This is a genomic window from Streptomyces griseus subsp. griseus, from assembly GCF_000720255.1.
Taxonomy (GTDB): domain Bacteria; phylum Actinomycetota; class Actinomycetes; order Streptomycetales; family Streptomycetaceae; genus Streptomyces; species Streptomyces griseus_I.
This window is the reverse complement of record NZ_JOJE01000004.1, coordinates 169,624-225,148: the sequence shown is the minus strand read 5'-3', so window position 1 is coordinate 225,148 and position 55,525 is coordinate 169,624. Positions and strand designations below refer to the sequence as shown.

56 protein-coding genes (2 of these 56 running past the window's edge) are annotated in these 55,525 nt (G+C 72.5%); 25 read left to right on the top strand and 31 right to left on the bottom strand.

Annotated elements, in window-relative coordinates; genetic code table 11:
- The 5 genes from IG99_RS08245 to IG99_RS08225 form a co-directional block, all read right to left on the bottom strand.
- A protein-coding gene (locus IG99_RS08245) for an RICIN domain-containing protein (RefSeq protein ID WP_037671371.1) crosses the window boundary here: on the bottom strand, positions 1–79 show its 5' end (the start). It extends 1,568 nt beyond the left edge of the window; only the first 79 of its 1,647 coding nucleotides appear in the window; the start codon lies at positions 77–79; its stop codon lies off the left edge, out of view.
- Positions 80–519: 440 nt separating this feature from the next.
- The gene (locus IG99_RS08240) at positions 520–897 is read right to left on the bottom strand and encodes a hypothetical protein (RefSeq protein WP_037671368.1); all 378 of its coding nucleotides are present in this window, start codon (positions 895–897) and stop codon (positions 520–522) included.
- 3 nt (positions 898–900) lie between these two features.
- Positions 901–1,146 carry a hypothetical protein gene (locus IG99_RS08235; protein WP_037671366.1) on the bottom strand — a complete coding sequence of 82 codons (246 nt, stop codon included), beginning with the start codon at positions 1,144–1,146 and terminating at the stop codon, positions 901–903.
- Positions 1,147–1,249: 103 nt separating this feature from the next.
- The gene (locus IG99_RS08230) at positions 1,250–1,528 is read right to left on the bottom strand and encodes a hypothetical protein (RefSeq protein WP_037671364.1); all 279 of its coding nucleotides are present in this window, start codon (positions 1,526–1,528) and stop codon (positions 1,250–1,252) included.
- A gap of 166 nt (positions 1,529–1,694) precedes the next feature.
- Entirely contained in the window at positions 1,695–3,935 is a 2,241-nt protein-coding gene (locus tag IG99_RS08225; RefSeq protein ID WP_037671363.1) for a glycoside hydrolase family 9 protein, read from the bottom strand.
- A gap of 226 nt (positions 3,936–4,161) precedes the next feature.
- On the opposite strand from IG99_RS08225, the gene IG99_RS08220 reads away from it, so the two are divergent.
- Positions 4,162–4,728, top strand: a complete 567-nt coding sequence (locus IG99_RS08220) for a cysteine hydrolase family protein (protein WP_037671361.1) — start codon at positions 4,162–4,164, stop codon at positions 4,726–4,728.
- A gap of 67 nt (positions 4,729–4,795) precedes the next feature.
- Here IG99_RS08220 and IG99_RS08215 read toward each other — a convergent pair whose 3' ends face one another.
- The gene (locus IG99_RS08215; protein WP_037671359.1) at positions 4,796–7,891 is read right to left on the bottom strand and encodes a glycoside hydrolase family 2 TIM barrel-domain containing protein; all 3,096 of its coding nucleotides are present in this window, start codon (positions 7,889–7,891) and stop codon (positions 4,796–4,798) included.
- A 218-nt stretch (positions 7,892–8,109) separates the two neighbouring features.
- Here IG99_RS08215 and IG99_RS08210 point away from each other — a divergent pair, with 218 nt between their 5' ends.
- From IG99_RS08210 to IG99_RS08200, 3 genes are all read left to right on the top strand, one after another.
- The gene (locus IG99_RS08210) at positions 8,110–10,485 is read left to right on the top strand and encodes a SpoIIE family protein phosphatase (RefSeq protein ID WP_037671356.1); all 2,376 of its coding nucleotides are present in this window, start codon (positions 8,110–8,112) and stop codon (positions 10,483–10,485) included.
- A gap of 64 nt (positions 10,486–10,549) precedes the next feature.
- Positions 10,550–11,077 carry a DUF4232 domain-containing protein gene (locus tag IG99_RS08205; protein ID WP_078947578.1) on the top strand — a complete coding sequence of 176 codons (528 nt, stop codon included), beginning with the start codon at positions 10,550–10,552 and terminating at the stop codon, positions 11,075–11,077.
- A 94-nt stretch (positions 11,078–11,171) separates the two neighbouring features.
- On the top strand, positions 11,172–12,464 hold the full coding sequence (locus IG99_RS08200; RefSeq protein WP_078947577.1) for an SLC13 family permease: 1,293 nt from the start codon (positions 11,172–11,174) through the stop codon (positions 12,462–12,464).
- A 35-nt stretch (positions 12,465–12,499) separates the two neighbouring features.
- Here the strand turns inward: IG99_RS08200 and IG99_RS08195 are convergent, their stop codons facing one another.
- Both IG99_RS08195 and IG99_RS08190 read right to left on the bottom strand, forming a co-directional pair.
- Complete coding sequence (locus IG99_RS08195) at positions 12,500–14,599, bottom strand: RICIN domain-containing protein (RefSeq protein ID WP_037671353.1); 2,100 nt, start codon at positions 14,597–14,599, stop codon at positions 12,500–12,502.
- Between the two features lie 268 nt (positions 14,600–14,867).
- Positions 14,868–15,788, bottom strand: a complete 921-nt coding sequence (locus IG99_RS08190) for a helix-turn-helix domain-containing protein (protein WP_037671350.1) — start codon at positions 15,786–15,788, stop codon at positions 14,868–14,870.
- 68 nt (positions 15,789–15,856) lie between these two features.
- Here IG99_RS08190 and IG99_RS08185 point away from each other — a divergent pair, with 68 nt between their 5' ends.
- Positions 15,857–16,678, top strand: coding sequence for a phytanoyl-CoA dioxygenase family protein (locus IG99_RS08185; RefSeq protein ID WP_037671348.1), 822 nt, complete (start codon positions 15,857–15,859; stop codon positions 16,676–16,678).
- 14 nt (positions 16,679–16,692) lie between these two features.
- On the opposite strand, the gene IG99_RS08180 is transcribed toward IG99_RS08185, so the two are convergent.
- The 3 genes from IG99_RS08180 to IG99_RS08170 are packed head-to-tail and all read right to left on the bottom strand — an operon-like array spanning position 16,693 to position 18,689.
- A complete protein-coding gene (locus IG99_RS08180; protein WP_037671346.1) occupies positions 16,693–17,661 on the bottom strand; it encodes an aldo/keto reductase in 969 nt (322 codons plus the stop codon).
- 41 nt (positions 17,662–17,702) lie between these two features.
- Complete coding sequence (locus tag IG99_RS08175; RefSeq protein ID WP_037671344.1) at positions 17,703–18,221, bottom strand: flavoprotein; 519 nt, start codon at positions 18,219–18,221, stop codon at positions 17,703–17,705.
- A 9-nt stretch (positions 18,222–18,230) separates the two neighbouring features.
- On the bottom strand, positions 18,231–18,689 hold the full coding sequence (locus tag IG99_RS08170; RefSeq protein WP_037671342.1) for a nuclear transport factor 2 family protein: 459 nt from the start codon (positions 18,687–18,689) through the stop codon (positions 18,231–18,233).
- Between the two features lie 129 nt (positions 18,690–18,818).
- Here IG99_RS08170 and IG99_RS08165 point away from each other — a divergent pair, with 129 nt between their 5' ends.
- A complete protein-coding gene (locus IG99_RS08165; protein WP_037671340.1) occupies positions 18,819–19,364 on the top strand; it encodes a TetR/AcrR family transcriptional regulator in 546 nt (181 codons plus the stop codon).
- Positions 19,365–19,406: 42 nt separating this feature from the next.
- Here IG99_RS08165 and IG99_RS08160 read toward each other — a convergent pair whose 3' ends face one another.
- Together IG99_RS08160 and IG99_RS08155 are read right to left on the bottom strand one after the other, a co-directional pair.
- Complete coding sequence (locus IG99_RS08160) at positions 19,407–19,601, bottom strand: ferredoxin (protein ID WP_037671338.1); 195 nt, start codon at positions 19,599–19,601, stop codon at positions 19,407–19,409.
- Positions 19,602–19,614: 13 nt separating this feature from the next.
- Positions 19,615–20,817 (bottom strand): cytochrome P450, encoded by a 1,203-nt coding sequence (locus IG99_RS08155; protein WP_037671336.1) that lies wholly within the window; start codon positions 20,815–20,817, stop codon positions 19,615–19,617.
- Between the two features lie 377 nt (positions 20,818–21,194).
- Between IG99_RS08155 and IG99_RS08150 the strand changes: the two genes are divergently transcribed.
- Both IG99_RS08150 and IG99_RS08145 read left to right on the top strand, forming a co-directional pair.
- Positions 21,195–21,818 (top strand): LysE family transporter, encoded by a 624-nt coding sequence (locus IG99_RS08150; protein WP_037671334.1) that lies wholly within the window; start codon positions 21,195–21,197, stop codon positions 21,816–21,818.
- Positions 21,819–21,912: 94 nt separating this feature from the next.
- Positions 21,913–22,362, top strand: coding sequence for a nitroreductase family deazaflavin-dependent oxidoreductase (locus IG99_RS08145; protein ID WP_037671332.1), 450 nt, complete (start codon positions 21,913–21,915; stop codon positions 22,360–22,362).
- An 89-nt stretch (positions 22,363–22,451) separates the two neighbouring features.
- Here IG99_RS08145 and IG99_RS08140 read toward each other — a convergent pair whose 3' ends face one another.
- The gene (locus tag IG99_RS08140; RefSeq protein WP_051865029.1) at positions 22,452–23,420 is read right to left on the bottom strand and encodes a cation diffusion facilitator family transporter; all 969 of its coding nucleotides are present in this window, start codon (positions 23,418–23,420) and stop codon (positions 22,452–22,454) included.
- A 119-nt stretch (positions 23,421–23,539) separates the two neighbouring features.
- Here IG99_RS08140 and IG99_RS08135 point away from each other — a divergent pair, with 119 nt between their 5' ends.
- The gene (locus IG99_RS08135; protein WP_037671331.1) at positions 23,540–24,559 is read left to right on the top strand and encodes a glutathione S-transferase family protein; all 1,020 of its coding nucleotides are present in this window, start codon (positions 23,540–23,542) and stop codon (positions 24,557–24,559) included.
- 35 nt (positions 24,560–24,594) lie between these two features.
- The gene (locus tag IG99_RS08130; RefSeq protein ID WP_037671330.1) at positions 24,595–24,891 is read left to right on the top strand and encodes a DUF4235 domain-containing protein; all 297 of its coding nucleotides are present in this window, start codon (positions 24,595–24,597) and stop codon (positions 24,889–24,891) included.
- 83 nt (positions 24,892–24,974) lie between these two features.
- On the opposite strand, the gene IG99_RS08125 is transcribed toward IG99_RS08130, so the two are convergent.
- Both IG99_RS08125 and IG99_RS08120 read right to left on the bottom strand, forming a co-directional pair.
- A complete protein-coding gene (locus IG99_RS08125) occupies positions 24,975–25,367 on the bottom strand; it encodes a VOC family protein (protein ID WP_037671329.1) in 393 nt (130 codons plus the stop codon).
- A 486-nt stretch (positions 25,368–25,853) separates the two neighbouring features.
- Positions 25,854–26,576 (bottom strand): TetR/AcrR family transcriptional regulator, encoded by a 723-nt coding sequence (locus tag IG99_RS08120; RefSeq protein WP_037671327.1) that lies wholly within the window; start codon positions 26,574–26,576, stop codon positions 25,854–25,856.
- A 106-nt stretch (positions 26,577–26,682) separates the two neighbouring features.
- On the opposite strand from IG99_RS08120, the gene IG99_RS08115 reads away from it, so the two are divergent.
- From IG99_RS08115 to IG99_RS08105, 3 genes are all read left to right on the top strand, one after another.
- Positions 26,683–28,188 carry an APC family permease gene (locus IG99_RS08115; RefSeq protein ID WP_051865026.1) on the top strand — a complete coding sequence of 502 codons (1,506 nt, stop codon included), beginning with the start codon at positions 26,683–26,685 and terminating at the stop codon, positions 28,186–28,188.
- A gap of 43 nt (positions 28,189–28,231) precedes the next feature.
- Positions 28,232–29,863, top strand: a complete 1,632-nt coding sequence (locus tag IG99_RS08110; RefSeq protein WP_037671325.1) for an amidohydrolase — start codon at positions 28,232–28,234, stop codon at positions 29,861–29,863.
- Positions 29,864–29,944: 81 nt separating this feature from the next.
- Complete coding sequence (locus IG99_RS08105; protein WP_234311771.1) at positions 29,945–30,373, top strand: helix-turn-helix domain-containing protein; 429 nt, start codon at positions 29,945–29,947, stop codon at positions 30,371–30,373.
- Here the strand turns inward: IG99_RS08105 and IG99_RS08100 are convergent.
- Positions 30,351–30,827: a GNAT family N-acetyltransferase gene (locus IG99_RS08100; protein WP_037671322.1), complete on the bottom strand. Its 477-nt coding sequence runs from the start codon at positions 30,825–30,827 to the stop codon at positions 30,351–30,353. The genes IG99_RS08105 and IG99_RS08100 overlap by 23 nt on opposite strands.
- 139 nt (positions 30,828–30,966) lie before the next feature.
- On the opposite strand from IG99_RS08100, the gene IG99_RS08095 reads away from it, so the two are divergent.
- The gene (locus IG99_RS08095) at positions 30,967–31,329 is read left to right on the top strand and encodes a DUF1304 domain-containing protein (RefSeq protein WP_037671320.1); all 363 of its coding nucleotides are present in this window, start codon (positions 30,967–30,969) and stop codon (positions 31,327–31,329) included.
- Entirely contained in the window at positions 31,326–31,889 is a 564-nt protein-coding gene (locus IG99_RS08090; RefSeq protein WP_037671318.1) for a TetR/AcrR family transcriptional regulator, read from the top strand. The genes IG99_RS08095 and IG99_RS08090 overlap by 4 nt, the downstream gene beginning before the upstream one ends.
- Before the next feature lie 14 nt (positions 31,890–31,903).
- Here IG99_RS08090 and IG99_RS08085 read toward each other — a convergent pair whose 3' ends face one another.
- Positions 31,904–32,752, bottom strand: a complete 849-nt coding sequence (locus IG99_RS08085) for a hypothetical protein (RefSeq protein WP_037671317.1) — start codon at positions 32,750–32,752, stop codon at positions 31,904–31,906.
- An 83-nt stretch (positions 32,753–32,835) separates the two neighbouring features.
- Positions 32,836–33,792, bottom strand: coding sequence for a GlxA family transcriptional regulator (locus IG99_RS08080; RefSeq protein WP_037671315.1), 957 nt, complete (start codon positions 33,790–33,792; stop codon positions 32,836–32,838).
- 71 nt (positions 33,793–33,863) lie between these two features.
- On the opposite strand from IG99_RS08080, the gene IG99_RS08075 reads away from it, so the two are divergent.
- On the top strand, positions 33,864–34,826 hold the full coding sequence (locus IG99_RS08075) for an NADP-dependent oxidoreductase (RefSeq protein WP_037671314.1): 963 nt from the start codon (positions 33,864–33,866) through the stop codon (positions 34,824–34,826).
- A 29-nt stretch (positions 34,827–34,855) separates the two neighbouring features.
- On the opposite strand, the gene IG99_RS08070 is transcribed toward IG99_RS08075, so the two are convergent.
- Both IG99_RS08070 and IG99_RS08065 read right to left on the bottom strand, forming a co-directional pair.
- Complete coding sequence (locus tag IG99_RS08070) at positions 34,856–35,962, bottom strand: NAD(P)-dependent alcohol dehydrogenase (RefSeq protein WP_037671313.1); 1,107 nt, start codon at positions 35,960–35,962, stop codon at positions 34,856–34,858.
- Positions 35,963–35,992: 30 nt separating this feature from the next.
- The gene (locus IG99_RS08065) at positions 35,993–37,447 is read right to left on the bottom strand and encodes an aldehyde dehydrogenase family protein (protein WP_037671311.1); all 1,455 of its coding nucleotides are present in this window, start codon (positions 37,445–37,447) and stop codon (positions 35,993–35,995) included.
- 116 nt (positions 37,448–37,563) lie between these two features.
- Here IG99_RS08065 and IG99_RS08060 point away from each other — a divergent pair, with 116 nt between their 5' ends.
- Together IG99_RS08060 and IG99_RS08055 are read left to right on the top strand one after the other, a co-directional pair.
- The gene (locus IG99_RS08060; RefSeq protein WP_037671480.1) at positions 37,564–38,001 is read left to right on the top strand and encodes a MarR family winged helix-turn-helix transcriptional regulator; all 438 of its coding nucleotides are present in this window, start codon (positions 37,564–37,566) and stop codon (positions 37,999–38,001) included.
- Between the two features lie 150 nt (positions 38,002–38,151).
- Complete coding sequence (locus IG99_RS08055) at positions 38,152–38,532, top strand: anti-sigma factor antagonist (protein WP_037671309.1); 381 nt, start codon at positions 38,152–38,154, stop codon at positions 38,530–38,532.
- Between the two features lie 27 nt (positions 38,533–38,559).
- Here the strand turns inward: IG99_RS08055 and IG99_RS08050 are convergent, their stop codons facing one another.
- Complete coding sequence (locus IG99_RS08050) at positions 38,560–39,513, bottom strand: ribose-phosphate diphosphokinase (RefSeq protein WP_037671306.1); 954 nt, start codon at positions 39,511–39,513, stop codon at positions 38,560–38,562.
- 193 nt (positions 39,514–39,706) lie between these two features.
- Between IG99_RS08050 and otr(A) the strand changes: the two genes are divergently transcribed.
- Both otr(A) and IG99_RS08040 read left to right on the top strand, forming a co-directional pair.
- A complete protein-coding gene (gene otr(A) / locus IG99_RS08045; RefSeq protein WP_037671305.1) occupies positions 39,707–41,608 on the top strand; it encodes a tetracycline resistance ribosomal protection protein Otr(A) in 1,902 nt (633 codons plus the stop codon).
- A gap of 69 nt (positions 41,609–41,677) precedes the next feature.
- On the top strand, positions 41,678–42,340 hold the full coding sequence (locus IG99_RS08040) for a DUF4230 domain-containing protein (RefSeq protein ID WP_037671303.1): 663 nt from the start codon (positions 41,678–41,680) through the stop codon (positions 42,338–42,340).
- Between the two features lie 136 nt (positions 42,341–42,476).
- On the opposite strand, the gene IG99_RS08035 is transcribed toward IG99_RS08040, so the two are convergent.
- Genes IG99_RS08035 through IG99_RS08010 form a run of 6 tightly spaced genes read right to left on the bottom strand, consistent with a single transcriptional unit; the run spans position 42,477 to position 46,258 of the window.
- The gene (locus IG99_RS08035; protein WP_037671302.1) at positions 42,477–44,234 is read right to left on the bottom strand and encodes a complex I subunit 5 family protein; all 1,758 of its coding nucleotides are present in this window, start codon (positions 44,232–44,234) and stop codon (positions 42,477–42,479) included.
- Positions 44,234–44,581, bottom strand: a complete 348-nt coding sequence (locus tag IG99_RS08030) for a sodium:proton antiporter (protein ID WP_037671301.1) — start codon at positions 44,579–44,581, stop codon at positions 44,234–44,236. The genes IG99_RS08035 and IG99_RS08030 overlap by 1 nt, the downstream gene beginning before the upstream one ends.
- Complete coding sequence (locus tag IG99_RS08025; RefSeq protein WP_037671300.1) at positions 44,581–45,339, bottom strand: MnhB domain-containing protein; 759 nt, start codon at positions 45,337–45,339, stop codon at positions 44,581–44,583. Before IG99_RS08025 ends, IG99_RS08030 begins: the two co-directional genes overlap by 1 nt.
- Positions 45,336–45,596 (bottom strand): hydrogenase subunit MbhD domain-containing protein, encoded by a 261-nt coding sequence (locus IG99_RS08020; RefSeq protein ID WP_037671299.1) that lies wholly within the window; start codon positions 45,594–45,596, stop codon positions 45,336–45,338. The genes IG99_RS08025 and IG99_RS08020 overlap by 4 nt, the downstream gene beginning before the upstream one ends.
- Before the next feature lie 30 nt (positions 45,597–45,626).
- Positions 45,627–46,079, bottom strand: coding sequence for an MrpF/PhaF family protein (locus IG99_RS08015; RefSeq protein ID WP_037671298.1), 453 nt, complete (start codon positions 46,077–46,079; stop codon positions 45,627–45,629).
- Positions 46,076–46,258 (bottom strand): hypothetical protein, encoded by a 183-nt coding sequence (locus IG99_RS08010; protein WP_037671296.1) that lies wholly within the window; start codon positions 46,256–46,258, stop codon positions 46,076–46,078. Before IG99_RS08010 ends, IG99_RS08015 begins: the two co-directional genes overlap by 4 nt.
- Before the next feature lie 215 nt (positions 46,259–46,473).
- On the opposite strand from IG99_RS08010, the gene IG99_RS08005 reads away from it, so the two are divergent.
- Entirely contained in the window at positions 46,474–47,022 is a 549-nt protein-coding gene (locus IG99_RS08005; RefSeq protein ID WP_037671293.1) for a VanZ family protein, read from the top strand.
- Here the strand turns inward: IG99_RS08005 and IG99_RS08000 are convergent.
- The 3 genes from IG99_RS08000 to IG99_RS07990 all read right to left on the bottom strand — a co-directional run bounded on the left by IG99_RS08000 (position 47,000) and on the right by IG99_RS07990 (position 51,444).
- Positions 47,000–49,996: an AfsR/SARP family transcriptional regulator gene (locus IG99_RS08000; protein WP_234311770.1), complete on the bottom strand. Its 2,997-nt coding sequence runs from the start codon at positions 49,994–49,996 to the stop codon at positions 47,000–47,002. The genes IG99_RS08005 and IG99_RS08000 overlap by 23 nt on opposite strands.
- 100 nt (positions 49,997–50,096) lie before the next feature.
- On the bottom strand, positions 50,097–50,333 hold the full coding sequence (locus tag IG99_RS07995) for a hypothetical protein (protein WP_037671291.1): 237 nt from the start codon (positions 50,331–50,333) through the stop codon (positions 50,097–50,099).
- A gap of 286 nt (positions 50,334–50,619) precedes the next feature.
- Positions 50,620–51,444 carry an SDR family oxidoreductase gene (locus IG99_RS07990; RefSeq protein WP_051865021.1) on the bottom strand — a complete coding sequence of 275 codons (825 nt, stop codon included), beginning with the start codon at positions 51,442–51,444 and terminating at the stop codon, positions 50,620–50,622.
- A gap of 143 nt (positions 51,445–51,587) precedes the next feature.
- Between IG99_RS07990 and IG99_RS07985 the strand changes: the two genes are divergently transcribed.
- The 4 genes from IG99_RS07985 to IG99_RS07970 all read left to right on the top strand — a co-directional run.
- Positions 51,588–52,625, top strand: coding sequence for a PHP domain-containing protein (locus IG99_RS07985; RefSeq protein WP_037671290.1), 1,038 nt, complete (start codon positions 51,588–51,590; stop codon positions 52,623–52,625).
- A gap of 43 nt (positions 52,626–52,668) precedes the next feature.
- On the top strand, positions 52,669–53,334 hold the full coding sequence (locus IG99_RS07980; protein ID WP_037671288.1) for an HAD family hydrolase: 666 nt from the start codon (positions 52,669–52,671) through the stop codon (positions 53,332–53,334).
- A gap of 30 nt (positions 53,335–53,364) precedes the next feature.
- Complete coding sequence (locus IG99_RS07975) at positions 53,365–54,546, top strand: FUSC family protein (RefSeq protein ID WP_037671287.1); 1,182 nt, start codon at positions 53,365–53,367, stop codon at positions 54,544–54,546.
- 328 nt (positions 54,547–54,874) lie between these two features.
- On the top strand, positions 54,875–55,525 hold the 5' portion of the coding sequence (locus tag IG99_RS07970) for an SDR family NAD(P)-dependent oxidoreductase (protein ID WP_037671476.1). Its footprint extends 324 nt past the window's final position; only the first 651 of its 975 coding nucleotides appear in the window; it begins with the start codon at positions 54,875–54,877; its stop codon lies off the right edge, out of view.

Genomic DNA, 55,525 nt, shown 5'->3' with positions numbered 1-55,525 from the left:
CGGCGAGGGAGTCGTCGGACTCTCCGGACGCCCCGCCCGGCGGGGGGTAGGAAGGGCGGGGTGGATGGGGGGTGGGCACTGAGCGGATTCCTTCGGTACGTACCTGTGCGGCGCGAGGCGCGAGGGGCATGCGATCACGACGGCGATACTGATTCGAGTCACCGCCGGACGCACGAGACCCGGCCATTGCCCCCCACGGGTGGTTCACCTTTGCACAACTTGTTCACACACAACAAGGCGCTTGACCTAACATCCGATCACTGAAGGATATTCCGGGCCAATGGCCAACTCCTCCCCCGGGCGGCACTTTTCGGTGACCCGCGCGCCCCGTGTGAAACACGCGCACTCACCGGCGCGGCGCGCACGGTGTCGGGGCGCGGGCGGGCGTAGTCCACTGAGACCGGCCCATCCTCGGGAGCCCCGCGCAGGACGGCGGCTCTTCTGCGCGAAACGGGCCGTCGGCCCTGCTCCTCCCGCCCTCGGCCGGCGGCCCCTAGGGGGGTGTCCCCGCTTCGGCGTTCAGATCTGCCAGGAGCGCAGCCGGTCCGCCGCGCCGTAGACGTCCGTCTTGCCGTCGAGCAGGTCCCGGGCCAGGTCCACGAGGGCGCCGTAGGGCGGGTCCATGCCGACGCCGCTGACGAACATGTACGCCACCGCCGTCGCGCAGGCGAAGCGGGCGTTGGCCGACGGCAGGGGCTTGAGCAGCGTGAGGGTGTGCAGCAGGGCGGCGGCCCGCCAGGCGGGGTCGGAGTCCACGCCGAGGCGGGGCGGGTCGACGCGGTGCCGGGCGACGGCGGCGACCAGTGCGGAGAAGTCGTTGATGGTGGGCTGGTCCGGCAGGACCTCTTCGTGGCGCTGGAGCAGCCAGGGCACGTCGATGTGGAGGACGGGTGCCATCGGTCAGGCGACCCGCCCCTCGCTCTTGGCGGGCGGCTCGTCGTCGGGGAACGCGGCCGCGAACTCGTCGGCGTGGGACGCGAAGAACCGCCGGAACGCCTTCGCGCCCTCCTGCAGCGCCCGGTGCCGGGCTATGTCGGCCGCGGCCGCCTCGCGGACGAGGGCCTTCATCGACGTACCCCGTTCCTTGGCGATCTGCCGCAGGTCCTCCAGCTCGCGATCGCTGAACTCCACGTTGAGGGCTGGCATGGGGCAACGGTACCGCTCGGGTACTTACGCGTAAATACGAGCAGGTCACACCCGAGGGGGCGCGGTACCGACCATCGGTACCGCACCCCTCCCGGCACGCGTCTCATTCGACGCGAGTGAACTCCGGCACCCCTTCCGTGGCCGTCGCGTCGTCGATCGACCGGACCGGCGCGCCCTCAGGCGCACGGACCCGGGAGACGCTGATCCCGTGCCCGCAGGCGTCGCACCACATCAGGGCGAAGCCGACGCGGCTGTCCGGATCGACGACGTACCGCAGGCGCACCTCGCCGCGCCCGCAGTGCGGGCAGGCGGCCGTGGCGTCGGTCTCGGAGGCCGTGCTCCACCTGGCCAGGGCCTTCAGCCATGCGTCGCGTTCCGTCATCCCCGCAACCCGCTGCTTACAAATCCCGGCGAAATATCGTCGACCCCCGCACCGTCGTCAACAGGCGCGAGGGTCGCGATCGTTCGCGTCAGCGCAGGTCAGAGGGGATAATAGCGGACAAGTGCCGCAAGATCACGGCGCTTTTACCGAACTCTCACCCTCGGTTTCAGGCCTGGTCGGCGACGAAGGACGCCATCCGGGTCAGGGCCGCGTTCCAGTTGATCGCGGTCTCGTTCGTCGACCAGGACTGGATGTCGTCGATGTAGCAGAACTGGCCCACACACCCCTTGAGTTTGAGCTGGGCGTAGGGGTCCTGGATGCTCGAGTTGGGGCCGCCGGCGAGGGTTCCCGCGGGCGGGTTCGGCAGCTTCGGGTCGAGCTGGTGGGCGTACCAACGGCTGTGCTGGTTGTGGGCGTTGGCCTCGCCGTACCCGGTCACGTACGACATGTTCAGCGCGTTGCGGCCGAGGAGGTAGTCCATGCTCTGGAGGGCGCCGTCGCGGTACTTCGAGGCACCGGTGATGTCGTAGGCGGTCGCCACGGTCACGGCGTTGTTGAGGACCTGGTGGCTGGAGCCCCAGTCGTAGAGGTTGTTGTCGGGCGCGTACGGCATGCCGTACGGGTGTGCGGTGAGGGTGGCCAGGTACCTGTCGGCGGCCTTCACCACCGAGGCGCGGACCTTGTCCCGGCCGGGGAGCCCGTTCGGGACGGTGGCGAGGTCGAGGCGGCCCGCCGCAGCCGTCCGGCCCCAGTCGAAGCCGGCGGGGCCGAAGATGTCGGCGGTGTGGACGGGGGAGTTCAGGACGTGGTCGGCGAACTGCTTCTCGCCGGTGCTCAGATACAGCTCGGCGGCCGCCCAGTAGAACTCGTCGGTCGCGTCGGTGTCCGAGTAGGCGCCGCCGCCGGTGCCGTCGTTCGGGTCGGCGTACAGGGTGGGATGGGCGAGCGCCGCCGCCCAGGCCGTGCGGGCCGCGGTCAGCGCCCTCGCCGCGAACGCCTTGTCGTAGGGGCGGTACAGGCGCGCGGCCTGCGCGGCCGTGGCGGCCAGGTTCAGGGTCGCCTGGGTGGACGGCGGGTGCAGTTCGCGCTTCTGCGGGTCGTCGCTCGGCAGCAGCGGCAGCCCGGTCCAGGACTCGTCGTGGATCTTGTGATGGGCCATGCCGGCCAGCGGCTTTCCGGCGGGCACCTGCATCCTCAGCAGGAACTCCAGTTCCCAGCGAACCTCGTCGAGGATGTCCGGCACCTTGTTGCCGCTCTCGGGGAGGGCGAGGGTGCCGTCGCCGAGCTTCGCGGGGTGCCCGGTGCGGGCGTGCAGGGAGCGTTCGTAGGTGCTGAGCAGCTCCCAGGCGGTGATGCCGCCGTTGACGACGTACTTGCCGTGGTCGCCCGCGTCGTACCAGCCGCCCCTCACGTCGAGCGTGTAGTCGCAGACGCCGGGCTGGCAGGGCACCGCCGAGTCGCCCCGGTTGGGGGCCACGTCGACGTGCCCGGCGAGCCTTCCGTAGCCGGGGCGCAGATCGTCCCTGATCGGGGTGCCGCTGCGCTGCGTGTAGTAGTACTTCACCGCGTCCAGCCGCAGCTTCTCGTAGGCGGCCGTGCCGATGTCGAACGGGCGGCTGGTCTCGCCGTCGGCCACGAGGGTGAGGCCGGTGCCCTTCTTTCGGTAGGCGCCGAAGTCTATCGAGTGGACGTTCTGCCCGGAGGAGACGTCCACCCCGCGCGGCATGCTCCAGCCGTGGGCGACGGTGGCGCCCCGCGCGTTCTTCAGCTGCCAGGGCAGCTTGGTGGTGGCGTCGGTGACCAGGGTGGCGTTCTTCGGACCGGCGGGGAGGTAGGCGACCTGGTTGACGCGGACACGCGGGCCGGTGTCGGGCTCGTACACCTCGGGCGGCACCCCGCCCAGCAGGGAAACGTCGTCCACGCAGAACCGCCAGGGGTCCGCGCTGCCGCCGACCTGGAAGGCGACCTGGCCCTGGGTGGTGTCGACGGGTGAGGTGAAGGTGTAGCTGTAGGTGTCGCCCGACACGCTCAGCACCGGGCTCGCCTCGTACCAGGTGTCGTACGGCGACACGGACAACCCCACCAGTGCCCGAGCCACATGGCCCTCGGGCGCGCCTGACGACTTGAAGGAGAAGCGGTACGACTCCCCCTTCACCAGGGTGATGTCGTTCTGGCCGACGGCGGCGTCCCAGCGGTTGGTGGTGCCGCCGGGCACGTCGGCGCACAGGCGGCCCTCGGAGAGGCCGGCGGTGACGTTGCTCGTCCACCACGGGTCGGCGGTGGTGTCGAAGGTGCCGTTCCTGACCTGCTCGACCTCGTCGGCCCCGGCCTGCTGCGCGGGGAGTGCGCTCAGTGCGGTGGCGAGCAGGGCCGTCAGGGACAGCAGGGCGGTTCTGCGTCGTTTCACGTCTGGGCTCCTCGGGGAGGTGCGGGGGACGCTCTGTGGGAGCGCTCCCAGAGACGGACGGGGCCATGCTGGTTCGCTTGGTGACACCCCGTCAACGGTCCGGACGCGACGGTTTCAGGGGGTGGAGCGTGGGCCGGGCCGTTGTCAGTGGCGGGACCTACTGTGGGGCCTCACGAAGAACTCACCGAAGAACTCACCGCGCGACAACCAGAAACAGGAGGTCCCCGTGGCCACCCTGCCCGACAGGCAGAACACCGCCCTGCTGGTCATCGACGTCCAGAAGGGCGTGCTGGCGGGCGCACCGCGCCGCGACGAGGTGATCGCGAACATCGGCACCCTGATCGCATCGGCCCGCGCTCAGGACGTGCCGGTGATCTGGGTGCAGCACTCCGACGGCGAGCTGGTCCGCGGCAGTGAGGACTGGCAGTACGTCGAGGAGCTGGTCCGCCTCGAGTCCGAACCCCTCGTCCACAAGACCTGGTTCGACTCCTTCGAGGGCACCGCGCTGGAGGCGGTGCTCGCCGAGCACGGGGTGGGCCGGGTCGTCGTCACGGGGGCGCAGACGGACGCGTGCATCCGCTCGACCCTGCACGGCGCCCTGGTCCGGGGGTACGACGTGACGCTGGTCGGCGACGCGCACACCACGGAGGACCTCACTGAGTACGGCGCTCCGGCCCCGGAACAGGTGATAGCCCACACCAACATGTACTGGTCCTGGCAGAGCGCGCCCGGGCGCAGCGCGGGCACCGTCGACACGGCGAACGTGACGTTCGGGGCGGCCGACGCGGGGTGAGGCGTGCCGGGCGTCCATGGTGCTCAGGCCCGTCATTGCCGGGCCTGAGCCATGGACGCCCCTGCCGTCAGGCCGGTGCCTCCACCTTGCTGACGCGGACGGCCCCTTGCGGGGTGCCCGGTGCGCCGCTGGTCAGGGTGAGCCGCAGCCGGGAGCCGCGTACCGCGTCGAAGGTGATCATGGTCGGTGCGTCCGAGGCGGTGGCCCAGTCGACGGCCGCGCCCGTGACCGGTTGGTACGCGCGGCCGTCCCAGACGGCGACCTCGACCTTCGCGGGCAGCGTGTGCCCGGCGTCCACGGTGAAGGACACCTCCAGCCGGTCGAAGGTCCGCGTCCGGCCCCAGTCCACGGTGATCCAGTCCTCGGGCCGGGCGCCGCCGAAGGCGGGCAGCAGGGCGGTCGCGGCCTTGAGGAAACCGTTGGACCAGCCGGTGGCCGGGTCGCCGTCGAGTACGGCGGTGGGCAGGGTGTCCGGTCGGCCGGAGTAACTGGCGTCCGCATGGGGGTAGTTCACCGGCGCCGGGTGCTCCGGAGCGAAGTCGGGCGCGGGCGTGGTCGCCGCCGAGCGGGCGCTGGTCGTACGGACGGCGGAGGTGCCCGCCCGCAGTCCCTCCGCATGTGCGGTCACCTTCAGGGCCCCCGCCTCCGTGCCGGCGCGAACGATCGCGAGCGCCTTGCCGTGGAAGGCGGTTCGGGTACTGGCCTGGTAGCGCTCGGCGCTCTCCTGGCGGCCGTTGTCGAGGCCGGCGAGCGATCCGCCGGTCACGTCGAAGGCGATCAGATGCTCGGCGTCGGGCACGACCACCCCACGGACGTCGACGACCTCGGCCGTCACGAAGACCAGCGAACGGCCGTCGGCGGCGACGGAGGTGCGGTCGGCGGACAGCCGTACCGCGTGCGGCCTCCCCGCGGTGCGCAGGACGTCCGTGGCGACGACCCTGCCGCCTCGACGGGCCACCGCCTTCAACTCCCCCGGCCGATAGGGCACATGCCAGGTGAGGTGGAGCTTGCCCGCGCTGCCGTTGGGGCTGGTGTAGCTGCCGGGGTAGGGGCCGTCGGTGAAGGTCTTGTCGTCGCCGGTCGCCTCGGTGGTCTCCAGGTACTCCCGCCCGTCGACGGTCCTCTTCCGGTCGAACTTCCTCGTGCCCAGGGACTTTCCGTTGAGGAACAGCTCCACGCTGTCGACGTTGGCGTACGCCCACACCTCGACCGTGTCGCCCTCCGCGTGGTTCCAGGTCATGGGCAGCAGATGGACCATGGGCTCGTCGGTCCACTGGCTCCTGAACAGGTGGTACATGTCCTTCGGGAAGCCGGCGGTGTCGACCGCGCCGAAGAACGACGCCTTCACCGGGAAGACGTCGTACGGCGTGGGCTCCCCGATGTAGTCGATCCCCGACCACAGGAACTGCCCGGCGAACCACTTCCGGTCGCGGTCCTTCTTGTGCCCGTACTCGCCGCTCATGGTCCAGGAGGCGAGGTTGTTGTCGTACGAGGAGGTGGCACGCTTCCCGGGGGTGTGGTTCTCTCCCGTGTTCAGGTGCTGGGGCTCCTGGTACGCGCCGCGTGCCGAGGTCTCCGACGACGACTCGGACTCGAAGAGGAACAGCTTGGGGTAGCGGGCGTGCAGCGCGTCCACCGACTGGGCGGTGTTGTAGTTGAGGCCGAGACCGTCGAGCTTGGCGAGGATCAGGTCACCCGGGGAGCCGGGCGCGGGCACGCTGCGGTGCCGGTGGGAGCCGATCACGATCGGCCGCGTCTCGTCATGCGCCTTGACCTGGGCGATGAGCCGGTCAGCGATACCGAGCCCGGCGGTGGAGGTGAACTCACTGATCTCGTTGCCGATCGACCACATGACGACCGCGGGCGAGTTGCGGGCGGCCAGCACCATCTCCGCGATGTCCCGGTCGGACCACTCGTCGAAGAACCGGCCGTAGTCGTACCGCGTCTTGGAGCTGCGCCAGCAGTCGAACGCCTCCACCATCATCACGATGCCCAGCTCCTCGCAGACCTGGACCATCTCCCGGGAGGGCGGGTTGTGGGAGGTACGGAAGGCGTTGACGCCCATCGACTTCATGATCGTCATCTGTCGGCGGATCGCGTCGATGCTCACCGCGGCGCCGAGGGCACCCAGGTCATGGTGGAGGTCGACCCCCTTGATCTTGGTGTGGACACCGTTGAGGGAGAAGCCGTCGTCGGGGTCGAAGCGGAAGGTGCGGACACCGAAGGGGGTGCGGTAGGTGTCCGTGGTCGTGCCGCCGACCCGCAGCTCGGTGTGCAGGGTGTAGCGGTGCGGGGCCGCGAAGTCCCACAGCCGAGGTCTGTGAACGGTGAGCTCGTGGGTTTCGGCGGCCTCGTCGGTGACGGCGACCGTGGACGACGTTCGGGCGACGGTGCGGCCGCGGCGGTCGGTGATCCGGGAGACGACCTCGACGTCCGCCGCGGTGCCGGTCTCGTTCACGACGGACGTCCGCACCCGCACGAGGGCCCGGTCGACGGTGACCTCCGGCGTGGTGACATGGGTGCCCCAGCGCGCCACGTGCACCGGTTCGGTGACGACCAGGCGGGCCTCGCGGTATATGCCGCTGCCGGAATACCAGCGACTGCTCGGGAGCTGGTTCTGGACCTTGACCGCGAGGACGTTCTCGGTGGTGCCGTCGGTGTGCACCAGGTCGGTGAGGTCGAAGGCGAAGCCGGTGTAGCCGTAGGGGTGGCGGCCGACCTCGGTGCCGTTGCAGTGGACGAAGGAGTCCATGTAGACGCCGTCGAACTCCACCGAGATCCGCCGGCCCGCCAGGGCGGGCGGCAGGGTGAAGGCGAGGCGGTACCAGCCGAGGCCGCCCGGGAGGAACCCGGTGCCGCTGGTCGTGCCGTACCGCGTGGTGGGGGTCTGCTCGATGCTCCAGTCGTGCGGTATCGCGACCTCGCGCCACGCGGAGTCGTCGTAGGCGGGGTCGGCTGCGCCGGCGTAGGCGCCGGTGGGGTCGGTGATCCCGCCCGGGTCGACCAGCGCGAAGCGCCAGCCGTCGCGGAGGGGGACCGTGCGGCGGCCGGGCGAGTCACGGGTGGACTCGGCGGCGGTCGCGTCCGGGGCGGAGGCCAGGAGCGATCCGGCGGCCGGGGCGGCGGCGGAGGCGATCAAAACCGATCTGCGAGTGACTGACATGGCGGCTCTCCCTCGTCAGGGTTCATCAGGACCCATAAGTACTCACAACTGATCGTGAACCAACAGAATCTGACGACGTGCCACACGTGTCCGTCAAGAGCGCACCCTCCTCGGGCCGGGTGCTGGGGAGGGCCGACGTTCGCTGAGGACGGGTACGCACTAGGCTGGGATGGCGGTGACACCTGATCACTGTGAGTGCGCGCGATGGAGTGGCGACGATGAGCACGGTGTACCCGTACGACGATGCCGCCACGGCGCGGGCCCTCGTCGACGCGGACGGACTCCTCGTCGAGTGGAACGAGGGCGCGCGCCGCCTGCTGGGCTGGACGCCCGAGGAGGTCATGGGCCGTCCGGCAGTGAACCTGCTGGCCGGTGACGCGCCGGCCATCCCCTCCGACGAGCGCCGTTGGAACGGCGAGCTGGCGCTGCGGCACCGCGACGGCCACACCGTCTCCGCCTGGGTCCTCGTCCACCTCCGACAGCCCTCGGACGGCGGCGGCCGGCTCGTGGTCAGCCCGCTCGAGACCCCCGCACCGCCGCCGCCGGACGACCCCCTGTCCGGGGTCGAGCTGATGCAGTCACCCTGCGCGATCGCGATCTTCGACGAGCGGCTGCGCCTGCACCGGATCAACGCGCCCATGGCCGAGGTCATGCGCGTTCCCGAGGAGCGCCTGCGCGGCCTGCGGGTCCGCGACCTCGACGGCCGGCGGCAGAGCGCGGACTTCGAGCTCCAGATGCACCGCGTGCTCACCACGGGCCGGGGGCACGACGTGCGCTCCTACCTGCCGATCGGCGGTGACGGCCTCGTCGCGGCGTGGCTGGCCCGCATCTCCCCGGTCACGGACGCCGACGGACGGGTGCGGGGCGTGTGCGTCGCCGCCCACGACTTCACCGAGCAGTACCTGGCCAGGGAGCGGCTTCAGCTGGTCAACGAGGCCAGCGTCCGCATCGGCACCACCCTCGACGTCACCCGGACGGCCCAGGAACTCGCCGACGTCTGCGTGCCGGCGCTGGCCGACTTCGTCAGCGTGGACCTGCTGGACCCGCCGGAGCAGGGCGCGGAGACGGCCACCGGGCAGCTGGGCGCGCCGATCTCGCTGCGCCGGGTGGCCCACACCTCGGTCAACCCGGGCAGCCCCGAGGCCGTGGTCAAACTGGGACATACCGAGGTCTACCCCACCCCCTCGCCGCAGGCCGACTCACTGATCGCGGGGCACGCGATCGTGGCGTCGACGGCGACGCGCGACCTCGACGAGTGGCCGGCCCGGGACCCGGCCCGCCACCGGCGGATCGCGGAGTACGGCATCCACTCCACGATGTCCGTGCCGATCCAGGCTCGCGGCACCACCCTCGGTGTCGCGATCCTCACGCGCTTCCGGCGCCCCGACCCGTTCACCCCCGACGACGTCCTGCTCGCCGAGGAGATCACCGCCCGGGCCGCCGTCTGCATCGACAACGCGCGCCGCTTCTCCCGCGAGCGCGAGACCGCCCTCGCCCTCCAGCGCAGCCTGCTCCCCCGCAACCTCCCGCGCACCGCCGCCGTCACGGCCGCCTCGCGCTACCTTCCGGCGGCCCGGGCCGGGGTGGGCGGCGACTGGTTCGACGTCATCCCGCTGTCCGGGATGCGGGTCGCCATGGTCGTCGGGGACGTCGTCGGCCACGGCGTCCAGGCCTCCGCCACCATGGGCCGGCTGCGCACCGCCGTGCGCACCCTCGCCGACATCGACCTGGCCCCCGACGAGCTCCTCACCCACCTCGACGACCTGGTCCTGCGGCTGTCCGACGAGGCCGGCGCCGACGGCAGTCCGGGTGAGGTCGGCGCGACCTGCCTGTACGCCGTGTACGACCCGGTGTCCCGGCGCTGCACCCTCGCCCGCGCCGGCCATCCGCCGCCGGTACTGCTCCCCCCGGACGGGGCGCCCCGGCAGGTCGCCCTCCCCTCCGGTCCACCGCTGGGCCTGGGCGGGCTGCCGTTCGAGTCGGCCGAGCTGGACCTGCGCGAGGGGTCGGTGCTGGCGTTCTTCACGGACGGGCTGATCGAGTCCCGTGAGCGGGACCTCGAGACGGGACACGCGCTGTTGTGCGAGGCGCTGGCGGCCGAAGCGGACTCCCTCGAGGAGACCTGCGACCGGATCGTGCACAGCCTGCTGCCCACGGGCGGCGCCGCCGACGACGTGGCCCTGCTTCTGGCGCGCACCCAGGGGCTGTCGGCGTCCCGGGTGGCGACCTGGGACATCCCGGCCGATCCGGCGCTCGTCGCCCCGATCCGCAAGCAGGTGGTCGAGCAGCTCGCCGTCTGGGAGCTGGACCAGGCCTCGTTCACCACCGAGCTCGTGGTGAGCGAGCTCGTCACCAACGCCATCCGGTACGGCTCCCACCCCATCCGGCTGCGGTTGATCCACGACCCGGCCACGTTGATCTGCGAGGTCTCCGACACCAGCCACACCGCTCCGCATCTGCGCCGCGCCAAGACGTGGGACGAGGGCGGCCGGGGGCTGCTGCTGGTCGCCCAGCTCACCCAGCGCTGGGGCAGCAGGCATCACACCGAGGGCAAGACGATCTGGGCCGAGCTGGGGCTGCTCGACGAGGAGTGAGTGATTCCCGGCCGGTTCGCTCAGTCGTCGTGTCGGTCGTGGTGCGAGGGGGAACTCGAGGCGCATGACTCGATCGCATCGTTTCTTCGCCTTAGGGGTGGGTGCACTGGCCGTGCCGGGCCTGGTGGCCTTCGGTACGACGGCATCCGCCCAGGAGCCCGCCGTCAAGAGCGCGCGATGCCACACCTCCGAGCTGCGCGCCTCCGTCGGCCGCAACGATCCGGGTGCCGGGCAGTGGAACTTCCCGGTCGTCCTCACCAACGTCTCCTCCCGCACCTGCACGGTGTTCGGCTATCCGGGCGCCGCGTTCCTCGACGCGTCCGGCAAGCAGCTCGGCCCCGACCCGAAGCGGGCACCGAACCAGAAGCCGAAGACCGTCACGCTGGCCCCCGGCCGCAGTGCGTGGGCGGGGCTGAGTTACAGCAACCCGGAGATCAGCGGCGCCAAGGCGGCCACCCCCGCCGCGCTCCTGGTCACCCCTCCGGACGAGCGGAAGCCGTTGAAGGTGAAGTGGACGGGCGGGCCCGTGCCGGTGTCCGGCAACGCCTCCTCGGTGTTCCTGACGGTGTTCGCGCCCGGCACCGGTCCCTGACCGCCCGCCCCTTCCCGACCCTCCCGGCGGGCCTCTTACCCGACCGTGTTCTCATGGGCGTCGCCCTACCTGATCGTGTCCTGAAGGAACCGCCCTGAACGCCCCGCTCGCCGAGTCACTGTCCGTCGTCCTGCTCGTCGCCACGCTCGTCTGGGCCGTCCTGCGCCCCGGCGGATGGCCGGAGGCGGTCGTGGCGGTCCCGGCCGCCGCGGTCGCCGTCGCCACCGGGGTGATCTCGCCGGAGCACGCGCTGGCGGAGGCCGAGCGGCTCGGGCCCGTGGTCGGGTTCCTCGCGGCGGTGCTGGTCCTGGCTCACTTCTGTGACGTGGAGGGCCTCTTCACGGCGTGCGGGGCCTGGATGGCCCGTTGGGCCGGGGGCCGGCCCGGACGGCTGCTGACCGCGGTCTTCGTGCTGGCCTCGGTGATCACGGCCGTGCTCAGCCTCGACGCCACCGTGGTGCTGCTCACCCCGGTCGTGCTGGCCACCGCCACCCGGATGGGCGTACGGTCCCGGCCGCACCTCTACGCCTGCGCGCACCTGTCGAACACGGCGTCGCTGCTGCTTCCGGTCTCCAACCTCACCAACCTGCTGGCGTTCACGGCGAGCGGCCTGAGCTTCACCCGGTTCGCCGCGCTGATGACGCTGCCCTGGCTGGTGGCGATCGGCGCCGAGTACCTGGTGTTCCGGCGGTTCTTCGCGGACGACCTGGCGGCTCCCCCGCCCTCGCCCGAAGCCGATACCGATGCCGCCGAGCCACCGCGGTTGCCGCTGTTCGCGCTGGTCACCGTGGCCTGTACGCTCGCCGGTTTCGTGGTGGCCTCCGCGATCGGCGTCGATCCCGCGTGGGCCGCGTCGGCGGGGGCGCTGGTGCTGGCGGTGCGCGCGCTCGTACGGCGCGGAGCCACACCGCTCACGGTGGTGCGGGCCGCCTCCCCCGCCTTCCTGGCGTTCGTGCTCGCGCTCGGGGTCGTCGTGCGCGCTGTCGTCGACAACGGTCTCGCCGACGCGCTGCGGCACGTGCTGCCCGGCGGCTCCGGGCTCGTCGCGCTGCTCGCGCTCGCCGCCCTGGCCGCCGTACTCGCGAACCTGATCAACAACCTGCCCGCGGTGCTGGTTCTGCTGCCGCTCACCGCCCCGCTGGGGCCCGGGGCGGTGCTCGCGGTGCTGCTCGGGGTGAACATCGGCCCGAACCTGACGTACGCCGGATCGCTGGCGACGCTGCTGTGGCGGCGCATCGTGCAGCGGCAGGAGGAGGGTGCGGACGGCGACGGCGGTGCGGCCGTCGGCTTCGGCGAGTTCACCCGGCTCGGGATGCTCGCGGTACCGGCCGCGCTGGTGCCGGCGGTGGCGGCACTGTGGGTGTCGCTCCAGGCCGTCGGGCCCTGAGCGCCCGCCCGCCTCACCGAGGCGTCACACGTGTTTCACCGGCCGCCGTAGCCGCCGTAGCCGTACCCGCCATAGCCGTAGCCGCCGTATCCCGGGTAGCCGCCGTAGCCCCCATGGCCGCCCGGTCGGCCGCCGCTCTGGTTGTTGTCGTCCCAGGAGCAGTAGTACGGGTTGTACGAGCACGGGTCCGCCGTGGTCGGGGAGGTGGTCGGTGTCGGTGCCGGGGTGGTCCGGGGTGCGGTCGGGGTCGGTGTGGGAGCGGGGGCGGGGGTCTTCGAGGACTTGGGAATGGGGGCGGGAGCGGGGGTCGTGGGCGCGGGGTCGCTGTCGGTGCCCCAGTTGACGACCTTCATCTGCGGGTCGGGCTTCGAGGTGTCGACGGCCCAGCGCTGGGCGGGGTCGTCGGCGCGGTTCTTCAGGACGAGCGCGCCGGAGCCGTCGGTGGCGGCGGGCGTCAGCGCCAGGTCCTGGTCCCATCGGGGCACCAGCGTGCCCTGGAGGGTGAAGTCGTAGCGGACGTTCTTCTCCCCGGGCCGGTCGGCGCCCGTGCACGGGGCGAGCCGTACGGAGTAACCGAGGTGGGAGTCCAGGCAGAGGTCGGGGGCCGCGGCGTTGCGCAGGAGGCCGTCGGTCTCGTACGTCCACTGCTGCGACTCGGCCGAGGAGCAGGCCGCCAGCCGGATCTCGGCGCCCTTGACGGCCTTCGTGCCGGCGATGCCGACGCAGAGCCCCGATCCCACGTTGTGAAGCCTGCCGCTCAGGGTGCCCCGGGACTCGTCGCCGGCCCAGGACGGGTCGGTCGTCGAGTCGCCCGTGCCCGAGCCGGGGCTCTCGGCGGCCTCGCCGCCGTCGGGCGCCGACGTGCCGTCTCCGGAGCCCAGGGCCGACCAGAGCACCAGCGGCAGGACAACCAGTCCGCTCACGGTGAGGACGGCCGCGGCGAGGTTGCGGCGGCGGGCGCGGCGGGCCGCCTTGCGGTCCGCACGGCGCGAGACGGCACGGGTTTCGGCACCGGGGGCGGCGGGGGACGCGGCGCGGACGTCGGCGCCACGTTCCGCGGCGGGCCGGTCGTGCGAGCCGCTGCCGCGCTCGGGGCGTGTGCGGGGGCCGGAACGGGATTCCGCGCGGGTGCCGGCTCGGGCCGCCTTGCGTGCGGCGGAACGGGTCTCGGCGCGGTCGCCCGGTCTGGAGCCGGGGCGGCCCGTGCGGATCCCGGTGGCGGGTCCGGGCACGTCGAACGGCTCGCCCGGGAACGGCAGGAACTCCTCCGGCGCCGCCGCGGGAGTCTCCTCGGCGCCGGCCGCCCGCGACTCCAGGTAGGCCCGCGCGCCCCAGCCCAGTACTCCTTCGGCCACGGCGAGGCCGAGCCCCGTGCCGTTGAACTGCTCCAGTTGGCCCGCCGTGTGCCGGCAGTGCATGCACTGCTCCAGATGGGCGCGCAGATCGGGGTCGAGGTCGACGGCGCCGCGCCGGCAGGTCACGTCCAGCAGCCGGTGGTAGCGGCGGCAGTCGTCGTCGGGGGCGAGTTCGCGATGGGCCTGGAGGCACTCGTCGCGCAGCCTCTCACGGGCGCGCCGCAGTTCCACGCGCGCGTCCTCCTCGTCCAGGCCGAGCAGCCCGGCCGGGGCGGCCAGTGGTTCGCCCTCCACCTCGGTGTGCCACAGCAGGCAGCGGGCGGACTGGGAGAGCCGCTGGAACGCGCGGGACAGCATCCGCCGGTCGGCCGCCGGGAGCAGCCGGGCGGCGCCCCGGGCACCGTCGTCGGTGTCGGTGTCGGAGCGCAGGGCGGGGTGGAGCAGGTCGCGTCGGCCGTCGGCGTCCCACTCCGCGGCGATCCGGCGCACGGTGACGAGGAGATGGGGCCGCCATGCGGCGCTCGGTCCGCTCTGCCGCAGGGACGCGCCGAAGAGTCTGGTGAAGGCGGCGGTGGTGAGCATGCCCGCCGCCCGCGGGCCGTCGGTGCACAGCCTGGCGTAGGCGAAGGCCGCTTCCCAGTGCCGGTCCAGCAGTTCGCCCACGGGGTGGAGCGCGGGCGAGCCGCTCGTCCACTTGGTCAGCTCGGCGGTGAGCTGTTCGTCCGTGGCGTCGAAGCGGCGCGCGGGGGTCGGGGAATTCGACGGACCTGCGTCAGTCAAGACGGCATTCCTTCCGAGGGCATGCGACGGATCCACCCGTACAGAGTTCGGCATCTCGAACGTCGGCCTGGGCAGCTCTTTTGGAGCGCGGGGCCGAACGGGGAGACGCCTCGTGCGCACAGCGAAAATATTTTGTCTGCACGCCGACAACTCACACCTTTGCACAGGCCAGCGAGAGTGAACAAGAGATCTCGCGGATTTGTGCATTGTGTGTGCGCCACTGTATTTGACGAACCGTCAAGCGACGCTCAGTGACGAATTTCGCGTCTTATCGGAGCGTAAATTCGTGCGGGATTCCCCGATACGCGCCCGGCGGCATCCCGTAGCGCTCCCGGAACACCCGGCTGAAGTGATACGGGCCGGCGAAGCCGGAGGCCGCGGCCACCCGTTCGACCGACAGGTCGGTACTCTCCAGCAGCCGGGCGGCGTGGCCCAGCCGCGCCTCGCGCAGCGCCCGCATCGGCGACCGGCCGAACTGCTCGGTGAACGGGTGCGCGAAACGTGAGGGCGACAGGGCGACCGCCTCGGCGAGCGAGCGGACCGTGTGCGGGGCGCCCGGGTCGGCGGCGATCAGCGCCTGCGCCCGGCGCACCCGGGCGTCGACAGTGGACCGGACCACGGGCCCGCGTGCCGCCGCGGTCGTGAGCAGGACGACCTCCTCCAGGGAACACAGGGCGAGTTCCCTCGCCGCGCTGCAGTGCGCCACGGCGACCGCGCCGTCGTCCGTGGCGGCGGCGACGGGCGGTGCGTCGGTGCCGGTCCAGCGGGCGTCCGCGAGCATCCTGCGGAACGCCGACCCGATCCGCCCGTGCAGGCCGGCCGGGACGGACGTGACGACGTACATCCCGTCGCCGGTGCCGTACGGCCGCAGCCAGGACGTCCAGGAGGGCCGCGCCTGGCAGTGCGCCCACCAGAACCGCCAGTGCGGGGCGCCGGACGCGACCCCGTAGCCGTGCGGGACACCCGGCGCGAGGATTACGAAGTCCCCCGCCCCCGCACGCACACCTGCCGCCCCCTGGCCGAGCCGGCCCTCCCCGCCGGTGGTCCAGGTGAACAGCCAGCTGTCCGAGCCGCGGGGCCGGTTGACGCCGTACCCCGGGAGCTCGTCGAAGTGGCCCACGACCACATGGCCCGGCGGCGGCGAGGGGTCGCCCGGCGCAGCAGTCCCGGGCATGTCGTCAGCACCCATGGGCATCCTTCCGTACGCCGTATCGGCCTAGCGTGACGAGGCGAGGACACCGGACCGAGGAGGGACGCATGACAGCCACAGGCATCGACGCCACCGGGACTCCCATACTGACTCAGGCGGGACTGCGGCAGTACCGGGAGGACGGTTTCACCGTCCTCAGGGGACTGTTCGGGCATGAGGAGATCGACCGGCTCCGTGCCGAGTTCACGGCGCTGCACGCCGCCGGGCCGGTGCCGGGGCACTTCGAACCGCGCCCCGGGTCGGCCGACCCGCTGCACACCCACCCGCGGGTGATGCAGCCGCACGAGATCAACCCGCTCGCGCGCCGGGTGCTGCTGGACGCCCGGCTGCGGAGGGTGCTGGAGGCACTGCTCGACGAGGAGGCGCTGGCAGCGCAGAGCATGTTCTACTTCAAGCCGCCGGGGGCGCGGGGGCAGGCCCTTCACCAGGACAACTTCTATCTGCGGGTGGAGCCGGGCACGTGCGTGGCGGCGTGGATCGCCTGCGACGAGATCGACCGGGACAACGGCGGACTCGAGGTGGTGCCGGGGACACACGCGATGGACCTGTTCTGTCCTGAGCTCGCGGACTCCGAGGTGTCGTTCGCGCGGGAGTACGTCCCGCCGCCGCCCGGGCTGGCGGCGGTGCCGGTCGACATGGCGCCGGGGGACGTCCTGTTCTTCAACGGCAGTCTGGTGCACGGTTCGCAGCCCAACGCCACGGCCGACCGGTTCCGCCGTTCGTTCATCGGGCACTACGTCGGCCGCTCCGCCACCCGCATCGGCGCGTACTACCGGACGATGACCATGAACGGGGCGCGGGTAGTGTTGTCCGAGAGCGAGGGGGCGGGCCCGTGCGGCACGGAGTTCGCGCCGACCGGGCCCCACTGATCCGGTGCCGCCGATCAGTGGCCGGCGATCGGGCGAGGGGTGTACGGCTGCTCCAGCTCCTCCAACTCCTTGTCGCTGAGCGCCAGATCCACCGCCGCCGTCGCGTCCTCGATGTGGTGGGGCTTGGCGGCGCCGACGATCGGGGACGTCACCGTGCCCTGGTGCAGCAGCCAGGCGAGGGCGACCCGGGCGCGCGGAACGCCGCGGTCGTTCGCGATGCGGGTGACGGTTTCGACGATGGCCCGGTCGCCCTCCAGGTAGAGGGTGCCGCCGAAGGCGTCCGTGGCGCTGCGGTCGGTCTCGACGCCCCAGTCGCGGGTGAGGCGGCCGCGGGCGAGCGGACTCCACGGCAGGACGCCGACGCCCTGGTCGGCGCAGAGGGGCAGCATCTCGCGTTCCTCCTCGCGGTACAGGAGGTTGTAGTGGTTCTGCATGGAGACGAACCGGGTCCAGCCGCCCCGCTCCGCCGTGTGCTGCATCTTGGCGAACTGCCAGGCGTACATCGAACTCGCCCCGATGTAGCGCGCCTTGCCCGCCTTGACCACGTCGTGCAGGGCCTCCATCGTCTCCTCGACCGGGGTGTGCGGGTCGAAGCGGTGGATCTGGTACAGGTCGACGTGGTCCGTGCCCAGGCGGGTGAGGCTGTGGTCGATCTCGGTCAGGATCGCCTTGCGGGACAGACCGCCGCCGTTGGGTCCCGGCCGCATCCGGCCGTGCACCTTCGTGGCGAGCACGATCTCGTCACGGCGGGCGAAGTCGCGCAGCGCCCTGCCGACGATCTCCTCGCTGGTGCCGTCGGAGTAGACGTTCGCGGTGTCGAAGAAGTTGATGCCGGCGTCCAGTGCCTGCCGGATCAGCGGCCGGGACGCCTCCTCGTCGAGGGTCCACTCGTGCGGGCCTCGGTCGGGGACGCCGTAGGTCATGCAGCCCAGGCAGATCCGGGACACGTCCAGACCCGTCGTACCGAGCTTCACGTACTGCATCGTTGCTGCTCCTGCCGTCGTACGGGCGTACTCGGCCGAGCCTACGTCGCCTCCAGCAGATCCAGCGCGCGCTCCCAGCCGAACTCCCCGGTCCCTCCGCCCTCGTACGGCTCCCCGAAGCGCACGCCCATGCCGCGCAGGCGGATGAGGCTGTCCTGGTAGGCGGGGTGGGCGGCCAGGGCGTCGGACACGCACGGCAGTACGGCGATCGGCACGGAGCGGCCGGTCAGCTCGCACAGGGTGCCCAGGGCGAGGGTGTCGGCGATGCCGGCCGCCCACTTGTTGACGGTGTTGAAGGTGGCGGGCGCGACCACGACGGCGTCCGGGTCCGGGAAGGGGCGCGGGTCTCCGGGGCGCCGCCAGGCGGAGCGGATGGGGAGCCCGGTCCGGGTCTCCACCGCGGCGGTGTCGAAGAAGCCGTTCACGGCGGTGGGGGTGGCGAAGACACCGACCGCCCAGCCCCGCTCCTGGGCGGCGGTGATGAGTTCGTCGACGCCCGCGGCGATCCCGGCGGCGCAGACGACGACGTAGAGGAAGGGCTTGCCGTCGGGTTCGGTCACGCGGGCACCCTATTGAAGGGGGAAGGAGCGGCCGTGCTCGGCCTCGGGCCGCGGTCCCAGGATGCGGCGCTCCGCCTCGGTGATCGGCACGTCGTTGATGCTCGCCTCACGCCGGATCATCAGACCGTGCTCGTCGAACTGCCACAGCTCGTTGCCGTACGACCGCCACCACTGCCCCTCGGTGTCGCGGCACTCGTACTGGAAGCGGACGGCGATGCGGTCGCCGTCGAAGGCCCACAGGTCCTTGCGCAGCGCGTAGTCGAGTTCGCGCGCCCACTTCGCGGTGAGGAACGCGACGATCTCGGCGCGGCCGGTGAGGAAGGTGTCGCGGTTGCGCCACACCGAGTCCTCGGAGTAGGCGAGCGCGACCCGGTGCGGGTCCCGGGTGTTCCAGGCGTCCTCGGCGGCCTGGACCTTGCGGGCGGCGGTCTCCCGGTTGAAGGGCGGCAGGGGTGGGCGGTCGGACATGGGCTGCTCCGCTGCGAAGTGGAGAACGAGCGTTCTCCGGATGGCTGCTACCGTAGGAGAACGCTCGTTCTCGCGTCAAGGAGCGGGCCGGTGCGGGCACCGGCGAGGAGCCGGTGGAAGGAGTGGTCGATGGACACCACGGTCGCCCGCGAGCGGGCGCTGGACGCCGCCGAGCAGCTGTTCTACGGGCGGGGCGTCCAGTCCGTCGGCATGGACGATGTCCGCGGGGCATCCGGGGTCTCGCTCAAGAGGCTGTACCAGCTCTTCCCGGCCAAGGAGCAGTTGGTGGAGGCGTATCTGGAGCGGCGGGACGAGCGCTGGCGCGGCCGGCTCGCGCGCTCGGTGGAGCGGCACGAGGACCCGCGTCGAAGGGTCCTCGCCGTCTTCGACCGGCTGGAGGAGTGGTTCGGCGAGGACGGCTTCCGCGGGTGCGCCTGGATCAACGCGTACGGCGAACTGGGCGCCACGTCGGAGCGCGTGGCGCACCAGGTCCGCGCCCACAAGCAGGCGTTCCGCGACTACCTCGCCGGCCTCGTGGCCGACGCGGGCCTGCCCGCCACGTTGACCGGTTCACTGTTCCTGCTGGCCGAGGGCGCGATGGTCACCGCGGGCGTCACCGGCAGCACGGAGCCGGCGGCGGAGGCCCGGGAGGCGGCCCGGACGCTGATCGGCTGACGCCCCGCCGAGCCCGTGGCGGGCGCCGTCGGCCGGCCTCGGTCAGGTGTCCGTCAGGGCGATGGCGCCGACCGGGCAGGCACGGGCGGCCTCCCGGACCATCGGGTGGCCCGTGCCGCCCTCGCTGCCGGGCAGGACGGTGCTGTAGCCGTCGTCGTCCTGGGTGAAGACGCCCGGCGCGGCCAGGGCGCACTGGCCGGCGCCGATGCAGACGTCCTTGTCGATGTCGATGTGCATGACCGTCCGCCCCTCACCAGGTCACGGGGAGTTCCAGCATCCCCTGGATGGTGTCGCCCGGCTTGAAGGGGATCGTTTCCGCGGGGGCGGCGAGCCGCAGGCCGGGCAGGCGGGCGAACAGGGAGTGCAGTGCGCTCTCCATCTCGGCACGGGCCAGGTTCTGGCCGAGACACTGGTGGATGCCGAAGCCGAACGCCACGTGGTGACGGGTGGAGCGGTGCCAGTCGAGGGTGTCGGGGCGGGCGTACACGGTCTCGTCGCGGTTGATGACCGACGTCGAGAAGATCACGCCGTCACCGGCCCGGATCGTCGTCCCGGCCACCTCGATGTCCTCGGTGGCCTGCCGCAGCAGGCCGTCCGCTATGGACAGCATCCGCATCAGTTCCTCGACGGCGGCAGGCAGCAGCGTCGGGTCCTCCCGCAACTGCGCGAGTTCCCCGGGGTGTTGGAGCAGGGTGTAAGTGCCGAGCGAGATCATGTTGGCGGTGGTCTCGTGACCGGCGACCAGCAGGATGATCGCGAGCGCGGTCAACTCCTCGCGGTCCACGTCCCCTTGGCGCAGCCGCTGGTGGACGAGGTCGTCCAGGACCCCGTCCCCGGGCTGCTGGTCCTTCTGCTTGCGGTCGACCAACTCGCCGATGTACTCCTCGAGTCGATCGCGCGCCCGCACCACGTCGTCAGCCGTCGGCCCGCGCAGCAGCCGTCGTGACTGCTCCTCGAAGAACTCGTGGTCGGCGTACGGGACGCCCAGGAGGGCGCAGATGACCATCGAGGGCACGGGCAGCGCGAAGGCGCTCACCAGATCGACCGGTGGGCCCTGGGCGATCATCGCGTCGAGTCGCTCGTCCACGATGCGCTGGATGCTCGGGCGCATTTCGCCGGCCCGTTTCAGGGTGAAGCTGGGGACCATCATGCGCCGCTGGACCCGGTGCTCGGGGTCGTCGACGCCGAGCAGCGCGGTCTTCTTGTGGCGGACGGCCGCGAAGCGCTCGGTGGGCGCGGGGAAGCCGGGGCGGGTGCGGTCGGTGGACAGGCGGGGGTCGGCTAGCAGGTCACGGGCGACGCCGTGGCCGGTCACCAGCCATGCGGGGCGGCCGTCGAAGAGGGTGACGTGCGTCAGCGGGCGGGTGTCGCGCAGTGGGTCGTAGGCGGTCGGCGGTTGGTAGGGGCAGGTGCGGTCCTGGGGGAAGGCGACGGGATCCGACAGTTCCGTCATGGAAGACCTCGCAGACGAAGGGTGCGTCGTGCCGATCTTCATTAGATGCCCGGGGCATCTATGGGGCGACATGAAGTTCAGCCAGATCGGTGAACGGGAGGATCTGGCCGGAGTTGAGCGTTCCGCGACGCCGGAGGAAGGGGTCCGCGACGCCGGAGGAAGGGGTCCGCGACGCCGGAGGAAGGGGTCCGCGGCGCCGGCGGGAGGGGCCGGTGCCGCCCGCGCCCGGTAATTCGGTTGCCACGGAACGGGGTACGCCCCCAGGATCCAGCCATGCCGACGATCGACGCCCCCGCGCCGCTGTCCCCCGTCACCGCCGTCCCGGTGCGTGGCCGACAGCAGCCCGGGTGCCCCCGGAGGTGCGACGCCGCACGCTCATGACGGGCGCGCTCGTCGCGGGGCTGGTCGCGGGCTACGGCATCGCCATGCCCGTGGGCGCGGTCGGTACGTACCTCGTCTCCCTCACCGCGCGCACCACCCTGCGTACCGGCGCGTGCGCCGCGCTCGGCGTCGCGACCGCCGACGGACTCTACGCCCTGCTGGCCACGGTCGGCGGCTCCGCCTTGGCCGCCGTGCTGCGGCCGGTGCTGGGACCGCTGCGCTGGGCCTCCGCCCTGGTGCTGCTCGCGCTGGCCGCGCTGGGCGCCGTCACCGCCGTACGGCAGTACCGCGCGCACCGGCTCACCGCGCGCTCCGAGCCTGCGCCACCCGGTCCGGCGCGGGCCTTCCTGTCACTGCTGGGGATCACGCTCCTCAACCCCACCACCGTCGTCTATTTCGCGGCCCTGGTGCTCGGCACCGGCACCGCGGACGCGGCACGCCCCATGGAACAGGGCGTGTTCGTACTGGCCGCCTTCGCCGCGTCCGCGAGCTGGCAGTTGCTGCTCGCCGGGGGCGGGGCGCTGCTGGGCCGGGCGCTGACCGGGCACCGGGGGCGGCTGATGACGGCGCTCGTGTCCAGCGGGGTGATGACGGTGCTGGCGGTACGGATGGTCGTGTAGCCGGCGGCCGTCCGGATGATTCACGGGCGTGCGCGCGTTGTAGCGCGGTACGCGTCCTGGTACGACGCGACGAGCGACGAAGGGAACGGATGTCATGCCTCTTGAGGGCGAGTACGAGCCCAGCCCTGAGCAGTGGGTGCGTGAGCAGGTGGAGCTGTACGAGAAGTCCGGCGGTACGGAGGGGACGACCCTGCTGGACACGGGGATGCCCGTCATCGTGCTGTCCACACGGGGCGCGCGCAGCGGGAAGATCCGCAAGACACCGCTGATGCGCGTGGAACACGACGGACGGTATGCCCTGGTCGCTTCCCTGGGCGGTGCTCCCAAGCACCCGGTCTGGTACCACAACGTCAAGGCCGACCCCCACGTGGAGCTCCAGGACGGGCCGCAGCGGCGGGACATGGTCGCCCGTGAGGTCACCGGCGAGGAGAAGGCCGCGTGGTGGGAGCGCGCCGTCGCGGCCTACCCCCCGTACGCCGACTACCAGAAGAAGACGACCCGGGAGATCCCGGTGTTCGTCGTCGAGCCGGCCGACGGAAGCTGATCGGAAGCTGATCGGAAGCCGACCGGAAGCGCGTCCGAAAAATCTCTGCTTCCGGGTGCATGAACCGGTCGGCCCCGGGCATCCGAACGTCAGGCCCCGCCGCGTTCCCCCGTCGCGGCGGGGCTTTCTCGTATCTCACGCACGGACCGGTCCGTCACATCGAGGAAGATCTGGTCCGCCTCGGGGACGACACCGCCGATGGATCCCTTGATGCGGTCGGCGACCTCCTCGACGCGTTCACTGTCCAGACCGGGCACCAGGTCGACGCGGGCCGCCACGAGGGCCGTGTCCAGGCCCGTCTTCATCGTGAACAGCGCCTCTACGCTGTCGATCTCGTGCTGTGCCTCCAGCAGCGCCCGGATCCGGTGGCTCGCTTCGGGGTCGGCGGCCTCCCCGATCAGCTGGTCGCGCGCGTCGCGGCCCAGCCGGTAGGCGACGTAGACGAGCAGCGCGCCGATGGCCAGCGAGGCGGACGCCTCCCACACCACCTGCCCGGTGACCATGTGCAGCGCCATGCCGATCATGGCGAGGGTGACGCCGAGCACCGCCGTGCCGTCCTCGGCGACGACCGTGCGCAACGCGGGGTCGCGCAGACCGGCGGCGCCGCCCTGCTTGCGCACCTGGTAGAGGGCCCGTATCAGCGAGGCGCCCTCGGCGAGGAGGGCGACGCCCAGCACGATGAGGCCGGCCACGTATCCGCTGAGCTTTTCCTCCGCACCGTTTCTGAGCGCCTCGAAGCCCTGGAAGAAGGAGAAGCAGCCCCCCATGACGAAGATCCCGACGGCCGCGAGGAGTGACCAGAAGAACCGCTCCTTGCCGTAGCCGAAGGGATGCCGGGCATCGGCCGGGCGGCGGCTGCGGCGCAGCGCGGCCAGCAGGAAGACCTCGTTGAGGCTGTCGGCGACCGAGTGGGCCGCCTCCGACAGCAACGCGGGTGAACCCGCGAGGAGGCCGCCCACCGCCTTGGCGACGGCGATGACCAGGTTGGCTGCGAGGGCCACCAGGACGGTGACGCGGGTCTTGCTGTCGGCATTGCGTTCCGTAGGTGTCTCACTCACCCTTCGCCGAATGCCCAGGCCGTGGTGGATCACACCGTGCCGTCGGCGGAAAACGGGGAACCCGGCCAGAAGTGGGGAACACGGCCGGAAACAGTCAGCACCGACAGCGAGGAGGAACCATGAGCGGCGGGGGCGACGGCAACAGCGCGTACGGCCACACCACGTTCAAGCGGTCCAAGAGCCACTTCGCCGACCGGATCACCGCGGACGGCCGGGACGGCTGGCCGGTGGAGGCGGGCCGCTACCGTCTGGTGGCCAGCCGTGCCTGTCCGTGGGCGAGCCGGGCGCTGGTCTCCCGGCGGCTCCTCGGTCTGGAGGACGCCGTCTCCCTGGCGCTCGCCGACCCGATCCAGGACGACCGCAGCTGGCGCTTCACCCTCGACCCCGGCGGGCGGGACCCGGTCCTCGGCATCCGTTACCTCAGCGAGGCGTACGACCGTCGGGAGACCGACTACCCGGGCGGGGTGAGCGTGCCGGCGATCGTGGACGTCCCCACGGGGAAGCTGGTCACCAACGACTACCAGCAGATCACCCTGGACTTCGCGACGGAGTGGACGGCCCTGCACCGGCCGGGAGCGCCCGACCTGTACCCGCGGGCGCTGCGCGACGAGATCGACTCGGTGATGGCCGACGTCTACGAGGACGTCAACAACGGTGTCTACCGTGCGGGCTTCGCCTCGGAGCAGGAGGAGTACGAGGAGGCCTGCTCGGCGGTCTTCCGGCGGCTGGAGCTGCTGACGGACCGGCTGGCCCGGCAGCGCTACCTGGTCGGCGACACCATCACCGAGGCGGACATCCGGCTGTTCACCACATTGGTGCGTTTCGACGCCGTCTACCACGGTCACTTCAAGTGCAACCGCTGGAAGCTGACGGAGAACGAGGTGCTGTGGGCGTACGTCCGCGACCTGTACCAGACGCCGGGTTTCGGCGACACCGTCGACTTCGACCACATCAAACGGCACTACTACCAGGTGCACACCGGCATCAACCCGACCCGCATCGTCCCGCTCGGCCCCGACCGGTCCGGCTGGCTTGCCCCGCACCACCGGGAGCAGCTCGGCGGCCGACCGTTCGGGGACGGGACGCCGCCGGGTCCGGTGCGCGCCGAGGAGGGGATCCCGGCCGCCGGCCGTCCCTGACACCCCCTTACATCGCTCACTGCCAAGGAGGTCCCGTGGCCAAGAAGAAGAAACTCTCCCGTGGTTACCAGCCTGTCGGATTCATTCTGGGCTGGTCGAGCGGATGGCTGGCCGGGCTCGCCTTCCGCAAGACCTGGAAGGTGATCCGGCACGAGGACGACACACCCGACGCCCTCGACCGCGACCGCGGCTGGGGCGAGGTCCTCCTCGCCGCCGCCGTCCAGGGCGCCATCTTCGCCGTGGTCCGCAGCGCCGTCGACCGCACCGGAGCGAAGGCCATCGAACGCAGGACGGGAGTCTGGCCGGCCAAGGAGGAGGGCGGCCGCGACTGAGCACGCGGTCGGCTGCCCGCCGCGCGGACGCCGAGGCCGAGCCCGGGTGGGTTCGGCCTCGGCGTCGGCGGTGTGCGCTGGGGTCAGCCCTGCTTCGGGGCTGTCGACGGGACGCGGCGGAGGGTGAAGGAGTGTCCGGCGGGGTCGGCGTAGCCGCGTTCCTCGTAGGGGCCGGGGGCATGGCTCGTCTCGAGGGGGCGACCGCCCAGGCCGACGACCTTGCGTTCCGCCTCGTCCAGGTCGCCCACCAGGAAGTCGAGGTGGGCCTGGAGGGAGTTCTCGGGGCGCGGCCAGCTGGGCGGGGTCGCGTTGACGTCGCGGCGGAACGCCAGCCGGGTGCCGTCCGCGCCCCTGATCTCGACCCGGTTGGCCGTAGCGTCGGTCTCCTCCGCCTCCAGCAACTCCTTGTAGAACACGGCGAGCTTCTCGGGCTCGGCACAGTCGAGCACCACGACGCCCGCTTTCACCAGTGCCATGTCTCCTCCGCGGGATCCTGGGCGCGGAACGGACGTGCCCCGCCGCCCTGTACCGTTCGGATATCCCGCCCTGCCGAATTCAGTCGGCCCGCACGACGCGCCTTGCGGAGCCCCGGCCGCCGGTTTCAGCTCCGACCTCCACCCCGCACCGTCCGCAATCCCCGCCGCCGGTGTCCCTCGGGCCCGGCCCCGCACCGTCCGAGACCCCCCGCCGGCGGTTCCTGCCGGCCTCCACCCGGCACCGTCCGAAACCCCCCGCCGCTTCCTGCCGGCCTCCACCCCGCACCGTCCCCAAGCCCGGCCACCGGTTCCTGCCGCCTCCGCCCGCACTGTCGGAAATCCCCGCCGCTTCCTGCCGGCCTCCACCCCGCACCGTCCCCAAGCCCGGCCACCGGTTCCTGCCGCCTCCGCCCGCGCCATCCGCAATCCCCGCCGCCGATGTTTCTCGGCCCCGCCCCGCACCCGGGCATGACCCGGCCGCCGGAGTCAGTCCGCACCCGCGTCTCCCCTCCCGTTCTCCAGTCGTGCCGCCGCGGCGCTCAACAGCAGGTCCAGGGCGGCTGGATAGGAGCTGTGCCGCATCGAGTGGGCGAGGTGGCGGGCCGTGGCGGCGATGTGGGGGTGGGTGTCGGCGGGGAGCCGGGCGTAGGTGTCCCGCCACACGTCGGCCTCCGCCTCGCGCGCGGCACGGGGCAGCGCGCTGTTCGCGGAGTCGAGGGCGCCGAAGGCCAGGTTCTGGTCGACGAACGCGTGGTAGATCCGTACCGCCTCGCCGTCGGGGAACCCGGCGTCGCGCAGGACGCCGAGGATCGTCTCCACGGCCTGGATTTCGTGGAGCCGGCCGGTCACCCGGTAGGCGCTGAGCACGGCGGCCCGGGGATGGGCGAGCGCGCCGGCGTGCATGCGCAGACCGAGGTCCCACAGGTCGGCCCGCCAGTCACCGGTGGGACGCCAGCTGCGCAGGGTACGGCCGATCAGCTCGTCGGCGATGGCCAGCATCAGGTCGTCGGTGTGGCGGAAGTAGCGGTAGAGGGAGCTGGGGTCGGCGCCGAGTGCGTGCCCCAGCCGGCGCACGGAGAGGGCGTCGGTGCCGTGCTCCTCGATCAGCCGCAGCGCGGTCTCGATGATCAGTTCCTCGGAGAGGACCACGCCCTGTTTGGTGGGCCGCCTGCGCCGTCGGGCGTCGGGCGGCACGACACGCTCGCTCATGCCGGGCACCTTATGACAACACCGTTGACCTGTTAACCCCCCGAACAGTTTCATGTGCGGTCACCGGGGCCTTATCGTGCCCCCCAGTGCGAGCGGAGTACTGGCCATGACCCACACCCCACCCCCCAGCCTCATCCCTCCCGCGCAGCCCGCGCTGCGCAGGTCCCTCGGTGTGCTGGACGGCGTCGCCATCGCCGCGTCCAGTACGGCGGCCACCACCAGCATCGGCATCGGGCTGGGCGTCACGGCCGGCGTGGTCGGGCTGCATCTGCCCGCGATCATGCTGCTCGCCTTCCTGCCGATCCTCGGCATCGCGGGCGCCTACTCCCGGCTCAACAAGGTCGAGCCGAACGCGGGCAACGGCTATGTGTGGGTGGGCCGCTCGCTCAACCCGTGGCTCGGTTTCATGGTCGGCTGGGTGAACATCGTGGCCGTCGTCGCGTTCCTCGCCTACACGACGGCCGTCACCGGATCCGCGCTGCTGCAGCTGGCCGGGGAGGCCGGCTGGCACCGGGTGGGTCCCCTCGCCCTCGATCCGGGGTCCACCGCACAGACGACCGCCGTGGGTCTCGTGGTGCTGGCCGCGGTCACCCTGACCGCCGTCACCGGCATCCGCACCGCCGCGCGGCTGCAGACCGGCCTGCTGGTCTTCGAGTACCTCGTGCTGCTCGGGTTCTGCGGGTACGGCATCGTCACCGGACCGCACTCCTTCAGCCTCAGTTGGTTCGACCCGTTCGCCATCCCGTCGGCGTCGGCGCTCGCGCAGGGCATGCTGCTGTCGGTGTTCTGCTACTGGGGCTTCGAGGCCGCCTTCAGCGTGAACGAGGAGGTGCGGGACCCGCGCGACGCCTCCCGGGCGGGCTTCATCACCCTGGTGACGATGCTGGGGCTGTTCCTGCTCGGCTCGATCGCCTTCCAGCGGGTCCTGTCCGAGCCTGAGCTGGCCGGGCACGGCGCCCAGGGGCTGGCGTACTTCGGTGACCGGCTGGCCTCCCAGCCGCTCGCGGCGCTGCCGCTGGTGGCGCTGATGTTCTCGGCGGTCGCCTCGCTCCAGGCGGGCGTGATCCCGACGGCCCGTGCGATGTTCGCGATGAGCCGCGACCGTACGCTCGGGCCGGTGTGGTCCAGGGTCAGCGACCGGTACGGGACTCCGGCGGCCGGGACGCTGCTGGTGGGGGCGCTGGCCGGGGCGGTCGCCGCGCTGTCGCTGGTGATCCCCCGCCTCTCCGACATGATCATGGCCACGGTGAGCGCCGTCGGCATCGTCGTGGCGCTGTCGTACGCGCTCACCGCGCTCGCCGCCGCCGTGCGCTTCCGCGGTCTGTTGCGCGAGGACTGGCGTCAGGGGGTGCGCGCGGTGGTCCTGCCCGCGCTGAGCGCGGCGGCCCTGCTGGGGCTCGGCGGCTACCTCGGCTGGTCCTTCTACACCTCCACCGACCACCTGGAACTCCGTGCGGACAACGGCTGGTTCCTGCTGCTGACTCCCCTGGCGATGATCGCGTCCGGTTTCGTGGCGGCCACGTGGGCCAGATGGGTGCGCCGCTCCCCGTACTTCCGTACCGGCGCCGGCACGGACGCGGACGCGCCGCAGCTGCTCACCGTCGCCCCCTGAGCGCGCGCAGCCCCTCCCCCACACCGTCACAAGGAAACGGATCATGCCCGCAGACCTTCTCTTCACCGGCGGTCCCGTCCTCACCCCCGAGGGCCGCGGCGCGACCGCGCTGGCCGTCACCGGTGACCGGATCTCCGCCGTCGGCGGCGACGACGTACGCGAGCTGGCCGGGCCGCGCACGGAGGTCGTCGACCTCGCCGGGCGGTTGTTGCTGCCCGGTTTCCAGGACGCGCACGTCCACCCGGTGCCGGCCGGCCTGGAGCTCACCCAGTGCGATCTGACCGGCGCGCGGACCGCCGAGGAGACCTTGGCCGCGGTCCGCGCGTACGCCGACGCGCATCCGGAGCGGGAGTGGATCACCGGTGGCGGCTGGTCCATGGAGGCGTTCGAGGGCGGTACGCCGACGAGGGCACTGCTGGACTCGGTCGTCCCCGACCGGCCGGTCTACCTGCCCAACCGCGACCACCACGGCGCCTGGGTCAACAGCCGCGCCCTGGAGCTCGCGGGTGTCACGCGGGAGACGCCCGACCCGGCCGACGGTCGCGTCGAGCGGGACGCCGACGGTGAGCCGAGCGGGACGCTCCAGGAGGGCGCGATGCAGCTGGTCGGGCGGCTGGTGCCGGCCGCCGGCCCGGCCGACCTGCTCGCCGCGCTGCTGCACGCCCAGCGCCGGCTGCACTCCCTCGGCATCACCGCCTGGCAGGACGCCCTCGTCGGGAACTTCCTCGGTATGCCCGACTCTTCGGAGGCGTACCACACGGCCGCCCGGGACGGCTCGCTCACCGCGCGTGTCGTCGGCGCCCTGTGGTGGGACCGTGGGCGCGGGGCCGAGCAGATACCCGAACTGATCGAGCGCCGGGCGGAGTTGAGTCACGGGCGATTCCGTGCGGGCACGGTGAAGCTGATGCTGGACGGGGTCGCGGAGAACGGCACGGCGGCGCTGATCGACCCGTATCTGGACAAGTGCGGCTGTGTCACCGGCAATCGCGGCACCAGCTTCATCGACCCCGACCGACTGCCCAAGTACGTCACCGAGTTGGACGCGCTCGGCTTCCAGTGCCACTTCCACGCGTTGGGCGACCGCGCCGTACGCGACGCGCTGGACGCGATCGCCGCGGCGCGGGCCGTGAACGGACCGAGCGACACCCGGCCGCATCTGGCGCATCTCCAGGTCGTGCACCCCGACGACGTGCCGCGCTTCGCCCGGCTCGGGGCCACGGCGAACATCCAGCCGTTGTGGGCGGCGCACGAACCGCAGATGGACGAGCTGACGATCCCGTTCCTCGGTCCCGAACGGGCCGCGTGGCAATACCCGTTCGGGGCGCTGCTCGGCTCCGGCGCCCGGGTCGCGGCGGGCAGCGACTGGCCGGTCAGCAGCCCCGACCCGCTGCGGGGGATCCATGTCGCGGTGAACCGTGTCGAGCCCGGGGGCAACGCCCCGGTGTTCCTGCCCGACGAGCGCATCTCGCTGACGGCCGCGCTGACCGCGTACACGGCGGGATCGGCCTACGTGAACCATCTCGACGACACCGGCACACTGCGCGCGGGGGCGCTGGCCGATCTCGTGGTGCTGGACCGCGATCCGTTCGACGGGCCGCCGGAGGCGATCGCCGCGACGCGGGTGGCGCTGACGTACGTGGGCGGAGAGCGGGTGTACGCGTCCGAGCTGGCGTGAGCCCCGATTGTCACGGGCCGACGGTCGGCGGGCCGACAGCTGTCCGCCATCCGGGGGTTGCGGGCGGCGATGGGGCCGGCGGTGGCCCTGCCGGAGGGCGCGCGGTCGCTGCGCCGGGCGTCGGAGGCGCTGGGCCTGATGCGGCGGGGCATCCTGCCGTCGGGTGGTCCGGTGCGCTGCCGGGACCATCTGTCCACGCTTCTGCTGCTGCGCGACGAGGCCCTCGTCGACGCGCCGGCCGAGCGCACGCCGCGGCCGCCGGAGGGCGTGCGTCCGCCCCAGCGGGAGCGGCTCGCGCAGACCCTGCTGAGCCGGCTGAGCTCGGGCCGCAACGTGGGCGAGGTGGCGTTGCGGCTCGCCGTCCACCCGCAGACCGTCCGCTACCGCATGCGTCAGCTCGACGAGCTGTTCGGCGCGCAACTCCGCGATCCCACGGCCCAGTTCGAGACCGAGCGCGCGCTGCGGGCGCTGGAGCTGCGCGACCGCGTCACAGGGGGCGGCGCAGAGTGAGGGTGCTCGCCGCGAACCCGTGCCGTTCGTAGAAGCGCACAGCGTCGGTGTTGGCGGTGTAGGCGGTCACCTCCACCTCCTCGGCTCCTCTGCCCGTCGCCCAGGCCAGGAACTCGCCCACCAGCCGGGCGCCGGTGCCGGCACGCCGGTGTTCGGGGCGGACGTAGAGGCTGATCAGGGTGGCGGAGCGGACGGGCCGCCGGGCGGAGGCTTCCGTGACGGATCCCATGAGGTGTCCGACGACCCGTCCCTCGAAGTCGGCGACCAGCACGAGCCGTTCAGGGTCCTCCAGCGCGGCCGCGAAGGACTCGGCACCGTGCTCGCGCGGCCAGTGGACGTTGATGCCCGGGTCACGGGTGCCGCCGTCCTCGGCGAACAGTCCCGCGCTGGAGGCGACGAGCCCCGGTATGTCCTCGGTGCGGGCCCACCGCACGCTCACTTCTTGATCAGCCATGGGAGCACGCTAGCGGCGACCTCCGACAGCGGGCTGCCCCCGGGGTGACGATCCGGTGATTTCCTGGACAGGTGTCCAGCTATACTCGGGACACTATCCTGGACACCTGTCCAGGAACCGAGGGTGGGCGAGGAAGAGCATGGACATCCTGGCGGGCGTACTGGTCGGGCTGGTGGCCGCGTTGCATGTGTACATCCTGGTGATGGAGATGTTCCTGTGGCAGAAGAAGCCGGGGCTGTCGTTCCACGGGTTCGATCCTGAGATGGCGCGGGCGACCGCGGCGATGGCGGCCAACCAGGGGCTCTACAACGGCTTCCTGGCGGCGGGGCTGGTGTGGGGACTGATCGCCGCCGACCCGACGGGCTTCCGCGCCCAGGTGTTCTTCCTGTCGTGCGTGATCGTCGCGGGCGTGTACGGCGCGGTCACCGCCAATCGCCGCATCCTGGTCGCGCAGGCGCTGCCGGGCGCGCTCGCCCTGGCCGCCGTCCTGATCGCCCAGTGACGCCCGGCGCCCCCGAGGACCCGAGGGCGGCCCGCACCCGGGCGCGGCTGCGCGAGGCCCTGCTCGCCGAGTGCGCGGAGCGGCCGCTCGCGGAGGTCGGCGTGGCCGCGCTGGTGCGGCGGGCCGGGGTGGGCCGGGCCACGTTCTACGTCCACTACGCCGACCTGGAGGCCCTGGCCGTCGACGCCTGCGCGGACGTCGTACGCGAGGCGGTGGGGGCGCTGCACGCCTGGCGCGGCCGGCCCGACCCGGTGCACGCGCCCCCCGCGCTCGCGGAGTTCTTCGCCTCCCTCACCCCGCACGCGGGGCTGTACCGTGCCCTGCTCAACCCGGGCGGCGGCGGCCCGCTGGGCCGGGTGCTGCACCGGGATCTGCGCGCCTACAGCCTGCGTGAACGCGAGCGCGCCGGCGCGGCGGACGCCCCGCTGGTCGCCTCGGCCGTCGCCGCCACCTTCGCCGGGGTCCTGGCCGACTGGCTGCACGGTCTCCTGGACGCGAGCCCCGAGGTCGTCGCCGACCAGGTCTGGCAACTTCTGGTCGCCCTGCACGCCAGCCGGTGAGGCGTGAGCGCGGCTCAGCGGCAGCCCATGCCTTCCTTCACCAGCGGCCAGGCCTCGACACCGTCGGGGGTGCGGACGTACACCTTCGACGGATCGTCCGTCAGCCACAACTTCCGGTCGTGGAAGCGGTATCCGGTGTCGTGGGCGTCGTTGGGCAGGGTGACGTCCCCGTCGTACGGGGCGGTCAGCATGCGGGGCTCGAGGACGCCGTCGGGGTCGCGGGCGTACAGGCGGGCGTCGTCGCCCGCGCCGAGCTCCAGGAAGTGCGCCTCCTGCCAGTCGCAGTGGGCCGAGCCGGCCGAGCTGCTGATCAACGTGGTCTGCACCCGGCGTCCGTGCTCGTCGGTCCAGATCTCGTACGGCAGCGAGTCGGTGAAGTCGGCGGGGAGTTCGGCCGGGTTGCAGGACGCGGTGGTCTCGGGCCCCCAACCGGGAGCGCCCGCACGGTCCTCGGCGACCACGACGGCGACCTTGGTGCGGCCGCCGACGTCGAAGGAGTACAGCACCCGGTCGCCGTCCTCGCGCTCGACCCGGTAGCCGGACCGTGGGAGGTCGGGCTGGTCGATGTCGAAGTACAGCTTCAGGCCGTCCTCAGGAGTCTCTCCGCCGTCACCCTCGCTCCACCGCTCGCCCTCGCCGCCCGAGTAGATCTCCCCGTCGCACTCCAGGGCCCGCCCCGCGGCGCCCGACTCGACGCGCATGGCCCGCACGCTGTCCTCGTCCAGGTCCTTCGCGGGGACGTGCAATGGTCCTGCGTACGGGGTCGCGGGCGGGGTGCCCTCGACCACCACGCCCTTCTCACCGCCGCACCCCACCGCCGCCACGGCCAGCACCGCCGCCACCACCACGAGCCCTCTGCGCATCCCCGCCCCTGTTCTCCGGTCGTCCCTACGGTCCTTCGACGCCGCGGAGATCAGGAACGTTCACGGACGACGTGCCCGCCCCCTCAGCGCACCGCCTGGAACGTCCGCCGATAGGCCTGCGGCGACACCCCGATCGCCGCGTGCAGATGCTGGCGCAGGGACGCGCCGGTCGCGAAGCCGACCTCGCCCGCGATCTGGTCCACGGAGAGGTCGCTGGCCTCCAGCAGGTGCCGGGCGCGGGCGACGCGCTGCTGGATCAGCCAGCGGCCGGGGCTCAGGCCCACCTCGTCGTTGAAGCGGCGGGCGAAGGTGCGCAGGCTCATCCGGGCGTGCGAGGCGAGGTCGGCGAGGCTCAGGGGCTCCCCGAGGCGTTGAAGGGCCCACGCCCGGGTGGCGGCCGTGCTCGTGGCCGCGGACTCGGGCACCGGCTGCTCGATGTACTGGGCCTGGCCGCCGTCCCGGAACGGCGGGACGACACAGCAGCGGGCGACGGCGTTGGCGAGTTCGCTGCCGTGGTCCTCGCGCACGATGTGCAGACAGACGTCGACGCCGGAGGAGGCCCCGGCCGAGGTCAGAATGCGGCCGTCGTCGACGAAGAGCACTCCGGGGTCGAGTTCGACGTGCGGGAACATGCTCCGGAACTGCTCGGCGAGCAGCCAGTGGGTGGTCGCCCGGCGGCCGTCGAGGAGCCCGGCGGCGGCCAGCACGAAGGCGCCGGTGCAGATGGAGACGATGCGTGCCCCGGCGGGGATGCGGGCGAGGGCGGCGGCGACCTCCGCGGGGAGTTCGGCGGTGACCCGGGCGGGCGAGATCGGCGCGACGACGACGGTGTCCGCGGTCTCCAGCGCCTCGGGTCCGTGCTCGACGGTGACGCTGAAGTCGGCGTTGGTGCGCACCGGTCGGCCGTCGACGGTGCACGTCACCACCTCGTACCGACCGTCGGTCGTGCCGAAGATGCGGCTGGGGATGCCGAGCTCGAAGGGGTAGACGCCGTCGAGGGCGAGGACGACGACCCGTTCGGGGCGCTTGCGCGTTCGCATGGCACGATCCTAGCGAAGGTTGGCCATCGTGCCATTTTCCCCGCGATCACTTCCGGGCAGGCTGGTTCACCATGAGCGATCTGAAGACGATGCGTGCGATCAGTCAGGACGTCCTCGGCGGTCCCGAGGTGCTGAGGGAAGTGGAGCTGGAGCGGCCCGCGCCGCGACCCAACGAGGTCCTGGTCCGGGTACGGGCCGCGGGGGTCAACCCCACCGACTGGAAGCACCGGGCCACCGGCGGATTCCTCGGCTCACCGGAGGCCGGTGAGCCCTTCGTCCTGGGCTGGGACGTCTCCGGCGTGGTCGAGGCGACCGGCATCGGCGTGGCCGCCTTCGCACCCGGCGACGAGGTCTTCGGCATGCTGCCCTACCCGTTCGGCCACGGTTCGCACGCCGAGTACGTCACCGTCCCGGCCCGGGCGCTGGTGCACAAGCCCACCGCGATCGACCACGTACAGGCCGGTGCACTGCCGCTGGTCTCCCTGACCGCGTGGCAGGCGCTGGTGGAGACGGCCGACGTGCGGCCGGGACAGCGGGTGCTGATCCACGCGGCGGCCGGCGGGGTCGGTCACGTGGCCGTGCAGATCGCCAAGGCGCGCGGGGCGTACGTCATCGGCACGGCGAGCGCGGGCAAGCACGACTTCCTGCGGGAACTGGGCGTGGACGAGGCGATCGACTACCGGGAGACCGACTTCGAGGAGGCCGTCAAGGACGTCGACGTGGTGCTGGACACCATCGGCGGCGACTACGCGGTGCGCTCGCTGCGCGTGTTGCGCCCGGGCGGGGTCGTGGTGTCGATCCTGCCGGTCGGGTCGGAGGAGTTCCCCCGGGAGGCCGCGCGGCTCGGGGTCCGGGCGGTCCGCATCCTCGTCGACGCCGACCGCGCCGGCATGCGGGCGATCGCGGAGCTCGTCGAGGCGGGGACGCTGCGCCCCACGATCGCGGGGACGTTCCCGCTGGCCGATGCCGCCGAGGCACACAGGCTCGGCGACACCGGCCGGACCACGGGGAAGCTGGTCCTGACGGTCGACTGACGGGCTGAACGCTGCGGGCGCGGGGCCCGTCAGAAGGTCAGGACCGGCTTGATGGTCTTGCCCGAGGTCATGTCCTGTACCGCCTGGCCGATGTCCGCGAAGGCGTACGTGCCGATCAGGCGGTCCAGCGGGAGCCGTCCCTCCTTGACGAGCTCGACCAGGGCCGGGATGAAGCTCTGGGTCTCGCTGTCGCCGAGGGTGAGGCCGACGACCCGCTTCCCGCCGAGCAGCCCGTTGACGTCGAGGGAGACCTCGGTACCGAAGGGCGGCGCCCCCACGACGACCAGGGTGCCGCGGCCGGCCAGCGCGTCGACGCCCTGGCGCAGGACGGCCACGCTGCCGGTGGTCTCCACGATGCCGTCGGCGCCCCGTCCGCCGGTGATCTCGGCGATCGCCTCACCGAGGTCGGTCTGTCCGGCGTCGACGGTGTGGGTGGCGCCCAACTCCTTGGCCAGTTCCAGGCGTTCGGTGACCCGGTCGACTGCGATGATCGTGGTGGCCGGGGTGAGCGCGCCGGCCATCACCGCCGACAGGCCCACGGCGCCGGCGCCGAGGACGACGACCGTGCTGCCCGGCGCCGGCTTCAGCACGTTCCAGACGGCGCCGACGCCGGTCTGCACACCGCAGCCCAGCGGGGCGATCGACGCCAGCGGTACGTCCGGGTCGACCTTGACGAGGCTGCGCTCGTCGACCAGCGCCCGCTCGGCGAAGGACGACTGACCGAAGAAGTGGCCACCGAGGTCCTCGCCGTCCCGGCTGACGGTGGCGGTGCCGTCGGCGCGGCGGCCGCCGAGGAGGTTCAGCGGCAGCCAGGTGGTGCAGTAGGCCGGGTGGCCGCCGTGACAGTTGTGGCAGTCGCCGCAGGAAGTGAAGGACAGTACGACGTGGTCGCCGGGGGCCACCCCGGTGACGGCCGTACCGACCACCTCCACGACCCCCGCGCCCTCGTGACCGAGGACTCCGGGCAGCGGGAAGGGCAGTCCGCCGCTCGCCACGCCGAGGTCGGTGTGACACAGCCCGGCGGCCACCAGCCGGACGACCGCCTCGTGCGGGGCGGGGTCGGCGAGGACGACGTCGGACAGGGTGAAGGGCGCTCCGCCGGACTCGACGACGGCGGCGCGGGTGGTGATGGGCATCGGGTGAACTCCCTCTGGGTACGGGCGCACTCAGTCGAGCGAGACGACGACGGACTTGACCTTGGTGTAGGAGGCGAGCGCCTCGGGCCCGTACTCGCGGCCGAAGCCGGAGTCCTTGACGCCGCCGAAGGGGACGGCGGGGTCGAGCATCGCCCAGTCGTTGATCCAGACGATGCCCGCCTGGAGCCGGCCGGCGACGCGGTGGGCGCGGGCGAGGTTGCGGGTCTGGACACCGGAGGCCAGGCCGTACCGTGTGGAGTTGGCGAGGGCGACGGCCTCGTCCTCGGAGTCGAAGGGCTGGACGGTGAGGACCGGGCCGAAGATCTCCTCCTGGACGACCCGCGAGTCGTTGGCGAGGTCGGCGATCACGGTGGGCTTGTAGTAGTAGCCGCCGTCGAGGTCGAGCCGTTCACCGCCGCAGACGATGCGGGCGCCCTCCTTGCGGGCGATCTCGACGTACTCCTCGACCTTGCGCAGGTGCTTCTCCGCCGCCATCGGACCGACGACGGTCTCGGGCTGCCGGGGGTCTCCGACGGGCACGCCGGGGACGGCCTCGGCGAGGATGCCGAGCAGGGTGCTGTAGACGGAGCGCGCCACCAGCAGGCGTGGGCCGCCCATGCAGAACTGGCCCGTGTTGAAGACGAAGCCCTTGATGATCGCGCCGACGGCCTTCTCCAGGTCTGCGTCCTCGAAGACGATGTGGGCCGCGTTGCCGCCGAGCTCCATGGTGACGGGCTTGAGGTTCTCACCGGCGATGCTCGCGGCGTGCCGGCCGATCGCGGTGGAGCCGGTGAAGGCGATCTTGTCGACACCGGGGTGGCGCAGCAGTGCCTCGCCGGCGACCGGGCCCGCGCCGGTGACGACGTTGACGACACCGTCGGGGACACCGGCCTTCTGGAGCAGGCCCGCCATGTAGAGGGCGCTGAGCGGGGTCTCGTCGGCCGGCTTGTGGACCACCGTGTTGCCGGTGGCGAGGGCGGGGGCGATCTTGGAGCCGGCGAGGATCAGCGGGAAGTTGAACGGAGTGATGGCGGCGACCACCCCGAGCGGGCCCCGCTTGGTGTAGGCGTGGGCGTTCATCGGCGTGTCGCGCTGCGCGCCGTCGAGGGTGTACGCGAGGGAGGCGTAGTACTCGTAGTCGTTCGCGGCGTTGGTGACGTCGACGGCGTGGGCCAGGGTGACCGGCTTGCCGACGTCGAGGCTCTCCAGCTCCGCGATGTCGTCGGCGTTCTCGCGGATGAGCTGGGCCACGCGGTGCAGGATCCGGCCCCGCTCGCGGCCGCTCAGACCGGACCACTGCCCGGAGTCGAAGGCCTCGCGGGCGGCGCGCACCGCCGCGTCCACGTCGGCCGCTCCCGCCTCCGCGACGGTGGTGACGACCACGCCCCGGGACGGGTCGACCACCTCGCTGCGCGCCCCGTCGGCGGCCTCGCGCCACTGTCCACCGATGAACAGTCGGCCGGGTTCCCTCTCGAAGGTGGTCATCACCACTCCCTCAGCGTCGTCGCCAAGATTTCAACCAACAGGTTTCCTGATGGTTCGCCGTATGGTGCGCAGTCTCATTACAGACAGGTTTCCTGTCAATGGTCTACGCTCTGTTCATGCTCGGCACCCAGGAAACCAAGGCGCCCCCGTCCCTGCTGTACATGGTGAAGCAGGTGGAGCTCGTCGTGCGCTCCCACCTGGACGAGCTGGTCAGGCCGTCCGGGATCACCGCGCTGCAGTACACCGCGCTCACCGTGCTGGAGCGACACGACGGCCTCTCCGCCGCACAGCTCGCCCGCGACTCGTTCGTCACCGCCCAGTCCATCGCCGACCTCGTGCGCTCCCTGGAGGGCCGCGGACTGGTGCGACGGGAGCGCAATCCGCGCAACCGGCGCGAGCTGCTGATCCTGCTGACCGACGACGGTCGCGAGCTTCTCGTCCGGCACGCGGGGCCGGTGCGGGAGCTGGAGGAGCGGATGGTGCGCGATCTCACGGCGCACCAGTCCGAGCAGTTCCGCCAGGCCCTCACCAAGGCCTGGCACGCACTTTCTTAACGCTGTGAACAAAACCTTGAAGGAGTCGGTCGCAAATCGAAGACATATGTCAACCGAACATGCTCAAATTCATCGCAGCGGGGGTAACTTGCTGGGCGGGGGGCTGCTCGGCGCTTCCCGCTGTCGGAGCAGGTTGGAGGCGATGTCGTCGTGCGGCAGGAACCGGCGGCGCCCACCCGCCATCTCCGTGTCCACCAGGACCGGGGACACACGGTGCTGGAGTTCCGGGGTGAGATCGACATCGTCGCGGCCGGGGAGATCGTCCCCCACCTGGACGATGTGACGGCGGGGCCCGACCCCCGGGTCGTGATCGACCTCAGCCGGGTCGACTTCTTCGACTGCTCCGGACTGCGCCTGCTGTACCGGGCCCGCACCCGGGTGCTGGACCACGACGGCCGGTTACTCCTGGTCTGCCCCCATCCGCTGACCCTGCGCGTCCTGCGGGTCACCGGTCTGAGCCGCCTGCTGCCTCCGCATCCGACGCTGGACGCGGCCCTCAGCCGCCCCGAGGCCACGTCCGGCTCGTTATGACCGCGCCCCCGGCCAAGCCCCTCTCGGCTACCCGGCGGTCGGCGCGTCGAACAGGGCGCTGACGGACTCGCCGTTGTGGATCCGTCGCACGGCCTCCGCGAGGGCCGGGGCGATGGACAGGATCCGCAGCTTGTCGGTGTGCTCCTCCTCGGGCACCGGCACCGTGTTGGTGCACACGATCTCCAGGACGTCCGGCTGCTCACTCAGCCGCTTGAGCGCGCCGGCCGCGAACAACCCGTGCGTGCACGCCACTCGGATCGAGCGTGGCCCCAACTCCCGCAGGCGGTCCAGGAGTTCCAGGACGGTACTGCCCTTCGCGATCTCGTCGTCCAGGACGATCACGTCCCGCCCCGCGACCTCGCCTATCACCGAGCTGATGCTGACCCGGTCGTCCGCGAACCGCTGCTTGGCACCGGCCGCCACCTGGGCGCCGATCATCCGGGCGAACGCGGCCGCCTCCTTGGCGTTGCCGAGGTCCGGCGAGACCACGGTGGTACGGGAGAGGTCGTACCGCCGGAAGTGCGCGGCCAGCTCACGGTGGGCGTGCAGGTGGTCGACCGGGACCGAGAAGAAGCCGTGCACCTGCGGCGAGTGCAGCGTCATGGCGAGGACGCGGCGCGCGCCCGCCGCCACCATCAGGTCGGCGACCAGCCTGCCGCCCAGGGAGATGCGGGGCGCGTCCTTCTTGTCGGAGCGCGCGTAGGAGTAGTGCGGCATCACGACGGTGATACGGCCCGCGGACGCCCCCCGCGCCGCGTCGCACATCATCAGCAGCTCGACCAGGTGCTCCTGCACGGGCCGCACCAGCGGCTGGATCAGGAAGACGTCCCGCTCACGGCAGTTGGCCTGGAGCTGTACCTCGAGGCAGTCGTTGGCGAACCTGCTGACCCGGGTCGGGCTGAGGGGGACGCCGAGATGGGCGCAGACCTCGGCGGCCAGTTCGGGATGGGCGCCACCACTGAACACGGCGATGTCTCGCACGATCGGCTCCTCGCGGGATCACGTCCGGGGACCTCATGCTACGGACCCGGAAATCGGGTTGCGGTCCACCCCTGGGCGCACGCCATGATGGCCGCGTCCGTCCTCCCTCACGTCAGGACCACTCGCATGCGCCGACTCCTCGAAGACCCCCGCCTCCCCCACTGGACGACGGTTCTCGAGGACTCGACCACCCATGCAGACCCTGAACATCGGAATTCTGGCCCACGTCGACGCCGGTAAGACCAGCCTCACCGAGCGGCTGCTGTTCGACCACGGCGCCCTCGACCGGCTCGGCAGCGTCGACGCCGGTGACACCCGCACGGACGACGGGGCGATCGAACGGCAGCGCGGGATCACCATCCGCTCCGCCGTCGCCGCGTTCACCGCGCACGGCACACAGATCAACCTCATCGACACCCCCGGGCACTCCGACTTCATCGCCGAGGTCGAGCGCGCCCTGGAGGTGCTGGACGGCGCGGTCCTGGTGCTGTCGGCGGTGGAGGGCGTGCAGGCGCAGACGCGGGTGCTGATGCGGACCCTGCGCAGGCTCGGGCTGCCCACACTGGTCTTCGTCAACAAGATCGACCGGGCGGGCGCCCGCGCCGAGGGCCTGCTCGCCGACATCCGGCGTCGGCTCACTCCGCTCGTCGTCCCGCTGACGCGGGTCACGGGCATCGGCACGCCCGACGCCCGCGTCGGGCCGTGCCCCCTGGACCTGCCCGCCGCCGAGACCCTCGCCGAGGTCGACACCGGCATCCTCGCGGCGGTCGTCGACGGCCCCGAACCCACTCCGGACACACTGCGCGCCGCACTCGCCGCACGCACCGCCGACGGCTCGGTCCACCCCGTCTACTTCGGCTCGGCCCTCGGCGGCCAGGGTGTCGCCGAGCTGGTGGGGGGCCTCGTCCGGCTGCTCCCCGAGCCCGGGACCGCCCCGGCATCCGAGCCCGAACCCGCCGCACCCGCCGACGCCGCCCCCCGCGGCACGGTGTTCGCCGTACGCCCCGGACCCGGCGGCGAGCGGACGGCGTATCTGCGGCTCTACGAAGGTGAGGTGACCGCCCGTCAGCGGCTGACCTTCCTGCGCCGCGAGGCCGACGGGCGGACCACCGAGATCCCCGGGCGGGCCAACCGCCTGGAGGTGATCGGCCGCGGCGGGCCGCTCACCGGCGGCAACATCGCGACGCTGACCGGGGTCGCCGGCCTGCGCGTCGGCGACCGGCTCGGCGCTCCCCCGCCCGACCGGGCACCGCGTTTCGCGCCGCCGACGCTGGAGACCCTGGCCCGGGCCCGGCGCCCCGAGCAGGCGGCGCGGCTGCGTTCGGCCCTGCTGGCGCTGGCCGACCAGGACCCGCTGCTGCACGCCCGCCCGGCGGACGACGGGGCCACCGCGCTGCTGTTGTACGGCGAGGTCCAGCTGGAGGTGGTCGCGGCGACCCTCGCGCAGGACTTCGGCGTGGAGGCCGACTTCGAGCCCGGCCGGGTCCGGCTCCTGGAACGACCCGCCGGGACGGGCGAGGCCTGGGAGGAGCTGCCGTGGCTCGACCACACCAGGTACTGGGCGACGATCGGGTTGCGGGTGGAACCGGGACCGTACGGCTCCGGCGGGGTGTTCACGTACGAGACGGAGCTCGGGGCGCTGCCCCGGGCGTTCCACCAGGCCGTCGAGGACACCGTGCACGGCACGCTGCGGGACGGACCGCACGGCAGGCCTGTCACCGACTACCGCGTGACCCTGATCCGCTCCGGCTTCGCCCCTCCCCTGAGTACCGCGGCCGACTTCCGCGGCCTCACCCCGATCGTGCTGCGCAGGGCGCTCGCGCGGGCGGGGACGCGGGTGTACGAGCCGTACCACGCCTTCGAGGCGGAGGTCCCGCCGGACGCCCTGGCCCCCGTCACCGCTCGACTCGCCTCGCTCGGGGCGGAGTTCAAGGAGACCACCGGCGGATCGACGGCGTGGGTGATCACCGGGGAACTGCCCGCCCGGCATGTGCGCGAGGCCGAGCTGCGACTGCCGGGCCTCACCCACGGCGAGGGCGTCTGGTGGTCGCGCCCGTCGGGCGACCGGGCCGTCCGCCGGACCGCACGCGCATGATCGGGCAACAGGGCGGTCTGGTAGGGGCGTTGCGGGGGAATCCGCTCTGTAGGAAGGAGGGCCGTCGCCATGACGACTCCCATCAGGCGCGTGTCGGGACGGATGCCCGGCTGGGCGAAGGCGGTGAGCGCGGTCGTGATCGTGCTCGTCGTGTTCTTCGCCGGGATCCGGCTCAGTGTGCTCCCCGGTCTGAAGGACCTGTTCGGCACGGAGACCCACGACCGCTCCGGACCCGCGCTGCTCGAGTCCATCCAGGACATCAGCCGCTACGACGCGGCCTCCGGCAACTTCCAGGTCGTCGTCGACCTGGAGAAGGACGCCAAACTCCTGCCCGACGCGATCCGCGGCACCCGCACCCTGTACGTCGGGGCGGGCACCGTCGACGCCTACGTCGACCTCGGGAAGGTCGGCAAGAACGACGTGACGGTCGACGACGACCGTACGTCGGCCACGCTCCGCCTGCCCCACGCCCAGCTCGGCAAGCCGGCCCTGGACACCGAACGCTCCTACGCGGTCTCCAAGCAGCGCGGTCTCCTCGACCGTCTCGGCGACTTCTTCTCGGACAACCCCAACAGCGAACAGGCCGTGCAGAAGCTCGCGGTACGGCACATCGGGGACGCCGCCAAGGAGAGCGAGCTGACCGAACGCGCCGAGACGAACACCACCCACATGCTGGAAGGCCTGCTGCGTTCCCTCGGCTTCAAGGAGGTGAAGGTCTCCTTCGACGCCTGAGAATCCGGCCCGGGGGCCTCGGGGACCTCGGGGACCTCGGGGACCTCGGGGACCTCGGGGACCTCGGGGACCTCGGGGACCTCGGGGACCTCGGGGGCCTCGGGGACCTCGGGGACCTCGGGTTTCTCAGGGTGTCTCAGGTGCCGAGCACGCCCGGCAGGGCGAGGGCGCCGACCAGCGCGGCGCCCACCAGCAGCCAGGCCACGTAGTCGCCGATGTGCCCGGACTGCAGGCGCCGCAGCGGCAGCGCCCGGTCCGGGGCGGAGAGGAGTCCGGGCCGGGTGACGGCCACCGCCGCCAGGCCCACGGCCAGCGCGGTGGAGAGGAGGCCGAGCAGGGCTCCGGCCCGGGTCCAGTGCACGGCGGCGGCCGCGCCCCCGGATCCGGCCTCGTTCACGGCGTGCGCCACGACGTGGGCGAGTCCGGGGGCGGCACCGACGGCCAGCGCCCCCGCGAGCAGCACCGCCGGGACCGCCGTCATGGTGGCGGGGATCCGGGTCAGCCGCCCGCGGGTCTCCGGCCGCTCACCGGTGCCGGTCGTCTCGTACTCCTCCTCCTCGGGCGGGGGGCCGAGACCGAGGAACACCCGTGCGGCGACTCGCAGGACGGCCCCGGCGGTGACCGCGGACGCCAGGACGTACAGCACGGTGAGCGGTCCGCCCACGGCCTCCTCCGCGAGCGCCTTGCCCAGGGCCGTGCCGAACGGCGGCAGGCCCGCGAGTCCGAGGGCTCCGACGGTGAACATCACGCCCACGGCCCGCAGTTCGCGGGCCCGTCCGTGCAGCGCGCGTTCGTCGACGCTGCCGTAGCGGTCGAGGAGGATGCCCGCGCAGGCGAACAGCGCCGCCTTCACGCCCGCGTGACCGAGGACGTACAGCGCGATGCCGTCGTCGGCCTCCGGCTTGAGCACGCCGACGCCGACGAGGAACAGTCCCGTGTGGGCGACGGTCGAGTAGGCGAGGAGCCGTTTGAGGTGCCGCTGGTACCAGCACATGACGGCGCCGATGACGGCGCTCAGCCCGCCGAGCACCGTCAGAACCCGCTCCAGGTCGGCGACGGGGACTCCGCCGGGGCCGGAGAAGACGGTGGTGTAGACACGCCAGACGCCGTACACGCCGAGTTCGACCATGACGCCGGACAGCAGCATGCACACGGGGGTGGGCGCGACGGCGTGCGCGTCGGGCAGCCAGAAGTGGAAGGGGACGGCGGCGGCCTTGACCAGCAGGCCGGTCAGGACGAGGACGAACGCGGCGAGGACCAGCGCGTCGGGGCGGCCGTGCGCGTCGAGGCCCCGGCCGATGTGGGTCATGGCCAGCTCACCGGTGCGCCCGTACAGCAGGGCGATGCCCATGAGGATCGCGTACGCGCCGAGGGAGTTGACCACCGCGAAGGTCAGGGCGCCCTGCACGGCCCTGGGTTCGTCGATCCGGTAGCCGGTGAGCGCGTAGGCGACGACGCTCATCAGCTCGAAGAACACGAACGCGTCGAAGAGGTCGCCGGCGATGGCGAAGCCGCACATGCCCGCCTGGAAGACCAGCATCAGCGCCGGGAAGGAGCCCGCGTGCCCGCGGGGCGGCTCCTCGAAGTAGTGCCAGGAGTACACCAGCGCCGCCAGCGTCAGCAGCGAGGCGAGGGCGGCCATCCCGAGCCCCGGACCGTCGCCGACGACGACGATGCCGACGCTGCGGCCGTTCACCGGCCGCCAGTCGCCGACCCACTCGACCATCGGCGGGGAGCAGTTGAGCAGCAGTACCAGCGCGAGCGCGGCCGTGCCTGCGGAGACCGCGCAGCCGATCGTCTCGGCCGCCGCCCGGGGCAGCCGGCGTCCTGCGGCGACCAGCAGTCCCGCCCCGAGAAGGGGAACGGCGACGAGCAGCGGGAGCAGGTGGTTCATCAGCCGCGCAGCTCCGAGAGCTCGTCGGGGTCCACCGTGCCGTGCCGCTTGGCGACCTGGACGACGAGGGCGAGCAGCAGGGCGGTGACGGTGGCGCCGACGACCACGTCGGTGAGGGCCAGGGCCTGGACGACCGGGTCGACTACGGGCCGCGACCCGGGCTTCACGTCGGAGAAGACGGGAGCGGTGGCGCCGTCGCGGTAGCCGACGGCCAGCAGCAGGACGTAGGTGGCGGACTGGCAGACGGCGAGGCAGCCCACGGCGTGGATCAGGTTGCGGCTGGTGGCGAGGCCGTAGCAGCCGACGAGGAAGATCCAGACGGCGACCAGGTACGGCAGTACGTGCATCACGGCGCTCTCACCTCGCCCTCTCCCTTGTCCTGCTCGATCTCCACCGCCTGGTCCAGGAAGCGGGCGAGGAGGACGACGACCGCGCAGGCGACCTCCATGCCGATGGCCGCGTTCAGCAGCGGGACGGTGCCGCCGGAGGAGAGCGTGTTGAAGGTGCCGTACGGCAGCAGGGTGTTGGTGAGGAAGGCGGTGCCCGCGAGGACGGCCGCGAGGCCGGTGACCAGGTAGGCGGCGGCGGACAGCGCGTCGCCGACCTCGAACACACCGATGGGACGGACGCGTTCCAGGGCGCGGTAGTCGGCACCGAGGTACAGCAGGTGCAGGGCGGTCGCGGCGACCACGCCGCCCTGGAAGCCGCCGCCGGGGCTGAGCTGCCCGTGGGCGATCACATAGAGGCCGGTGAGCAGGGCGACGGGCAGGACGAGCAGGGCGTAGCCGCGTACGGGCCGGGCGACCTCGGCGGGTTCGGGCCGGTCACGGTGTTCGTCGCGGGTCTGCCGGAGCAGGACGACACAGCCGAGCACGGCCGCGAACAGGATGCTCATCTCGCCGAGGGTGTCGAAGGCGCGCTGGTCGAAGTTGACGGACGAGATGGTGTTGGCGGTGTGCCGGGAGAGCGACGCGCGGACGGCCCGGTCGCCGTAGGGGTGCCGGTCGCCGCCGAAGCGGGGCAGGTCGAGGCAGGCGGCCACCAGCAGGGCCGCGAGCCCCGCGCCGCCGACGCCCACGAGCCACAGCCGCAGGCGCCGGTTCACGGCGGCGGCTCCTTCCGGCGCGGCCGCCGCCGTACCTTGCGGACCGTCAGCAGCAGCAACAGCGGAGTGACGGCGGACCCGACGGCCAGCTGCGACAGGCCGACGTCCGGCGCCTGGAGCACGGTGAAGAGCACGGCGAGGACCACGCCGAGGACGGAGAGGACCAGGGCCTGCCGCTCCGGGTCGCGTGTCGCCACGGCGACGGTCGCGGAGGCGGCCACGAGGAGCAGGGCGACCACGATGACGGCGTCCGTCACGACTCACCTCGGTCCGTCGGGAAAATGGGCTCAGCCACGGCGGACCCCGCCGAAGCCGCCCGCGAGGGCCCGTGAGGCGACCACGTTGCCGCCGATCAGCAGGACGCCGGTGACCAGGAGTTTCGCCGTGGCGCGGCCGGGTGCGGCGACCGCGCACAGGATGGCCACGACGACCGTGCCGAGGCCCGCGACCGCCCAGGTCGCACCCCAGGCGCGCGGTGGGTCGCCGGTGAGTTCGTCGGCGAGCAGCCGGGCGAAGACCAGCGTGCCGACCGGGCCCAGCAGCGCGAGGACCAGGGCGACGTCGACGTAGGAGGGGCGGTCGTAGCCCTGGGCGAGGAGCAGCAGGGCGGGGCAGGCCAGGGCGGTGGTCAGGTTCTGGGCGATCACGCGGCGGCGCAGGGGTCCGCTGGCGACGCCCCACAGGGTCGCCCCCACTCCCCCGGCCAGGACGAGTGCCGCCGCGAGGATCCAGCCGTTCACCGGTCGGTCACCGCCCGGCGCGCGGCGTGTGCCGCGAGTGCGCCGACGGCTGCGGCGGCCGCACCCACCGCGAGTTCCAGTGTGTCCACGGCGCTGATGAACACCAGCCACAGCAGGGCGAGGGCGGCCCACCAGCCGAGGAGTTCGGCCGCGGTGAGGAGCGTCGTACGCCGGTTCACGCTCCACCTCCTCGCCGCCCGGTTCTTTCGGGCATCCAAGCACCGCGCGCGCCCCTGGGGGCGGCGGCACGCGCGGGTCTCCACCCGGAGTGCCCCGAGCGCAGGAACGGAAACCGGGGCGCGGCCGACGCCGGGACGGGCGGAGGGGGACTGGTCCCCGTATGTCGGGGTAACCGCCCTACATCGCAGGGATGTTGAAGACTGGAGAAGAATTCATGGTCCGCTCTGCACTGCGCCTGCGCACGATCCGGCCGGCCAGACCGGCCCGGGCGACCAAGTCGGCCGGCCGGGCGTCGAAGCCGCCCCCCGACACCCGCCGCCGCCGGATGCCGTTGCCGCTCCGCCTGCTGGCGACGCTCCTGGCGTTCGCGTTCATGGTGGCGTTCGCCGTGGTCCTGGCCCGGCTCACGCTCCAGCCCTCGCCCGCCTCGGAGGCGTTGACGCACACCAACTTCCACCCGGGCAGCTCCCTGAGGGCCTACCTGGACCAGCCCGCGCTGCGGGACGCGGTCAAGCAGATCGGCGGAAACGTGCTGCTGGGGGTTCCGTTCGGTGTGCTGGTGCCGGTCGTGGCACCCCGCACACGCGGCTTCCTGCGGGTGCTGTTCCTGACCGCCGTGGTGATGCTCCTGGTCGAATGCGCCCAGGGCCTGCTGGTCACGGGACGCGCCTTCGACATCGACGACGTCATCCTGAACACGACGGGCGCACTGATCGGTTACGTGCTGGTGGGCCGTCGACTCAGCCGGGCTGTGCACAGCTGAGGCCCTGGAGCCGGTCCCGGGCCCGCTCCGCGTCGGGGTGGGCCAGGTCGGTGAAGAGCGTGAGGGCGCTGAGCCAGGCGGCGCGGGCGGCCTCGTCGTCGCCCGTCGCGCGGTGCGTGTCGCCGATGCGCAGGAGGGACCAGGCCTCCTCGGCCGGCACGCCCGCGTCCCGGTAGAGGGCGAGCGCGTTGCGGTAGCCGGCCAGGGCCTGCGCGTGGTCGCCGAGGTGGTGGTGGGTGTAGGCGATGCTGTCCCAGGTGGCGGCCTGACCGACGAGGTCGCCGAGTCCCTGGAGCATCGACAGGGCCTCGAAACAGTGGTCGAGTGCCTGCCGGTACTCCCCGAGGACGGCGTACGACCAGCCGACCGCGTTGAGGGCGGACGCCTGTGCGGCTCGTCCGCCGCCGGCTCTGAGCAGGTCGACGGCCAACTGGTCGTGCCGCAGGGAGCCGTGGAAGTCGCCGCGCTGCTCGGACTCCCAGGCGAGGCTGCGGTGCACGGTGGCTCGCCCGATGTCGTCGCCGAGTGCGGTGAAGGCCGCGAGGGCCCGTTCCAGGGTTGGGGCGGCCTCGTCGTGCAGGCCCAGCCGGCCCTGCGCGCGGGCCAGTCCGCGCAACGCGTGGGCCTCCATGACGGGGTCGGACAGCCGCAACGCGGCGTCGAGCGCGGTCCGCTGGACGGCCGCCCAGTCGTGCCAGTGCCCCTGCCGGTCGAGGAACCGCTCCAGGGACGAGACGAGCAGACAGGCCAGGCCGTCGCGGCCCGAGGCGGCGGCCGCGTCGATGACGGCGAGCAGCACCGGGTATTCGGCTCTGAGCCAGGCCAGCGCCCGTTCGTCGTCGGCGAGCGGCTCGGGTCGGACGTCCTCGGGTGCGGGCGGCAGAGGCATCCCGTCGGCATACGGCGCGTTCAGCACGACGGCGGCGTGCGCCGTGTGGAGGTAGTGCGTGAACAGCCGGGTCACGGCCTCCCCGCGTTCGGCGTCCCCGTGTCGGCTGTGCGCCGACTCGGTGGCGTGGGCGCGGAGCAGGTCGTGGAAGGCGTACCGGCCGGGGATGTGCTCACTGACGAGGTGCACGCCGGCGAGCTCCGACAGCAGCAGCCGCGCCCGTCGTACGTCGAGCCCGGCGAGGGCGGCCGCGGCCGGTGCGGTGAAGTCCGGGCCGGGATGCAGGCCGAGCAGTCGGAAGAGGCGGGCGGCGGCGGGCGAGAGGGCGCGCAGGGTCCATGAGAAGACCGCGCCGACGTCGGCGGAGACGTCGGCCCTGGTGAACGCGTCGAGGCTGCCGTGCGTCGCGCGCAGTTCGGCCGCGATGGCCGAGAGCGTGAAGTGCGGGTGGGTGGCCGCGCGGGCGGCGACGCAGGCGAGGGCCAGCGGAAGTCCGGCGCACAGCGCGGTGATCTCCGCTACCGCCTCCGGTTCGGCGGCGACCCGGCCGGCCCCCAGGCGGCGGGTGAGCAGCTCCCTCGCCTCGTCGGCGTCGAGCTGACGCAGGGTGAGGGGGTGGGCTCCGTGGACGGCCACCAGGGCGGAGAGCTCGTCCCGGCTGGTGACGATCGTCAGGCAACCGGGCGTGCCGGGCAGCAGCGGCCGTACGTGGTCGGCGTCCCGCGCGTTGTCCAGCAGGACGAGGACGCGTCGCCCGGCCAGCAGGCTGCGGTAGAGCGCGGCTTGTGCGTCGAGTCCGTGCGGGACGCCGTCCGGTGCCACCCCCAGGGCGTCCAGGAAGCCGCGGACCGCCTCGTCGGGGCTCATGACCGCCCCGGACGGGCCGAACCCGCGCAGGTTGACGTAGAGCTGTCCGTCCGGGTAGCGGTCCGCCACCTGACGGGCCCAGTGGACGGCGAGCGTGGTCTTGCCGATCCCGGCCATGCCACCGATGGCGCCGATCACCACGGTCCCGGCGGTCCCGGCGGTGCCGGCCAGCACCGCGGAGGCCTGGTCGAGTTCGGCCCGCCGTCCGGAGAACGTCGGCAGGTCGTACGGGAGTTGCGCGGGGACGGGCAGGGGGGCCGCTCCTGGACCGTGCAGGTCCGGGGCGGCCGGGACAGGGACGGACGAGTCCCCGGTGGCCGGGGCGGGGACGGACGAGGCATCGGAGGCCGGGACAGGCCCGTACGAGACCCAGGCAGTTGCGGTCGCGGTCCTCGCGGGGGCCGCCACGCCCGGTACGGCCCGGTGGGCGTGGCGTTCGCCCTGCAAGGCCCGGTGGGCTTCGCGCAGTTCCTCTCCCGGGTCGATGCCCAGCTCCTCGGCGAGCCGGGCTGTCACCGCGTCGTACACACCGGACGCCTCGGCCCGCTGTCCGGTGGCCGCGAGGGCGGTCATCAGCCGGGCCAGCAGCGGTTCGTCCAGCGGGCTGCGCACGGCCGCCTCCCGCAGCCGGGGAAGGACCAGGTCCGCCGCGCCCGCGCGCAGCGCGAGGTCGGCGGCCTCCTTCACGGCCGCGAGGTGCTCCTCGTCCAGCGCGCCGAAGGCCGCGTGCGCGCGCACCGGTGCCGGGATCCCGGCGGCCACCGGCCCGTGCCACAGTGACAGTGCCTCGACCAGGAGTTCCACGGCCCGTCCGGATCGCCCGTCGGACGCGGCCCGAGCGGCCTCGGTACGCAGCGCGCGGAAACGCAGCAGGTCCAGGCTGTCGCCGTCGGTCGCCAGTCGGTATCCGCCGGCGCTGCGCAGCAGCCAGCGGCCCGTCGCCCGGTGGGGCAGGCCGGGTTCCAGCAGTCGGCGCAGCGACCCGACATGTCTGCGGACCACGTTGACCGCGCTGTCCGGCGGGCGCCGGCCCCACAGCGCGTCGACGATCTCGGCCACGGCGACGGGCTGCCCCGCCCGTACCAGCAGCAGCGCGAGCAGCGCCCGCTCCTGCGGTCGTCCGAGTTCCAGCTCCGTCCCGGTCCGCCAGACCCGAACGGACCCCAGTACCGCGAACCGCACCGGTTCCGGCGCCACCTCGTCCCCCTCCGGTCCCACACCCCGGCATGCACCCTACGTCACACCGAATGTGACCCTGGGTTACCTGGTACGGGCCCGGCCCTTGTTCGTCCGACGGCGGCCGGAAGGGGACCGTCGGTCAGTGGCGGGTCCAGGTGAACTTGTCCCCGCCCACCCAGCGGACGACGTCCGGGTCGTCCAGGTCGTGGACGGTGATGCCGAAGGCGGCGGCCGCCTCCAGGACGTCGGTGACGGCCTTGGCCTCACCGACCACGTGGCCGTCGATCTCGACGATCCTGAACGGAGGCGTGCCCGGCTGTACCCCGAGCACGAGGATCCGCGGTCTGCCGATGTGCGGGCTCGCGATTTCGGTCATGCATAGAGCGTAGAGCGCGAACCGGCTGGGGGCTGTCCGGCGGATCAGGTCGCAGGAAGGCAGCGGTGACTCATCGATCCGGGTGAGCGGGGTCGTGGGGTCCCCCGCGCGAGCGAAGCCGAGCGTGGGGGAGCGTCCGACTGCAAGGCGGAGGAGGGCGTCGACGCGATGGGGCCCCCGCGCGAGCGAAGCCGAGCGTGGGGGGGGGCGGCAACCGACGACAACGCCGCAGGTGGGCGGGACGGACCCCGCGTCTGCGGCAGATCCGCCGGACAGCCCCCAGGGCTCAGGGGCGTCGCCAGTCGTCGCGCTCGAGGTGGGAGCCCGCCTGGGGGCCCATGCGCAGCATGCCGCCGTCGACCGACCAGGAGGCGCCGGTGACGTACGCGGCGTCGGGGCCGGCCAGGAAGGCGATCACGGCGGCGACCTCGCGGGCGTCACCGGGGCGGCCCAGCGGGATGCCGGGGCGGGACGTCGACTCCACGTCGGTGTCCTCCTGCCCGGTCATGGGCGTGGCGATCTCTCCGGGCGCCACCGCGTTGACCGTGATGCCGTACTCGGCGAGCTCCAGGGCCATGACCTGGGTGAGCAGGCCGAGTCCGCCCTTGGCCGCGCAGTACGGGGCGGCGCCGACGCGGGGTTGGTGCTCGTGGACGGAGGTGACGTTGACGATCCGGCCGCCGTCACCCTGCCGGATCATGTGCCGGGCCGCCTTCTGCCCGCACAGGAAGGGGCCGACGAGATCGACGTCGAGGACCTCGCGCACGGTGTCGAGCTCCAGGTCGACGAAGGGCGTCATGGTGCCCGTACCGGCGTTGTTGACGAGGACGTCGATGCGGCCGAGGCGGTCGCACAGCTCGTCGACGGTGCCGGCGGCGACCGGCAGCCGGGTGAGGTCCATCTGGGCCACGACGGCCCGCTGCCCGTGGGCGCGGACCTCGTCGGCGGTCTCCTCGGCGCCCTTGAGGTCGGTGTGCCAGGTGATGCCCACGTCCATCCCCGCCCGGGCCAGTCGGACGGCGGTGGCGCGGCCGATGCCGGAGTCGGCTCCGGTGACCAGGGCCACCTGGGTGCGTGCGGTGGGGACGGGCACAGAGGGCACCGCGGACATCGCATACCTCCTCACGAAGGGGACGACGCTTCGCAGTACCCGGGTGCGTACCGGACAAACCGTGTGCTCGTCGTGCGTGCCGGGTGGGGCTGGGGAACTCTGGAGCGTGAACGGAACTCATGAGACCGGAGTCGGAGGTAGTGATGGACCCCGTCCGTGCCCTGGAGCGGATCGCCTTCCTGCTGGAGCGTTCCCTGGCGCCGACGTACCGTGTCCAGGCCTTCCGCACGGCGGCCCGGGTGGTGTCTCGGCTGCCCGAGGGCGAGGTGGAGGAACGGGCCGGGGCGGGCACGCTCGAGGCGCTCAAGGGCCTCGGCCCGAAGACCGCGCAGGTGGTACGGGAAGCCTTGGAGGAGCGGGTCCCGGCCTACCTGGAGAAGCTGGAGGGCGAGGCGGGGGGACCGCTCGTGCAGGGCGGCGAGGAGCTGCGGGCGCTGCTGCGCGGGGACTGCCATCTGCACTCGGACTGGTCGGACGGCGGCAGCCCGATCGAGGAGATGGGCCGGGCGGCGGCCGCACTCGGGCACGAGTGGGCGGTGCTGACCGACCACTCGCCGCGGCTGACGGTGGCGCGCGGTCTGTCCGCGGAGCGGTTGCGGGAGCAGCTGGACGTGGTGGAACGGCTCAACGCGGACTGGGCGCCGTTCCGGCTGCTGACCGGCATCGAGTGCGACATCCTCGACGACGGCTCCCTCGACCAGGAGCCGGAGCTGCTCGAACGGCTCGACCTCGTGGTGGTGTCGGTCCACTCCAAGCTGCGCATGGGGGCGCGGGCGATGACCCGCCGCATGGTGGCCGCCGTACGCAATCCGCACGCCGACGTGCTCGGGCACTGCACCGGGCGGCTGGTCAGCGGGCGGGGGCGGCCGGAGTCGGAGTTCGACGCGGACGAGGTGTTCGCCGCGTGCTCCGAGTCGGGCACGGCCGTGGAGATCAACAGCCGCCCGGAGCGGCTCGACCCGCCCAAGCGGCTGCTGCGGCGGGCCGTGGACGCCGGGGTGCTGTTCTCGATCGACACCGACGCGCACGCGCCCGGCCAGCTGGACTGGCAGGCCCACGGGTGCGCGCGGGCGGAGGAGTGCGGGGTGCCGCCGGAGCGGGTGGTCACCACCTGGTCCGCGGACGAGCTGCTGGCCTGGACGCGGGAGGGGCGCACCCCGGCGGGAGTGGCCGGGCGCTGACGTGGTACTCGGACGGCCCCGGAGCGAAAGGAGCACCTCGACCATGCCGACCCAGCGGCGCGCGGCCCTGTTCGACGTCGACGGGACCCTCGTCGACACCAACCACCTCCATGTGACGACCTGGTGGGAGGCCTTCCGGCAGGCGGGCCACCGGGTCCCGATGCACGCCGTCCACCGGGCGGTGGGGCTCGGTTCGTCGGACCTGATCGCGCACCTGCTCGGCGACGACCGGGACGAGGAGCGGGACGACGAGCTCAGCGCCGCCCACAAGGCGCTCTACGGCCAGTACTTCGACCGGCTGCCCGCGCTGCGGGACGCCGGCCGGCTGTTGCGGCGCCTGCACAAGGACGACTGGGCGGTGGTGCTCGCCACCTCGGCGAGCGGTGCGGAGCTGTCCGCGCTGCGGCGCGCGATCGACGCCGACGAGGCCATCACCGCGACGGCGAGCGCCGACGACGTGGAGCGGGGCAAGCCCGCGCCGGAGCCCGTCGAGCACGCCCTGGAGCTGGCGGGGGTGCCCGCCGAGCGGGCCGTGTTCGTCGGCGACACCGTGTGGGACATGCTGGCCGGCCGCCAGGCCGGGGTGCGGTGCGTCGGCGTGCTGTGCGGCGGCATCCCGCGCGCCGACCTGGAAGAGGCCGGCGCGGAGGTGATCTACGACGATCCCGCGCACCTGCTGGCCTCCCTGGCCGACAGTCCTCTGGCATGACCCGCCGGAAACGGGGAATATCCGCAGGTCATGACGCGTGTGAGTGATGAGGTACGGCTGTGGGAACGGCCCCTGAACGGTTCCGGGCCGGTGGATTTCGTACGGCGGGGGGCGAACGGCGTTGCCCTGTCGGTCCGGGCGGCCTGGAGCGGCCCCGGCCGGGAGCGCGACCTGGTCGTGCAGTCGCTGAAGGCGGCGGGGGCCGCGTTGATCGCCTGGTTCCTGGGCGGAGTCCTGCTGGACGACCCGCTGGCCATGATGGCGCCCTGGGTGGCACTGGTGCTGGTGCAGGCCACGGTGTACAGCTCGCTGCGGCAGGCGGCGCAGCAGTTCACGGCGATCTGCGTGGGGGCGCTGCTCGCCTCGCTGGCGCAGGTGATCACCGACGACACCACGGGGGCGCTGGCGCTGTGCCTGCCGCCCCTGATGCTGCTGGCGAACTGGTCCCGGTTCGGGGACCAGGGCGTGTACGCGGCCACCACGGCCCTGTTCACCGTCGCCTCGGGCACGGCGGTCACGGTGCCGGCCGTGACGCACCGGGTGGGGGAGGCGGCGCTCGGCGCGGTCGTCGGTGTCGCGGTCAACGCTCTGGTCCTGCCGCCGGTGCACCTGCGGGACGTGCGGGAGAACCTGGCGGCACTGGCCCGGGGTGCGGGGGACGTGCTGCATGCGATCTCCGCCGGGCTGCTGGAGGGCGAATGGGACGCGTCGACGGCCGCCGAGTGGTCGCGGGCGGCCGCCCGGCTGGAACGCCGGTGTGAGGGGCTGCGCTCGGCGCGCTCCTGGAGCCGGGAGAGTCTGCGCCTGACGGCCCGCCCGCTACGCGCACTGCACCGGGGGTCGCTGGATGTGCCTCCGGAGACGGAGGACCAACGCTGGTGCCGCGTCGCCACCCATGTGACGGTCCTGACGCGCACCCTCGCGGTGTCCGTCGACGACGACCGATCCCCCGCCCCGCCGGACGGACCGGCGCTGCGGGAGTACGCCCGGCTGCTGGAGCTGATCGGGGACGCCTGCCACGAGTCCGCCAAGGACGGGTCGCGGGCGGCACTGGAGGAGCTTCGCGAGCTGCACGGCCGTCTGCAGAGCAGTCTGAGTCACCATGCGCGGGAAGGGGGCGCGGCCCCTACGGCGGTGCTGGGCACGCTGCTGCTGGAGGCGGAGAACATCTGGTCGGAGGTGGCACCGGCACCGAAGGGGGGCGAGGGGTGACACACGTCACGGCACGACGGGCGTGGGGCGAGGAACACGCACGAGTGGTTGGCCGTTGAACCAGCCGTGGGTACGGATGGGACAGTGTCCCCGGGCCTCACCTTTTGCCCACAGGGACGATCGTTCGGCTGAAGCCCTGTGGAGCCTTTCGCCGAGAGGCGACCGCCATCCGTACCCACCTTCTGACAGCCCCGACCGGAATCCCCCGTCCGGTCGGGGCTCTTTTCTGTCCGGCTCTGGTCCGGTTCCCTGGTGGGTTCTCTGGCCGGTTCTCTGGCCGGAGCACGCCCTTGACTTCGAGTGCGCTCGAATTCGTAGCGTGCCGGACATGACCTACAGCACCACGGCACAGCACAAGATCGGATCGGGCTTCGGCGCAGAGAGCACCGCTGACGACGTCCTCGACGGCGTCGACCTCACCGGACGGCTCGCACTCGTCACCGGTGGCTACTCGGGGCTCGGCCTGGAGACCACGCGCGCACTGGTCAAGGCCGGCGCCCGGGTCGTCGTACCCGCGCGCCGCACGGAAGCCGCGACGCAGGCCCTGGGCGGCCTCACCGGGGTCGAGGTGGACGAGCTCGACCTCGGCGACCTCGACAGCGTTCGCGCCTTCGCCGACCGGTTCCTCGCCTCGGACCGCACCCTCGACATCGTGATCAACAGCGCCGGGATCATGGCGTGCCCCGAGACCCGGGTCGGACCCGGCTGGGAGGCGCAGTTCGCGACGAACCACCTCGGCCACTTCGCCCTGGTCAACCGGCTGTGGCCGGCGATCGAGCCCGGTGGTGCCCGTGTGGTCTCCGTCTCCTCCCGCGCCCATCACTTCTCCGGGATGCGCTGGGACGACGTCGACTGGCGTGAGGGCTACGACAAGTGGCAGGCGTACGGGCAGGCGAAGACGGCGAACGTGCTGTTCGCCGTCCACCTCGACCGGCTCGCCCGGGAGCATGGTGTACAAGCCTTCTCTCTCCACCCCGGC

Coding starts and splice junctions, on each gene's coding strand:
- IG99_RS08240 (WP_037671368.1), bottom strand. CDS start 897: ATGGCACCCGTCCTCCACATCGACGTGCCCTGGCTGCTCCAGCGCCAC.
- IG99_RS08165 (WP_037671340.1), top strand. CDS start 18,819: ATGGACACCACGGTCGCCCGCGAGCGGGCGCTGGACGCCGCCGAGCAG.
- IG99_RS08120 (WP_037671327.1), bottom strand. CDS start 26,576: ATGAGCGAGCGTGTCGTGCCGCCCGACGCCCGACGGCGCAGGCGGCCC.
- IG99_RS07975 (WP_037671287.1), top strand. CDS start 53,365: ATGACGCGTGTGAGTGATGAGGTACGGCTGTGGGAACGGCCCCTGAAC.
- IG99_RS08115 (WP_051865026.1), top strand. CDS start 26,683: ATGACCCACACCCCACCCCCCAGCCTCATCCCTCCCGCGCAGCCCGCG.
- IG99_RS07995 (WP_037671291.1), bottom strand. CDS start 50,333: ATGACCGAAATCGCGAGCCCGCACATCGGCAGACCGCGGATCCTCGTG.
- IG99_RS08085 (WP_037671317.1), bottom strand. CDS start 32,752: ATGCGCAGAGGGCTCGTGGTGGTGGCGGCGGTGCTGGCCGTGGCGGCG.
- IG99_RS08180 (WP_037671346.1), bottom strand. CDS start 17,661: ATGCAGTACGTGAAGCTCGGTACGACGGGTCTGGACGTGTCCCGGATC.
- IG99_RS08230 (WP_037671364.1), bottom strand. CDS start 1,528: ATGACGGAACGCGACGCATGGCTGAAGGCCCTGGCCAGGTGGAGCACG.
- IG99_RS08185 (WP_037671348.1), top strand. CDS start 15,857: ATGACAGCCACAGGCATCGACGCCACCGGGACTCCCATACTGACTCAG.
- IG99_RS08125 (WP_037671329.1), bottom strand. CDS start 25,367: ATGGCACTGGTGAAAGCGGGCGTCGTGGTGCTCGACTGTGCCGAGCCC.
- IG99_RS07980 (WP_037671288.1), top strand. CDS start 52,669: ATGCCGACCCAGCGGCGCGCGGCCCTGTTCGACGTCGACGGGACCCTC.
- IG99_RS08235 (WP_037671366.1), bottom strand. CDS start 1,146: ATGCCAGCCCTCAACGTGGAGTTCAGCGATCGCGAGCTGGAGGACCTG.
- IG99_RS08060 (WP_037671480.1), top strand. CDS start 37,564: ATGCTCGGCACCCAGGAAACCAAGGCGCCCCCGTCCCTGCTGTACATG.
- IG99_RS08030 (WP_037671301.1), bottom strand. CDS start 44,581: ATGCACGTACTGCCGTACCTGGTCGCCGTCTGGATCTTCCTCGTCGGC.
- IG99_RS08095 (WP_037671320.1), top strand. CDS start 30,967: ATGGACATCCTGGCGGGCGTACTGGTCGGGCTGGTGGCCGCGTTGCAT.
- IG99_RS08135 (WP_037671331.1), top strand. CDS start 23,540: ATGAGCGGCGGGGGCGACGGCAACAGCGCGTACGGCCACACCACGTTC.
- IG99_RS08065 (WP_037671311.1), bottom strand. CDS start 37,447: ATGACCACCTTCGAGAGGGAACCCGGCCGACTGTTCATCGGTGGACAG.
- IG99_RS07985 (WP_037671290.1), top strand. CDS start 51,588: ATGGACCCCGTCCGTGCCCTGGAGCGGATCGCCTTCCTGCTGGAGCGT.
- IG99_RS08110 (WP_037671325.1), top strand. CDS start 28,232: ATGCCCGCAGACCTTCTCTTCACCGGCGGTCCCGTCCTCACCCCCGAG.
- IG99_RS08040 (WP_037671303.1), top strand. CDS start 41,678: ATGACGACTCCCATCAGGCGCGTGTCGGGACGGATGCCCGGCTGGGCG.
- IG99_RS08190 (WP_037671350.1), bottom strand. CDS start 15,788: ATGGGTGCTGACGACATGCCCGGGACTGCTGCGCCGGGCGACCCCTCG.
- IG99_RS08075 (WP_037671314.1), top strand. CDS start 33,864: ATGAGCGATCTGAAGACGATGCGTGCGATCAGTCAGGACGTCCTCGGC.
- IG99_RS08005 (WP_037671293.1), top strand. CDS start 46,474: ATGGTCCGCTCTGCACTGCGCCTGCGCACGATCCGGCCGGCCAGACCG.
- IG99_RS08170 (WP_037671342.1), bottom strand. CDS start 18,689: ATGTCCGACCGCCCACCCCTGCCGCCCTTCAACCGGGAGACCGCCGCC.
- IG99_RS08155 (WP_037671336.1), bottom strand. CDS start 20,817: ATGACGGAACTGTCGGATCCCGTCGCCTTCCCCCAGGACCGCACCTGC.
- IG99_RS08070 (WP_037671313.1), bottom strand. CDS start 35,962: ATGCCCATCACCACCCGCGCCGCCGTCGTCGAGTCCGGCGGAGCGCCC.
- IG99_RS08100 (WP_037671322.1), bottom strand. CDS start 30,827: ATGGCTGATCAAGAAGTGAGCGTGCGGTGGGCCCGCACCGAGGACATA.
- IG99_RS08160 (WP_037671338.1), bottom strand. CDS start 19,601: ATGCACATCGACATCGACAAGGACGTCTGCATCGGCGCCGGCCAGTGC.
- IG99_RS08150 (WP_037671334.1), top strand. CDS start 21,195: ATGACGGGCGCGCTCGTCGCGGGGCTGGTCGCGGGCTACGGCATCGCC.
- IG99_RS08035 (WP_037671302.1), bottom strand. CDS start 44,234: ATGAACCACCTGCTCCCGCTGCTCGTCGCCGTTCCCCTTCTCGGGGCG.
- IG99_RS08145 (WP_037671332.1), top strand. CDS start 21,913: ATGCCTCTTGAGGGCGAGTACGAGCCCAGCCCTGAGCAGTGGGTGCGT.
- IG99_RS07990 (WP_051865021.1), bottom strand. CDS start 51,444: ATGTCCGCGGTGCCCTCTGTGCCCGTCCCCACCGCACGCACCCAGGTG.
- IG99_RS08215 (WP_037671359.1), bottom strand. CDS start 7,891: ATGTCAGTCACTCGCAGATCGGTTTTGATCGCCTCCGCCGCCGCCCCG.
- IG99_RS08205 (WP_078947578.1), top strand. CDS start 10,550: ATGACTCGATCGCATCGTTTCTTCGCCTTAGGGGTGGGTGCACTGGCC.
- IG99_RS08210 (WP_037671356.1), top strand. CDS start 8,110: ATGAGCACGGTGTACCCGTACGACGATGCCGCCACGGCGCGGGCCCTC.
- IG99_RS08080 (WP_037671315.1), bottom strand. CDS start 33,792: ATGCGAACGCGCAAGCGCCCCGAACGGGTCGTCGTCCTCGCCCTCGAC.